The organism is Legionella anisa (genome assembly GCF_001467525.1).
In the GTDB taxonomy this organism is placed as follows: domain Bacteria; phylum Pseudomonadota; class Gammaproteobacteria; order Legionellales; family Legionellaceae; genus Legionella; species Legionella anisa.
The window spans coordinates 81008-138678 of sequence record NZ_LNXS01000054.1; the positions used below are offsets into that span (position 1 = coordinate 81008).

Here is a 57671-nt window from a genome sequence, read left to right on the forward strand (position 1 = left end):
AACAAAAAATTGCTTGCTCGTGATTTTATTCATTAATTGCAAATTTAAAACAAATTTTTAGCCTTCCTTTTTATGTTTCTTTTTAAAGTGTTTTACTTTTTATTTCTTTGCGCTATTTGCGGTAAGAGATAACCTGATCTCGATAAAAGCCAATTCTCGAGCTACACTGAATTAAAAATGTTTTGGATTGATTTGAGATGAAAAAGAATTTCTTAATTTATGGCTCATATGGATATACCGGTAATTTAATTGCTCAATTAAGTGTACAGCAAGGCTTAAGACCGGTATTGGCAGGCAGAGATGAAGAAAAATTAAAGCTTCAAGCCAATGCGCTAAATTTGGAATATAGAGTGTTTGATGTTAATGATCTGGAGCAAACTAAGAATGCTCTGCACGATCTCGTCGCAGTAATTCATTGTGCTGGCCCATTTAAATATACCTATGAAAATATGGTATTAGCTTGTCTTGATGTAAAGACTCATTATTTGGATATTCCCGGTGAAGTTAGAGTAATAGAACAACTGATGGCAATGAATGAACAAGCTCACGCGGCTGGAATTATGTTATTACCCGGTTCTGGATTTGATGTCGTGCCTAGTGATTGCTTGGCTGCTTATTTAAAGCAATGTTTGCCTGATGCGAACCAATTGGTTCTTGCCATTGGAACATTTGATAAAGGCAATGGTTTAAGTATTTCACATGGTACTGCTAAAACAATGATGGAAGGTATTCCTGATGGCACACTAATTCGAGAGAATGGCGCCTTAAAAAAAGTTCCTTTTTGCTGGAAAAGTCAAACTTTTGATTTTGGCACCTCAAAAAAGCGGTTATGTGCCACAACTTCGTGGGGTGATTTGGCATCAGCATGGTGGTCTACTCAGATTCCTCATATAGAAATTTATATGGCATTACCTAAAAAGATAATTCAACTTAGAGGTTTTATTAATCCTTTTAAAAAAGTTCTGGCGTGGCCACCAATTAAAAAATACATAATGCATAAAATTAATCAATTACCCGCAGGCCCTACAGAGAAGCAAAGACAAAATTCAGTTGTAAAAATCTATGGTGAAGTAAGCAATGATTCAGGAAAAAAAATTGCTGCATTAATGACTACGCCTAATGGTTATACCCTTACTGCTTTATCCACTCTGGTGATTATGCAACACGCCTTATCAGGAAATGCTCCTATTGGTTTTCAAACACCTTCTAGCGCATATACAGAAGATTTAGTCATGAAAATTCCTGAAGTGACTCGAGTTATGGTTGAATAATTGTTAGTATTCACCTGACTTTCAGGCTTGAGAATCATGAAACACATATTTTTATAGCCAAGGAGTGAGGATTAAGAAATTTTTTAGCATAAGGAGTATCATAATGATCGAAAAAAGACTTGCTGATCTGGAAGATGATGTGCAAGAAATAAAGTTAATGCAATTGGAATTGGCTGAAAAAAGCGCTCGTTTACAACTCCTTATAGAGCAGATGGAACAACAACTCGATCAATTTGAGGATACTGTGAACTCAGAAGCGCCAGAAAAAGTGAATCAAAGTGAGTTGCTTAGTGTCCATGGCTTTATAAAACCGCCAAAACAAGAAGCTGGATCTTATGAGCAGGAAGCCGGGGTCTATGAGTTGTTGTCCGGATCTTCTGTTCTTTAAAATTTAAATTAAATCAAAAATTAAGGTTTAGGAAAGTAGAAATGAACTATGCTTGGTAAATACAACTGTTGTTCGTTTTTCTCATGATAAAGGGTAGATTTTTTTTGTTCAAAAGGGTTTAATTCTTAACATCTTTGAAAAAATTATGGAAATCAGATAACTAAGCCTGTAATTGCTATTTTCCTAACGCCACAATTATCAAAAATTATGAAAGCAGATGTACAAATGGGAAATTAAGCCAATTTGTATAATTTAATCGGAGTGTCACGATGTTTTAGAGTAGCGTTACCAACAAATTCACCTTTAATTTCAGAGAGCTGTTTCATTGCATCTTCAGAAATAAGAACCTGGGAATGATACGTTTTATTTAACTGCTCTATATGAGCAGCAGAATTCACTACATCCCCAATAATAGTATATTCCTGGCGTTTTTTTGTTCCTATAGTGCCTGTTACTGCATGGCCAAAATGTAAACCAATTCCTAATTTCAGATCAGGGAGAGTACCTTTTTTTCTCTCTTCTTCGATGCATTGAATGATCGTTAATGCTGCATTTGCCGCATTAGCTACATCATTGCCGTTAGATAAAGGGGCGCCAAACACCGCCATAAAGCCGTCGCCTAAAAATTTATTGATAATCCCTTTATTATCATGAATGATTTTTACTATATGTTTAAAAAGATTATTGAGATAATCAACAACAACGGATGGTTCGTTTTGTTCGGTAAAATAACTAAAATTTCTTATGTCCAAAAACATAATGCAAACAGGTAAGTATTCACTTGCATGAGCATCTTTAGATAATAACTTAGATACAACCTCAGGCGAGACATGCCGGCCAAAAATACCCTCAATTCTATCCCGTTCTTTTTGCGCATCAAAAGCTGCAAAAAGCTGCTTTTTAATTTGAGAGGTAACAAATCCTGTAATAATACCTGCAATTAATAAAATCATTCCGCGAGCAGCAAAGGCAAACCATGCTACTAAATAGTAATCAATGCTTGTAATATTCGTATAATTGAGAATGTAATAGGAAAGTCCCCAATATTCAATGGCTGCAACCAAACCTGAAAATCGACATATCCATTCGTTTAATGTCAGTGAAGAAAGAATAATGAAAATAAAATAAAGCAAAACAGGCGGCATTAAAAGAACATATACGGGCGTTTGAAAATTTGTGGCAATAATAATCCCAAATGTAGGAATATTTATTTCGAGAAATGCGTTAAGATACCGTAGGTATGTTGGTATATTTTTTTTATGGGCGATGTATTGAGAAATTATTACTCGCATCAATAGAAAATAAAGTGTTGCACTTGCTAAATAGGCTGGTAAAAGTAAGGCTGAGATGTTGCCAATTCGAAAAAATATTTCAGGTGCGTAAATAATAAATATTATCCACATGAGAGATAATAGAGCAAAAACAATAGATAAAATTGTTGTCCTCAATTTTTCAGTTTTTAATATTTCTTCTTCTAAAGGCGTTTGAGTCATTTCCTTAACCCATTGTCTCTTATTCCTTTAGTTTAGATTATTTCAAATAAATTGGTGTAGTGAGAAGGGGGTATTCCAATATCAAATATTTAAAAGCACTGAGATGGAGTGAGAACAAATATCTCTATATATCAGTAGGGTTGAAAGCGCTGTACTTTACCAAGCTACAATGATGCCAAATGTTTGTCTTTGAGCCGCACATAATGTTGTGCTGAGTATTCTAACATCTCGAGTTCTTGATCGGTTAATTTCCTGATTGCTTTAGCTGGGTTTCCAAGATACAAATAGCCGCTTTCTAGAACTTTTCCGGGAGTGACCAATGCCCCTGCACCAACCATTACATGATGCTGTATGTGTACAGCATCTAAAATTAATGCACCCATACCAATGAGACAAAACTCATCAACAATGCAACCATGTAATACTGCTTTATGTCCAATTGTAATTCCTTGGCCTAAAATTAATGGTTGTCCGCCTGAAGTATAGGGGCCATCATGAGTAACGTGCAAAACTGCCCCATCCTGAATGCTGCAGGCATTACCTATTTTAATCGAGTTTACATCTCCACGTAGAACAGCCATAGGCCAAACTGATACATCATCACCTAAAGATACATCACCAATGATTGCTGATTTAGGATCAATATAGACTCGTTGGCCTATCGAAGGAGATTTACCTTGAAAACTGCGAATGGCATCATTCATATTATTTAAACCATAGTTACAAATTCTTCTGCGCTTGTGGGATGAATGGCAACTGTATTATCAAAATCTTTTTTACAGGCTCCCATTTTTACTGCCACCCCAAAACCTTGGAGCATCTCATCAGCTGCTAATCCGATGACGTGCAAACCAATAATTTTCTCTTCTTTCCCTAGAGTAACCAGTTTCATTACTGTAGGTGTTTTTTCATCAGCAAATGCATCAAACATTGGTGTAAAACGGGTTTGATAGATTTTAATTTGATCCTTACCGAATTGCTCAATGGCTTCTTGTTCACTAAGCCCAACTGTTCCTATTGGTGGATGACTAAAGATTACGGTGCAGATATTGTCGTAGTTTAGGCAAGCTTCTGGTTGCTGGCCAAAAAGACGATCTGCCAAACGACGACCTGCGGCAATGGCTACAGGAGTAAGGGCAGGGGCGTTAGTCGCATCACCTAGAGCATAAATCCCTTGGGTACTGGTATTTTGAAATGCATCGACCAAAACTCTCCCTTTTTCATCAGTGGAAACATTTACTTTTTCCAGTTTTAATCCATACGTTCTGGGTTTTCTCCCCACAGCAGCAATAATTACATCGATATCTTGAATAATTGAACCGCTACCGCATACGATTGATTTTCTGCCATCACTATGTAAGTTTATTTCTTGTGCTTTATGGTTTGGATGGATATGTATACCTTGCTGTTGCATGATTTCTGTTAAGGTATCACCCAAGACGTTATCAAAGCGGGATAACGGCCGCATTCCTCTCATTAATAAATGAGTTTCACTGCCTAAACTGTTTAATATCCCAGCCAGCTCTACCCCGATATACCCACTACCGATGATTGCTACTTTATCAGGCCGTTTGGTCAACGCAAAAAATCCATCCGAATCAATTGCATGCTGGCCTCCATGGATTGTTGGTGGCGACGGTTCTCCGCCTGTGGCAATGATGATATGTTGCGCCCGATAAAGGACATCATTTACTTTGATTGAATGTGCGTCGTGGAAAGCGCCAGCACCTTGAATTAAAGTGATATTAAACTGAGTAAAACGCTTTGCATAGCCTTCTCGGAGTCGTTCTATATAAGCGTTACGTTTCTTAACCAGTACTTCCCAGTCAAGTGTTGGGGATGTGAGTGAATAACCATATTCAGGTGCATGATGCATGATTTCATTAATCATGGAGGCATTGAACATAACTTTTTTGGGGACGCAACCTAAGTTAACGCAGGTACCACCCAAAAAGCTGGATTCTACTACTGCAACTTTGGCGCCATATTTAGCAGCTCGGACAGCGCTGGCAATACCACCGCTACCCCCACCCAGTACAATAAGATCAAATTGATTGTTTTTCATAGATATTTTTAAAAAAATAAGTTTATAGTATCAGGAACTGTCCAACCAACCAACATAAAATTCCTAATAATGAAGCTCACTCATTGGGATGTGTTTGAATGAAGCAGTTAAAAGATTCTGCTTCATTCAAATATGCTTTATTCGACACTTACTTTAAATTCCACATTCACATTACCGCGAATTGCATTAGAATAGGGGCAAACTTGATGTGCTTTGGCGACTAAATCTTCTGCATCTTTTTGACTTAAGCCCACAAGATGAGCATGCATTTCAACACCAAGCTTATATCCTTTTTCTGGGGTGGTATATAAGGAGACTTGAGAAAGAATCGAGGCGTCTTGCAGAGGAATTTTCTGTAAACTGGCAACATGGCGTATAGCACTCTCAAAACATGCGGAATAACCTGCAGCAAATAATTCTTCCGGATTTGTACCACCGCCTGCGCCACCTAATTCTTTGGGTTTCGCTAAGTCCAGTCTCAATAAACCATCGGAAGTTTCTATATGGCCGTTTCGGCCACCGTGCGTACGCGCTGTTGCTGTATAAAGTGCTTTCATATTTAAGTCCTTTAGTGATAACTGATACCAACGTTAGAATTGATTTATAGATTTGTCAATGAGTTAAAACTTGATATAGCGTGCTATCCACTAAATTCGATACATCGTTGCAAGCTCGTTCATCTCAGTCACGCCTTGTCTGGAACTTAGTGAATGACGCTATATATTGTGTTGCATTCATGACGTGGCACTTTGGAACTTTTTACTCCATAAAACAAACCCCTATCTAAATAATTACATACTTGTTCAGTATTTAATGTACTAAGGCACTGTGATAATGTTTTGTGATGACAACTTGGGAAAATAGCCCCTTGTGAATGGAGTGCCTGGTATTGCTGGCTTTTCCATGCGTTGAGATTGCTCGTATAATAAGTAGTAAAATTTTTAATTTTCAGATTATTATCCATGCTAAAAATTTTCATACCCGGGTAGTTATGATGGATACGACTAATCGCTGGCGTAGAAAAGGCATAGACATTGCTCCCATCATCGAGATGGATTTTTCTGATCTCATCCATATGTGTGTGCGATGTGAGGAGCGTAATTTCTCCATATGATTTTTTGTTGTTATTTAATATTTTTATAAATTCATGTAAGTACGCCTTATGCCAAACGGGTTTCCCCTTATATGAAGTTCCAGGCGGTTCATGCATGGCAATTAATAGTTGTTTGGCATGATGGTTCTTTAATTGCTTATTCAACCAAGAAAGCTGAATTAACGCATCGTGTTTCTGATTAGGATATTTTGCAAGTATGGGAGTATTGGTCCATTGAGTGGCATTTAGGGCGATCAAAATAATTTTTTTATTTCCTGGTATCACATAGCTGGAATAATACCCATCGTGATGCATGTGACTACCATCAATAATTAACCCGTTACAATGAGCACAGGCACCATTCCAATCCGTAGCAAAATTTAATGGAGAAACACCATTTGACTCGAAGGGTTGATAATTGCCAAGTAAAGAATCATTGTTCCCAGTGATATAAAAAATAGGTTTTAAATTTTTATCGTTTTTATATAGCTCATCAAATACCGTTTTTTCGAATTCCCCTTTTTTAGTTGTGTTAAATAAAGAATGAGTGGGTAAGTCACCCAAGCAAAGAATAAAGTCTACTTTTTGGCTTAACTTTTCATATTCTTTCATAGCGATTTTCAGAAACTCTGGGCCGGTATCTTCTCCATCACGTGATAAGTTGTTGTTGCCGTAATGAATATCACTAATAGTTAAAAAGCTAGGTGCTGCATATACAGAATGAAGAAAACAAAAAAGTAGTAGAACAATCTTAAAAAATGAATTCAATTGAATCTCCATTGTGGTTTATATCAAGAGACAACAATGTTCCTAGGCCGCTTCACGAATACTCCAGGTTCTTTGCACCTGATTGGGAGTATCTGTTTGCACCCAAAGTAGAATAGGGCTACCTGAAGGATTAATCGATAGAGTTTTGGAAGATAACATCACTCCAAAAGGATATTTCTTTACTACGGATTGCAGAACAGACCATACTTTTTCAGGATCGGTCTGGTTATCGTTTACTATAAGTTCATTGCCTCGATATATTATATTTACAGATTGGCCTCGCAACGCAGTTCGTAGTGCGGACTCCAAACGTCTCCATTTAGCTTGATGTGCTTTTTGCTTTTCAGCTTGGGTAGGATTTGACTGGAAACTAATACGTTGATGAGGTGAAAAAATTCGACTCAAACGACTGCTGTCTGGATTTTTTTGCAAGAAATAAGTGCATAAAGCGTCCAATACAGGACGTCCAGGCCCAGATGCTTTGCCTGGCTGTCTGTTGACATACATCGCAAACGCCAAAGTATGGCCATTGGCAGTATATAAATATCCTGAAAGGCTATTTATTCCAGTCATAGTACCTGTTTTAGCACGAACAAAACCCTGTTGCGTGGGGATACGGAATCTTTTTTGCAAGGTTCCGTCACGTCCGGATATAGGTAATGCAGATATGTATTCATAAGATAAAGGAAAACGTTGATATAAAAATTTTAATAGCGATATGGTTTGCTCTGGAGTTACTAAGCTGTAGCGTGATAAGCCTGACCCATCCGTAAAAATTGCATCAGTAAAATCGATTCCTGTTTGTGATTGTAAAAAACTCTTAATCACGGGTTCAGCATCTCGCCAGTTGACTGGCGCTCCTTTGAGTTTTTCTGCAGCATGCAAATATAAGCTGTCCGCATAGAGATTATCAGATGGTTTTAAAGTATCTGCCATTAGTTGTGACACGGGTTTAGAATGTTGTGTCGCAATGAGTAAAGAACCTGTAGGCGTTTTTCCTAATTGGACCTGGCCATTGAGTTGAATATTGTCTTTTGCTAATTGAGCCTTGATCATACCCTGTGCATACATTAAAGGATTTTTTATAGCCAAACGTTGTTGTACTGCCCATTGACCAACTCCGACACAGCCACGTACAGTTAAATGATTGTCTTGATCCAAACTAAAACCTACACCACAACCTTTGGCATTGGGTTTCGTTGTCGCCTGGTTATTTAATGCGATATCACCGCCACCATCGTCTACTTCAACAAGCGCAGGATCTCCAGCTTGAGCTCCTGGATTTACGGTAACAGTCAAGCGATTGGAATCAACCATAACAGGAGCATTGGGTGCACCATAGCTGTAGGATAAATCGGTGGCCAGCCAGCCAGGCGGATAGGGATCAACTTGCGCCAGGCTGCTATCGATGTATACATTCCCTTGAATGGTATTGATATTCCATTCCTTCAATGAGGAAAGCAGTGCTTTTAAATCATTACGATTAAATGAAGGGTCACCACTGAGTTGCACATACACATTTCCTTGGAGTATTCCTTGTTCTATTGTCCCTGCACTCATACTTAATCGATTTGCAAAACGATAATCTGGACCAAGTACCATTAATGCTGCTGCTTCGGAAAAAAGCTTCATGTTGCTTGCAGGGATATACAAACGTCCCGCATTACGGCGGTAGAGCGTTTGTCCAGAAGTGAGGTCAAGAACGACAATTCCAAGATTAACATTTGGGTTAATACGGTTAATTAATTTATCTACTTCGCCTTGAATACTGACACCATATGAGAGTGTGGATAATGCCAATAAAAATGCACCAGTAAACGTCCTTTTCATGGATGTCGTTCCTTTTTTTTCATCATATGCAGAATAGAAAATTGATAGCCATCGCCTAATCATATCGCAAGCCTAATCGCTCCAAAAGTCCCGCAAGCGTGTCATTATCAAAAAATTTAACTTGTAACCATCCACCATCACCATTATCGTTGATTATTTGTACTGGTGCACCTAATTGTTCTCCTAATACGGATTGTAATCGCTCAATGTCTCGATCTCTTTTTGCATTGTGTGGCGGAGAAAATTCTTTATTTTTTTGTATTTTTACTGCATGTTCTAACTGTCTTACTGACCATTGTTGCGTTATGGTTTGTTTCGCTAAATAGTCCTGTTGGCTTGGTTCTAACCCTACAAGAACTCGCGCATGCCCCAATGATAAGGTTTTATTCCGAATTAAATCTTTTATTTTTTCACTTAAACCCAATAAGCGAATGATATTGGCAATATGGCTACGTGATTTCCCTACTAAAGCAGCTATTTCATCTTGATGATAATTAAACTCGTCAATCAAACGTCGATAAGCGCTTGCTTCTTCAATCAAGTTTAAATCTTCTCGTTGAATGTTTTCGATTAGAGTGAGGGCACATGCTTGTTTATCACTATAATTTCCAATAAGGCAAGGGACAGTTTGTAATCCTGCTATTTTTGCAGCGCGCCATCTTCTTTCGCCTGCGATAATTTCATAACGCTGTTTTGCGATTGACCTGACGATTAGAGGTTCAATTAAACCTTGTGATGCAATTGATTGGGCGAGTTCTTTTAATGTGGTGTCATTAAAATCTTGTCTGGGTTGATATTGTCCCGCTTGAATGTTTTCTATAGGTACGTGGTGAAATTCAACGTGCATCGAAATAGTATTGAATAAAAATTGTTATGAATTGTTTCATATTTTGGTGGGAATGAAAATAGTCAGGTTGGCTGTAAATACAATCAATGTAGCCTGGGTGAAGCGTAGCGTAACCCGGGATATAGGGCCGCTTTAGTTACTCCGAAAACCCCGGGTTACGCTACGCTTCACCCAGGCTACGATCCTGCTCTCCGTTTTACAGCAAACCATACAATATCGCTGAGATAGCGATGATGCCCATGATGGTTGTAAATACATTACTTACACGATCAGTTTTATATTTTTTCATTGCCGGAATTTTAGCAATTGCATACATAGGCATAATAAACAATAGGATAGCAATAACGGGCCCACCCAGAGTTTCTATCATTTTTAAGATGTTGGGATTTATAGTGGCAACAACCCAACAGGTAAGAACCATAAAAATTTCAATGACGCGTTGCAACTTGCATTGGCTTATTGTTTTTCCTGTTGGTTTTAATAGATTCACAATAATGCTGCTCAAACCTTCTTTAGCACCTAAATAATGACCTAAAAAGGATTTGGAAATCGCAATAAAGGCAATAATAGGAGCGATACAAGCAATCAAAGGTGTTTTAAAATGATTTGCTAGATAAGACAGGATAGAAATGTTTTGTTGTTTTGCTTGCAAAAGGTCTTGCGGTGAAAGACTGAAAACGCAACTGAATACAAAGAACATCACTGAAAAGACCATAAGTAAATGACTGTAGCGCATGATCGCCGTACTGTTACTGTCCGCATCAATTCCATATTGCTGTTTTTGATTGACCGCAAAAGAAGAAATAATGGGTGAATGATTAAAAGAAAATACCATGACTGGAATGACTAACCACATGGTCATTAACAGTCCATGTCCTCCATTAGCATGCAATGAATTGCTTTGTTGTAAAATGGCACTATTCCAGTTGGGAATTAAATAAATAGATAAAAATAATAATATAGTTGCAAAAGGATAAACCAATAAAGACATTGATTTGACAATTATTTCCTGTCCAAATCGGACTATGGCCATGAGTGCAAGTATAAGTATGATCGATAAAAGTGCTCTTGGGGGCGCGGACATACCGAGCTGATTCACAAGAAAGCTTTCAGTAGTATTCGTAATTGCCACGCTATACATTAATAAGATTGGATAAATTGCAAAAAAATATAAACCGGTCAGTATCCTTCCTGAAAAAGTACCAAAGTGTTCTTCAACCACATCGGTAATGTCATTCTGAGTAGAAGAACCTGATAAAACAAAGCGGCATAATGCTCTATGTGAAAAGTAAGTCATGGGAAAGGCAAGTACGGCCATTATAATTAAGGGCCAAATCCCATTAAGTCCGGCATCTATTGGAAGAAAAAGGGTTCCGGCGCCTACGGCTGTACCGTAAAGACTTAACATCCAAACGGTATCATGTTTTGTCCATGAATATTTTTTATTTACTGCTAGAGGTGAAAGTACTGCAGATTCATTTGATGACATTAAAATATCCTTTATATATAACGGACACAACGTTCAATATTAACACTGTGAATCCAATATTTCAACAAAATTTTTTTCTTTTGTACAGATGGCTAATATTCTAGTTTCGTGCCATAAAGTCTGTCCCCTGCATCGCCTAATCCTGGAATAATATAGCCTTTTTCATTGAGCTGCTGGTCTATGGCCGCTGTGAAAATAGGAACCTCTGGATGCTCGTCATGAAATGCTGCTATCCCTTCTGGAGAGGCAAGCAGGCAGAGAAATTTGATTGATTGAGGCTCAATTGCCTTAATTTCCTTGACTGCGGCGATTGCTGAATTTCCAGTTGCCAACATGGGATCAACTACAATCACATCACGATCTCGAGTATGTTCTGGGAGCTTAATATAGTACTCGACAGCTTCTAGGGTTTTCGGATCACGGTACAAGCCAATATGACCAATTCGTGCTGTAGGTACAAGTTGTAGCATGCCATCGACTAAACCATTCCCGGCACGCAAAATTGAAACAAAAACCATTTTTTTACCTTTTAAAACCGGTGATTGCATTACGGCTAAGGGTGTTTCGATTTCTTCATATTCCATTTCCAAATCACGAGTGATTTCATATGCGAGCAACATACTGATTTCATGCATCAATGTGCGAAACTTAACGGTGCTGGTATCTTTTCGACGCATAATTGTTAATTTATGCTGAATTAATGGATGCTGCACTACCACTACACGTTGATTGTTCATTTTAACTCCAAACTGCGGTTTTATGTGAAAAAATGTAGCCTGGGTGAAGCGATGCGGAACCTGGGAAATCCATGATGGAAAACCCGGGTTGCGGCTGATCCTTCACCCAAACAACATGTCTTAAATTAAAAAACTGTGCCATCACTAATAATCTGTATTGGTGGAATACCTTGGGAACGTTTTTGTTTGGCAATTCGTCGTCCTGCCTCCCAGGTTCCTCCTTGCAAAATTTTAGCCAAAGGAAGTTCTTTGGTATTTTTTTGCAGTTTTTTCCTGATTAATGCGGCTAATTCATCCAATAACGCAATGGTTAATGCACGCCACTCCACAATTGCTTCTGCATCTGGTGGGAGTGCCTCTTCCAGAATTTTCTTATTTTTAATTTGCAGCAACCCACAATCGATGAGTAAACCACCATTTCGATATTCTGGCAAACCGGTTAGTTCTTCCAGATGAGTTACTGTAATTCCTGCTTGCTCCAAGGGTTCAATCAAAGAATAAGTTAACCATTGGGATAATTTATGAAATGGAATGTATTCCGATCCAGATTCATTTGATTTGAATGCACTATATTGCCACACATCTCCAAGTGAGACTCCATGAAATAGCAGTCTTGTTGGCCATATTTCATTAAATGTATCGAGCACTTCATGAAAAATCTGAGATGCAGTAAGTGTGTCATTTGATGCCAAAGAACTCATGTAGGTATAAAAGTTACCTAAGCGGCTTTCTTTTTCAAAATGATGTTCGTCTTGTTGTATTAATGCACCGAGTCGATTCAGCAATGCAACTCGTCCAAAAAGGCCATCTAAAGGATTTGTGGCAGTGACTTGAAAACCATCACGTAGGTCAGCTTCATTAAAAGACAATAAGCGCTCAGCATCTACTCTCAACGGTTGGGATGGGCGAGCACTAAACATTCCTTTTTGATAAAGAGAAAGACTTGCTAGGGCGAGACCTTCGGAGCGCGAATATTCGACTCCTGTTTCAGGCTCTTTATAGCGCCAGTATTGGCCAGCACCTGCATCGAGGAATACACTGATGATAACCAGTTCGTAAAGAATTTTACCCCATTCATCTGCAGATAAGATACCCAATTGTTCCCGCATTTTTTTTATTCGATTAATATTCCCAGCTTCAAAATGACGCCAACGACTGTGATAGGGAATATCAAGATTTGGATAGTTATCTTGAATGACTTCGATGACAAATGAAGCTGTAGTGGTCATTTTTTCTGGATCTAAGAAAAAGTATGCTGATTGGTCTTGTTTGACTCGCTCTAAAATAGCTTGGGAACGTACGCGTATAGTGCGCGGATCCCTTAACGTGGCTAATACTTGGGCAATTTCTTGTTCATTACTCATTAAGATCACGTCCTTTGGTTTTCGCTAATTCATTAATATCAACGATTCGATTAGGTGAATAATACCCTGCCGCACGTTTGGCATTCATTTCTACTTGAGCATCAAGAGGAATGAGCTCATCGGGAATGCTTACTCGTTCTACAACATGAATCCCTGACTTGAGTAATGCGTCATATTTCATATTGGACATCGAAACAAAACGATGAATTTTGGTGATGCCAAGCCAATGTAAAATATCCGACATGAGTTCTTGGAAGCGCATATCCTGGACTCCTGCGACACACTCCGTTCGTTCAAAGTATTTAGCCGCAGTATCCCCACCTTTCTGTCTTTTGCGGGCGTTATAGACCAAAAATTTGGTCACTTCACCCAAAGCTCTCCCTTCTTTTCGATTATAAACAATCAAACCGGCTCCACCTTTCTGGGCAGACTCAATAGACAATTCAATCCCATGTACCAAATAGGGGCGACAGGTACAAATATCGGAGCCGAATACATCAGAACCATTACATTCATCATGAATACGACAGGTAAGCTCAATTTTGGGATCGTGGATGGTGGTTGCGTCACCAAAAAAATAGGCGGTTAATCCACCTATAGGGGGTAAAAAAACATCGAAGTCAGAGCGTGTTACTAATTCAGGGAACATTCCAGCTGTTTGCTCAAATAAGGTACGACGTAAAAGTGATTCTGAAATTCCAAAGCGTTCAGCAATTCCAGGTAAATACCAGACTGGTTCCACAGCGACTTTAGTGACTGCGACATCACCTGATTCTTTTAATATTTTTCCATCAGGTTTGAGGCGGCCTCTTTGGATGGCTGTATGCAATTCAGGAATATTAATATGGGCTTTGGTAACTGCTATTGTAGGGCGAATATCATATCCCGCTTGAATTTCTTCCGAAAATACACTGGCAACTAGATGTCCCCAAGGATCGATGGAGATGATTTTCTGGGTATCGTACCATTGGGGATATGGGCCAATAGCTACAGGCGGCGTAGTATCGGTAAGGTCTGGTACGTGCTCTGAGTCCAACACTCCGGCAGCAACTGCTAGTGCTCGATAAACTGAATATGATCCAGAGTGCGTGCCGACTGCATTGCGATTTTTTATATTCGTAAGAGAGGCAATTACCGGGCCGCGTTCTTTAGGGTTTTCTGCGCCCCATTTTATTTTTAGCGGTGCAGCGGTATGCCCAGATGGATGTGATGATAAGACAATATGCCCTTTTGATTTTTTTTTTGAATCATCTTGCACCATAATACAATCCTTTAAATGACTACAACTCGATAAATTCATCATAACAGAAGAAATTAATTGGTAGAAAGTACTATTTTCCTTATTGAATAGGGGAGGTATGAGTCATTGTACTGGGTTAATATTCTCGCTATTATGGTTTCGTTTTTAATAATGATTTACCCCTAGAGTCTGTAAACAGAGTCTAATTTAAATTTTTTTGTAACCTGGGTTTTGCGTTGTTGCCGCAGGCTACGATGATTTTTTATAGAAAATGTGAGCCATTACTACAGGAAAAATTGCCTATGACCACTTTAATTATTTGTTTGTTTATTGCGATATTGTTCCCATATCTTCTCAAGCTTGTTGTTGCTAATTTTATGCAAAAAGAAGGGCAATATGATAATCATTATCCAAGAGCGCAACAGGCACGATTACAAGGAATGGGGGCGCGCGCAGTTGCAGCTCATCAAAACAGTTTTGAAGCTTTGCTTGTATTTGCGACTGCGACATTAACCGCAATAGCAACTCATCATATCGGAGTAACAATTCAAATTTTGGCGATTATTTTTATCGTTTCTCGAGTTATTTATAGCTATTTTTATTTAATGGATATGGCTTCCTTAAGATCAACGATTTGGTTTATTGGTTATATTTGTTGTTTGATTATTTTGGGACTATGCATGGTGTGATTGCACCATGAACTCAGTTTGGAGTAGGTCATTAATCCAGGGGTTAAAAAGGTTTTTTTGATGCACAAAGAAAATGATGTACAACAGGTTTCGTTACAACCTTTGCTGATTTTTGTTATTTTAATGCTCATGGTATTGATGCAGATGACTACTGATCAGTATGTTCCTTCATTACCTGCAATTACGAAAGAGTTTCACAGTAGTGAAGCATCCATTCAATTAACGTTATCTCTTTTTATGCTCGGTTTGAGTATTTCCCATGTATTTTATGGTCCTTTATCAGATAAAATTGGTCGCAAACCACCTCTTATTTTTGGTGTTGGCCTAAGTATCTTAGGCAGTTTATGCTGTTTTCTCGCTCCTTCAGTTTTAGTCTTGATTATTGGCCGTTTCATTCAGGGATTTGGCATTGGATGTTGTGGTTCAGTAGGCCGATCTCTAGTTCGCGATCTTTTTACCGACAGAATTTTATCTAAGATTGGTTCTTATGTAGGGATTGTGAGTGTTTTTATTATGGTGGCATCTCCAATTCTAGGGGGATATATTCAGGAGCATTTTGGATGGCGTATCAATTTTTTATTTTTACTCGTATTTGGTATCGCAATATGGATCTTGGCATTATGTACACTTCCTGAAACCAATAAAAATCTTAATCCTCATGCAACTCAATTTAGAGTAATGCGTGATAATTATTTAACCTTGTTACAATCTAAAGTGTTTTTAGGCTATGCATTGTGTGCCTGTCTTGCTTCTGCGGGTATAATTGGTTATCTCGCGATTGCTCCCTTTCTTTTTCAAGACACATTAGGACTTAGTCCTATAGAGTTTGGCCAATTAACCATTTTTATTGCCGGTGCAATTTGTGTGAGCGGAATAATTAACAGCCAAATGGTGATGAGAAAAGGTGTATCCTACATGGTATTTATCGGAATTGTCTTCATGGTAATAGGTGGTTTTACCATGCTCTTTTTGTCGCTCATAGGATTGCAGAATGTACTCTCCATCATGATTCCTGTGTCGTTGTTTAGCATGGGAATGGGGTTTACTTTTATCAATGCATTTGCCGGCGCTTTTCATCCATTTCCCCATATGGCGGGAACAGTAGGGGCCTTATATGCATGCATGCAAGACTTAAGTGCCGCATTGTCTAGTGGAATTATCGCTCTAGGTGAGTGGTATGGCCAATTCTCTTTAGCTATACTCTTACTTATTTTAGGCTTAGGTTCTTTCGCTTCATGGTATTATCTGGCCTCAAAAGATCATTAAGAGGTATTGTTTATGAAAATTACTGAGACAGAATTAAAAAATATTATATCCAAATTATCAGGCACGAACGCAGAAGAAATTCATAATGATACGGCGTTAATTGAAGACTTGCATTTAGATTCTTTAAAAATTGTTGAATTACTGGCCATTCTTAGCGAAGAATATAATTTAACAGTGACTGAAGAGGATGCAATGAATTTTCATACTTATAAAGATTTATTTGAGTTTACTCAGGCGTAATTTTTTGTACCTTTTTATTTCTGTTCATATGGATTTGACATCGTTCCTTATAACATAGATTCTAAACCCGGGTTACGGCGATGCCTCCACCCAGGCTACTTTTTTAGGGATTCAAATTCGAACTTAATAGGTTTTCATTATTCTGTTGTTTCAAAAAATAAGAAATCAACATACAAACGACGAGTACACCTAAGGCAACTCCACTAAATAATGTGAGATTTTGACTGGAATATGCTGATTTTGGTTTTGCTGTTTCCTCTGTTAATTTACCAATCTTATACCACTCATGTTCCGAAGCGAATAATTTAGAGTCTGGCTCAATTTTTTGATAACGTTTGAGTAAATTGCTCCATTGTTCTCTGTGTTTTCTTTCATAGATTTCAGCATTCGCTTTATCCAGCAATGTATCACCTTTTTGAGATTCGGATTGCGTCAGAAAATCACTGCATTTTTTGTGTAACTCCCGGATTGGCTGAGCGAATTCTTCTTTATTATATCGGGTAGTCGCATTACGTTTTAATATCGGGAGGGCATGTCCAAGACTCTTATCCTCTAATTTTATCGAAGGATTTTCAGCTATTTTCAGGGCGAGATCCAAAATATAAAAAGCAATAGCCACACTATCATATTCAGTTTGTCTTTGTGTTTCTGTTACAGGTTTTGATTCAGGAGAATAGACAATGTTTGCTGAGTGAGCGATCTCCTTTAATTTTTTGATTTGCTCATTTACTCGTGACATAAGTGGAGTATGGATGTTGTTTTCATCAAGAAGCCAACCTGCATATCCCCTTAGATGTTCTTGCTCAAGATAAAACTTTATTTGATTAAAAAGAGTAGTAAAATGTTCTGGATCAGCGTAACCCTGTTGTGGATTTTCTAATTCTTTGATTAATTGTTCCGCAAATCCTAATAGTTCATTGACTTCTTGAAAAACGAGTTGACCATTTAGGCGTGCATCTGGACCTATTCCTATTTTGGGCAAAGCAACATATTTTTTAATTTGGATATCAATTAATTCACATAAAAATTCGAACAGTTCTTTTTGATTTTTCATGATTTCGTCCATTAACAAATTTGAGCCACTAGAGTATTCGATGATTCTAATTGATGCAATTAAATCATACTTTTGATTTTCTTTCTGAGTTGTTTTTTTACTTTATTTTTCTTAAAGGGATATATAATAAAAAGAAGCAGTCGAAGATACGTTAGGAAAAATATGGAAACAAATCGAGGCTTACCCGTAACGACTCAGTCGTTGCAAGTAATAGAAAGCATTAACCATTTCCATCAACAAATCTTAGGAGCAGGCAAGGAGCCTCATAATATTCTCGAGGCAGTCAAAATAAATCCTGATAATTTGCTCCTACAGGTTTATACTGCTGCATTTTATCTTTATGGCCAGACTGATCCAGCCACTGCTTTAGCAAAAGAACATTTGCTGCAGGCTGAAAAATTATTGAATTCAGTTAATTTAAGAGAAAAATTAACGTATCAAGCAGCTAAAGCTTGGATGAATTTGGAGTATGAAAGTGCTTTGACTATTTTAGCGGCTTTAACGGCTTTATATCCACGCGATACTTTAGCAGCAAAGTTTGCTGAATGGTTATTTTATTGTTCGGGACAGGCTTACACCAGTCATCACTATTTGAAATTTTGTGAACGAATAGCAGCACATAATCAAGATGAGTCCCATTTTTTAGCCATGCATTCTTTTGCAGCGGAATTATCGGGTCATCTATCCGATGCGCAACGTTTGGCAGAACAGGCTTTGACCATCGAACCACTTACACCTTGGGCTCATCATACTTTGGCTCATGTCTATCTCAACACAAAGAATAGTGCCAAAGGGATAGCCGCTTTAGAAACGTTCCGAGGAAGCTGGGAACAGATCTCACCACTTCTTCGTGGACATAACAGTTGGCATTTAGCTTTATTTTACCTTGCATTACGGCAAGCGGATAAGGTAATGGATTTATATCCTGTTATTTTTGGTACTTCTCCAGAAATCATTACCGAACAAATAGATGCCATCTCATTATTATGGCGTCTGGACATGGCTGGATTTCCGCAATTAGAACAATTTAATGCTCTTGCACATTATCTTGATGAAAATCCTTTTACACATTATACCGGTTTTAACACAGTCCATTATGTATATTGTCTTACTCGTTTAGGTCAAGAGGACGCAGTTCAAAGAGCACTGGACTCCATTGAAACTTATGCTCAAACTCTGGCGAAGGGATATAATCAATCGTTGTGGCGTTCCGTTATCTTACCTTTGAGTCAAGGGATTCATGCTTTTGTTAATCATGATTTTCAATCAGCCTGTGACTTGATGGCTCCTTGTATTTCCAGGCGCACTGAAATTGGTGGCAGTGATGCACAGTCAGAAATCATTGCTCAGACTTATTTGCTTTGTTTAGTACACAGTAATAAAAAAAAGGCAGCAAAAGAGTTTTTCAATTTTCATTTAGCACACTATAAAGAAACACCACTGGCTGAATTTTGGTTTAGTTCAAAACTAAGTTTTTAATAAAAAATAAACTGTAGTTTGGGTTCGTAACCTGGGTGCAGCGAAGCGGAACCCGGGAAAATTGGTAATTTAAAACCCGGGTTCCGCTTCGCTGCACCCAGGCTACAATATGGTGTTCAAGCTACGATGAAATCGTTTAAATCACTTCCAAAAGCGCACAAGCTGCAATACCTCCTCCACCTGCAGCAACCAATAACACTTTATCTTTTGCTTTGATGGGCGCCTGTTCGCGAAGAAAATCGAGGGCAATCCCTACGCTTGAACCGGAAGTATTGCCGGTTTCTTCTACGGTTTTAACGATACGCTCTTCGGGAAAACCTAATTGTTTTGCAACAGATAGAACTAAATTTTTATTTCCTTGATGCGGGACCAGCCATTGGATATCTGCAGCAGTAAGGTTTAAAGCTTTGAGAAACTCTTCTGCACCATCAACCATACCATGTACTGCTTTGACAAACAGGGCAGTATTTTCTTTAATCGTGATGTAAAACAGTTCGGGGTCTTGGCAATGTGCTGCAGGCAGTCGTGAACCTCCTGCTGGGGTAGATACTGTATCGCTGACTTCGCCATCGGCAAACAAAGCAGAGGCAATAAAACGAAATTCTGCATTTTCTTTATTGGTAGACACAATACAAGCAGCTGCTCCATCGCCAAAGAGCACACTGGTCGCAAAATTATTTTTATTTAAAAACTTGGAGCGAATCTCGCTGGCAATTAATAAGATGGAACCCATACTGGCTTGAGTGATGGCGGCACTTGTATGCAAACCAACTACAAAACCGGCACATGCTGCTCCAATATCAAAAGCTCCTGTATTTTGCAATCCTAGTCGATGCTGTACCAGTGGACTGGTTGGTGGTGCAAGGTAGTCTCCTGATATCGTTGCCAAAATAATTTGGTTGATTTTATTTTTTTCTGCCGGCTTTGCTGCAAACAGTTTTTCTGCTGCAAGTACAGCCAAATCACTACATGCCTGATCTTCATTGACCCAGCGTCTATTTCTAATTCCTGTCGAGAAGCTCACCAGTGCTGGGCTTTGTGTGCTGTTCATCCAATTGAGCACTTCTTGATTACTTACAACCCGCTCAGGTAATGCGGTAAAAGGACCTTTGAGGTAGATGTTTTTTTCGGCACGTAACAAATTCATGATGATAATATTCCTTCAGAGCGCATGAGCGGTAAACCGCCACTTACAGTAATGACAGAGCCTGTCATAAATGAGGTTCTGGATAATAAGGGATCTAAGGCCTCTGCAATTTGTGCCGTTTCTCCCATCATGCCTTGAGGAATAATTTGTGCCATTTTTTCTTGATAAGCAGGTCTTTTCCAGAATTGCTCAGTTCTTGATGTTTTAATCAAACCAACACGGACAACATTGGATAAAATATTGTTGGCACTGTAATCCACTGCAAGATTTAAAAATAATCCTTCGAGCGCTGCTTTGGTTGCACAATAAGCGCCATAACGACTGGTTCCTGTAATTGCAGAAAGACTGGAAATCAGAATCAATCGTCCAAATTTATTGGCTAATAAAGCCGGTAACAGGTGATGAATTAACCAGATATTGCCATGCAAATTATCATCGATGTAAGCGCGTAATGCAGGATAGGATAGAGCGTGTAATTTGCGCAGTTGACTTACTCGTGTAAATGCGTTGAGGATGATTCCATCTAAAGGTTCTTGCAGCAGGTTTTGCAGTTCCTCCTCACTGGCTTGTGGATTGGAAAAATTATATACCAAACCACGAACCTGCATTTCTTGTTGTTTATAATGCTCCAATGTTTGGTTCAGACTTTCCTTGCTGGAACTGGTAATGATGATCGTGTCACCTAATTGCAATCGTCGCTTGGCTATGGCTTGAGCGATATCCGATGAGCCGCCAGTAATCAAAATATTCATTGTGCCCCCAGCTCAATTAAGTGTTTTTCAATACTGTTTATCGATTCATAATGTTCTTTTATTAAAGGCATAACAGGAATCTTAATTTTGAATTCTCGCTCGAGCTCAATGATGAGTAGGGCTAACATTAAGCTGTCGAGACCACCTTGCTCCAGTGAAGCAGATGTATCTTGATGCGGATAGGCAAGTCCAATTTTTGCTAATGTAGTGCGAATTCGTTCAGTGAGCATGGTTTTGTTCCTTTGGGCTTAAAAGCAGTGTTTTTCTATCAAGTTTTCCATGTGAGTTACGTGGCAATTTATCCAATAATTGCACTGTAATTGGAAGTTTTCTAGGTAAAAAATGGTGTTTTAACTGGTCACAAAGCATGTGTTCTGTGGTGGTAGTGCTGAAATTATCGCGTTCCAGACATACACGTAAACGGATGCCATACAATGCATCAGGCATCGGGATGACAATCACTTCTTTAATTCCTTTAATTTGGCAAATTTTATGCTCTATATCAATCAAATTAACCTTTTCACCACCAATATTGACGATGTGATCCAATCGTCCTTTAATTGCTACTAAACCGGAAGGTAATTGTTCTGCCAAATCTCCTGTAAAAAACCAACCATCGTGCATTCGGCTTTGTTTTTCCTCACCCAGATAACCTAACATGAGTTGACTGCCTTTAATGAGCAACTCATTGTCCTCTGATATACGTATCTGCCAATCACCAACTGGATAACCGGCAAAATCTTCAAGGAACAATAGATCTGTGCTCGAATAAGTCAGGACACGCGGAGAGGCTTCTGTTAGACCGTAATTATTATAAATTATTGCTTTAGGAAAAGTATGCATTAAGCTGTCACGCAATATAATACTCAAAGGAGCTCCAGCAGAGACAATCGCTTTTATTTTTGCTGCAGCTTCTGGAAAAAGTGTTGCCATCTTATGAATCGCAACCCAATGAGAAGGGACGCCGCTCCACATTTGGGGAATAGTATGCGTTTCAAACAATGTTTTAATATCAGTAAATTGTGTGATCAGTTGTGTTTTTATCCCAGCAATTAACCCGGGGAGTAATTGCCCAAGCAGGCCAAAAGAGTACGATAAAGGTAAAAACAATAATTGATCGACAACTTTAGAAAATTCAAGCGCATTAATGACAGCCTGACAGTTTGCAATGATATTTTTTAGGGAAAGCTGCACTGCTTTCATTTGGCCTGTGCTCCCTGAAGTAAAGAGCACTAAAGCGAGTTCAGGATGATGTTTTATCTGCTTATTTTCTTGAATTTCAAGAAGTTCACCTTGAGCATCAACGGTCATGTTCGTACTTAAAATGAGGCGTTTTTCCTGATCGGATTCGTGATGGGCAAGGAGTGCAATAGGCTTGCCGATGTGTAAAGCGGCTAATAATTGAATCACAAATAGAGGTTTGGGTGTTGCATATAAAACCAATAGGCCTTTCGGCAGTTTTTTTAATTGCAACGCCATTTTGTGGACTGCTGTTTCTAATTCAGCAAAACTTAAAAGCTGATTTTCCACGCTTAATGCAATTTTATTTGGTGAATCTTGAGCTAGAAATTGCATGTGCTTACCCCTCAACCTTATTCAACCGCCACGTAGCTACCACAGGCAGTGTATTATCTAATACATGTTTACGACAGAAATTTCGACGAATTTTACCACTGGTTGTATGCGGCATGGCTTTAAGCGGGATAAGAATAATATGATGAATTTCGAGTTGATGTGTCTGATAAACCAGTTCAAAAATGGTATTGAATAAAGTATCTTGCTCCTCAAATGACATGAAACGGTTTTTTATCTCACACATGACAGTGAGTTCATATTCATGATCTGTTTGAATGACAAAAGCAGCGCATTTACCTAGATGCTCATGGACTGGGGCATGGAGAATAGAATATTCTATGTCTTGGGGATAATGGTTTTTCCCATAGAGAATAATCAAATCTTTAATGCGACCCGTCACATAGAGTTCCTCTTCATGCACAAACCCCAAATCACCGGTTCTTAAATACAATTGATTGCTTGGATCATTAGAAATTTTACCATGAAATGCATGGCGTGTTTCTTCATCTTGTTGCCAATACCCCTGGGCTACACTGTCACTGTGCACCCAAATTTCACCAATCTGGTCATTATCACAAAGCACACGTGTTTCTGGATCCACAATTTTCACTGTTTGAATAAATTGACCGCAACTGACTAAACTGTGACTCTGCGAGTTTTCTTCTGGAGCAAAATGGACTCGATGATCCTGATACTGTTCTTTAGTTAAGGAGAGCGCCCGATAGGGGGTGTCTGGAATGGTTCCTGTAACTAATAAAGTAGCCTCAGCCAAACCATAACAAGGATAAAAGGCTTCTTTGCGAAACCCATAATTTTTAAACGCTTGATAAAAATGCTCTAATGTTTCTTTTCTGATGGGTTCTGCTCCATTCGATGCAATTCGCCAGCAGCTTAAATCCAATCCTTGTTTTTTTTCTTCCTTAATCCGTTTCACACAATAATCGTAAGCGAAATTGGGGCTGCCGCTTATGGTTGCTCGGTATTTACTGATTTTTTGTAACCAGGAAAGAGGATTTTGTAAAAAAGAAAAAGGAGACATCAGATAAGTGGGTACGCCTGCAAAAATAGGAGTCAAAATATAGCCTATTAATCCCATATCATGATGGGGCGGAAGCCAGCTGAATGATATGGTTTCTTCATTTAATTCAAATGCAGTATATATCTTTTGGATATTATCCAGTAAATTGCTATGCGTGATAATGACTCCCTTGGGATGCATCGTGGATCCCGAAGTGTACTGTAGAAAAGCAATGTTATGTTCGTGAATAGAGGGCGGCTGCCAATAAGCGCTTATTTGCAGTGCCATCCTGTCTATGGCTAAACATGGCACTTTATTTAAATACGGTTTTCCTTGGTGATCCAGGGTAGCAAATTTAGCTAAATGATCAGCGGTCATGATCACGAGCACCGGTTTTGCATTCTGGATAATGCGATGTGCCTTATCTAATAATTTGGCTTGGGCGGGAGGATAAATAGGTACTGCAATGCAGCCTGCATAAAGACAGCCAAAAAAAGCTTGAATTAGGGAAAGTCCGGGAGAAAATAATAATAAGATCCTATCCCCAGGTTTTGCTCCTTGCACGTGTAATTGCGCTGCAATGGCTCTTGCCCGTTCATCCAATTCAGCATAAGTCATTTTTTCTTCTAGATTTCTATTTATAAACGTACAACTTACTTTTTCTGGCGTATGCAAGGCTCTGTAGTGAACTGCATCAATAAGGGATGCGCAGTTGAAAATCTCTTTACTCATTAAACATCTCTACGGAATTGCAGGACTTGGCCGGCATAAGAGAGACCTCCTCCAACACTCATCATGAGTATTTTTCCAGGCCTATCAAAAATTTTTTCTTCGACTGCTCTCGCCAAAGAATAAAGAACAGAAGCGCCACCAATATTTCCAATCGTATCTGAATCCCAAATAATTGCCTTGTGACTCATTTGGTACTCTTGGAGAACTTGAGTGATTAATTTGCGATTCACTTGATGAGGAATAATCCATGTGATGTTTTTTCTGTCTTCTTCAGTAGGTAATAAATGGTCCAGCACTTGCTTGTACTTAGCATAGGCCAGTTCTTTCATCAGTGATTCATCACCAACCAAATGATAACCTATGGTGTCGATTTGCTCTTTGGTAGGTGGAAAAACGCCCTGAGTGGTAAAGGCTTCAACGTATTTTCCCTCAGTAGAAAAAAAGGTTTTTTCAACAGCGAATGCACCTGTTTCCTTTTTTTCCATCAGCAAGGCTGCCGCCCCATCGGCCAATCCTATCCATGTTTTTTCATTTTCAGGATCGATTACTTTGGACAAGGTTTCGGCACAACTGACTACCACATTAGTGTAACCTAAAGCCATTAAGGCATAAGCAAGATGAAGTGTAGATAAGGAAGTCGAGCAGCCAGTTTTTAAATCATAAGCAGGAGCATCTATTCCTAAACTTCCAAGAACTGCTGCAGCTTGTGAGCCCGTAAATCGTTTATTGGTAGTAGATCCCAATAAAAGGGCGTGTATTTTTTTTGAGTCATAATCCGCAAACAGTTTTTGCACGGCTTCAGTAGCTAATGATTCTGCAGTCAACTCCCTGGAGTTATCTAAAGATTCCCAAGGTTTATGGCACCAATAACGGGAATAAAAACCAAACTCTTCACCGATTTTTTCAGCAAATTTTTCTAAAAAAGATAAAGCGTGACCTGATGTTCGTGGAAAGTTTTGTAAAATTTCCAGATTAGTAATCGGTGGAGAATCAGGAAGAGCACGAGATGCTGCTGTAATATCAAAACGGATGCGGGGGTGCAAAATTTCCATACATTACCTTTAAATTGTTTTTTCGTTTGCTTTTATTTCAATTACACTATGGATTCAATGAGCCTAAATTATAGCTGTTTTTTAGGAAAAATTGACCCTGGTAATGACGAAGTGTATATTTTATATAAATTTTAATTAAAAGTTGAGTGCAATATGTCTTCATCGTCTGTTGATAAAACCACGATGAAATGGATAGAAAACCTGATTGATGAGCACAGTTTTCTTCCGTTACTTGCAGATTATACCATGAGTGATCAGTCTCATTTGCAATTTGGGGCTGAAGTGATTACGGGTTTAGCTAAAGTAAATCAAAGGCCAGTAGCAGTATATGCCCATAATAACTCCGTGAATCGAGGATACATTACCAGTCAGGGTGCAAAAAAAATTGTACGTCTCATGGATAGAGCCAAAAATTTACAGATTCCTATTATCGCTTTTTTAGCGTCCCCTGGTATTTCTTTAGAAGAAAACTTGTTAAGCGGTGATGAGTACACGCAAATTATTGCTCGTAATATCAATTTATCCGGTATGGTCCCACAATTTGCGGTGCTCGTTGCTCCAACTCTTGGTGCGCCTGCTTATTCTGCTGTATTGATGGATTTGCTTTTTTTTAACAAGCATCGTAGTTATCTGATGGTAACCAGTCCTATGGTAGTGCAACAAGCCATTGGTGAAAAAGTCAGTATGAGTGACTTAGGTGGTACAGCGATGCACGCGAGTACTACAGGCATTGCTGATTTTGTTGATGACAGCATCAGTGCGCAAATCAGTCAGGTTAAAACCATGCTCAATTTTTTCCCGTCACATAGTGGCGAATGTCCTCCTGTACATTCTGCTCAGGAGCCTTTGCATCGCTTGCCCAATATACCGATTGATCCTAGAGTGCCATTTAATATGCTCGAATTGATTCAAGCGATCGTAGATGACTCTGAAGTATGGCAATACAAAAGCGCCTACGGGCAGGCTATGATTTGTGCTTTTGTACGTATTCATGGACATGCAGTAGGTATTGTTGCAAATCAGAGTATTCGTTTTAGTGGCGCCATTGATTCAGATGCCGCGCAAAAAGCAGCTAAATTTATTCGAATATGCGATGCATATCGTATTCCGGTGCTTACTTTAATTGACGTTCCTGGATTCATGCCTGGAAAACGCGAAGAGCAAAAAGGATTATTGCAGCATGGAGCAAGATTATGTGCTGCGATGCAAACTCGTGTACCTAGGATGAGCGTGATTGTTCGGAAATGTTATGGTGCTGCGGCATTTCTAATGATGCAAACTGCATCGCAACAAGGAGATTTGGTTTTGGCTTTAGAGACTGCAACTCTTGGAGTGATGGGCAAAGAGACTACGAAAAAAGTTCAAAGTACGGATGGACAAGTATCTGTTAAGATGAAACATCAGGTCACTGAGGCACAGAATCTTGATCCTTCTTTAGTGGATGCATATACGTCTGGTTTAATCGATGAAATTATTGCTCCTCAACAAATACGGGGAAGATTGGCTCAACATTTGGAGTATCTATACCGCAAAATGGATGATCTGGCGATTGCGCGACATTCTATTGTATAGGAACACTTTCTCCCTCAAGTAGAAGGATCATTATGTCTTCTTACCATGATTTGCTGCAATTAATTCATTCATTCGAAGCTTATTTAGGAAATCCTGCAACACAGGATAGTCCTGTCAATTTTCAAGAAATCTTGCACTATGATGAACAAGAAGAACTTGCCTGGCCGCAAATCAGATTCATTCAACAATGGGGATTTATGGAGTACCTAATTCCTCAACATCTTGGCGGGCGGTTTGTTTCACTCGATGCTGCATTTTTTCTAGCAAAATCACTATGTAGACGTGATTTAACTATGGGTATCGCCTTGGGTTTGTCATTTTTGGGTTCTTTACCTCTTTGGATAGCAGGAAATGAACGTCAGAAAAAAGATTTGGCAGAATCCTTACGTCGCAGTGAAATTACCGCATGTGCTTTAACCGAAGAAGAGCATGGTTCTGATATCATGGCGAATGACGTAGTCGCTCAACCTTGCAAGAATGGGTGGGAGCTATCCGGGAGAAAATGGTGTATTAATTTTGCGACTCAGGGACAGAGTGTAACGCTTCTTTGCCGTACTCATGATCGAGGAGGCCCTTTAGGTTTTTCTGTTTTTTTTCTCGATAAATCGGTAATTCAGTCGGGTTTTATGCCCACGCCAAAACTCCCTACGCTTGGGGTCAGGGGATTGGATATTAGCGGCTTTTTTTTAGACAAAGTTTTTTTGTCTCATGATGCATTGATTGGAGGAGAAAAACGTGGTTTGGAAATCATTTATAAAACCTTACAGGTTTCACGAACTTTATGTGCTTCTTTCTCTGTTGGTGCAGCAGATACCGCCTTGCGATTAACGCTTTCTTTTAGTTTACAAAGACAATTGTATGGAAAAACTGCGTTTGAAATTCCCGTGGTAAAACAGCGATTGGGTGAACAGTTTACTCAGTTGCTTATCGCAGATTGTACTGCCATAGCAGTTGCTCGTGCTGCATCGGTGATCCCTGAAAAATTATCTTTTTGGTCTGCCATCATTAAATTTCTCATTCCCAAAATAACTGAAAGAATCGTCGAAGAATGTAGCACATTAATGGGTGCCCGTGCTTATTTACGTACAACAGAGTGGGCTATGCTGCAAAAAATCAGACGTGATATTCCAGTGGTCGGTTTATTTGATGGGAGTAGTCAGGTTAATTTATCGGTGATTGCAGGTAGTTTAGTGCCTCAAGCAAGAATAAGAGGAGGTTGTTCCCCAATTCAGTTACAACAATTGGAGCATATTTTTAATCTCAATTGTATTTGCCCTGAGTTACCTCTGGACCGCTTAGGTCTTTTCACTCTTGCTGAGGACGATATTTTGGCGGGTTTATCTGTGCTGAAATCGAAAAAAATCAATCCATTAATCAAAGCGATTCGAAGTGAGCTAAAGCGCTTGGATCGCCAAGTCCTTGCTTTGCAAGAGCAAAAACAGTTTGACCCACGCAGCTTAGCTGCTTTTCGATTGGCGGAACACTATTGCTGGATTTTTGCAGCAAGTTGTTGTGTTCATTTTTGGTATCATAATCAGGAGTTAATGGCTAGAGAATCACTGGGTTTGGACTGGCTTAATTTGGCAATTCCATTCATTCTTAATCAATTAAATGGGCGAGTAAACATCGAGCCTAAGCTGCAAGAATCTATGGCAGAGCATTTAGTTCTGTTTTATGAGCAAAATGAAATGTTCTCTATGGTTCCAATTAAAATAGCCGATGGCCAACTTTAGTTTTTGAGGTTATTATTTCGTATCGTATTCATTAGAGTTTTTGCATAGCCCCTCGAAACGGTCACGCCTTGCACTAAAGAAAAATTCACCGGTTATGCAAGAACTCTATTTTGGCTAGCAATGGGAATGAATTGGAAAAGAAGATTAATTGCAGCAATTACCCGAAAAAAATATCAGGCTTTTATTGAAGATACCATATACCCCGAACGTTCCCGTGAAAGGCTGTGGAATCAAGAGATTGTACCTTTATTAAAAAAATCTGCTTATTGGCCTCCTTTATTAAAAAATCGTCACACGTTAAATCTGAATGATTTTCCGATTACAACTTATGAAGATTATGAGAAAGATCTTTTGGCAGCACAACAGAGTCTTACTCAGCCTTTTAATGGGGAGAAATTGCTTTTTTGGTCAGAAACTTCAGGAACAGCGGGTGTTCGAAAATTTTTTCCGATTACTGAATCTTTTCAGAGGCAGTTTCAGCGCACTATGCCGCCTTATATTTATACGCTGACTCAGCGTTTTCCGGGGTTGTTTCAAGAAAAAATACTGTATTTGGCCGCAGTAGATTCTCATAGATCGTCACCCGCAGGCATTCCTTCAGGTTGGATTAGTAATTTTAATTATCGAAATTTACCTTCTTTTATTAAACGTTTTTATGCAATGCCTAATGAAGTATTCGATAATACGGAGGTCTATACGCAATGGTCTGCTTTGTATGCTTTAGCATCTGATCTAAGTGCAATATTTGCGGTGACTCCCATGGTTATTGATGCTTTATTTGAACGTTGTCTTAAGAATTTTAAGCATTTTTTACCTTATTTATTAGGTGAAAAAAGGGTTCCCGACTTTTTGCCGCCGCTTCATGTTACGAAGAAACGTCAGCGTTATTTGTGTCAATTGACACAGCACGATCCAGGCTCATTCAAAGAGTTTTGGCCGTCATTGACTGTAGTTGGATGTTGGGTTTCAAGTCTTTGTGAATATCCTGCACGACAATTACACAAATTATTAGGACCTGGGGTTGAGATGGTTGATGGTACTTTTTCCGCTACAGAAGGATGGCTTACTGTTCCAATTGACAATCAGAGTGGGGGATTTTTGCATCCTGGCGCACATATTGCTGAGTTTATTGAGGAAGGTAAGCCCATTAAAAAAGAGAACCTTTTACAATCTTGGGAGTTAGAGCAAGGGAAAAATTATGAAGTTTTTTTAACTACAGCTATGGGCTTTGTCCGTTACCAGCTAAAAGATATAGTGAAATGTATCGACTTTTTAAATAAAGCACCAAAACTTGAATTTTGTTATAAGACGCAAATGCTTAAATTAGAGAATTGTTCTGTTTCCGGTCAAGAGTTGCAGGAGATGCTGTGCGATATTTCTTTTCCTATAGCGCCTCACTGGTATTTTGCTCGTAACAGCCTGGGAAATAGGATTGTTTTTGTTACAGACGATACGACTCAAATATCTGATTCCATATTAGTCCAGATGCATGAACGTTTAATGCAAATTAACGAACCTTATGCGCATGGTGTGAGTATCAAAGAAGTGCTGCCAATAGTTTTATTCCAATTGCCAAAAGAAGAATTATTAGCAGACAGTCATGCACAGACCAAACCAAAGCTTATTTCTCAGCAAGTAATTACGGAAAAATAAGCTTCGATGTTTCTGTATCACTTGGAAAATTTGTTATGATTTCGCCTACGCCAAACTATTATAAAAAAAGGAATATCATGTTATGACCGAGAAGAATAAAACCAAGTCAAAAAAAACTCCAGAAAAGGCTGAGCTAACTGCCCCTATGCTTATTATTATTGACCTGGTATCCATCTTATTTAGTTTGATGCCTAGTGTTGCTGCTTTTAGCGTAACAGGTTTATTTATTTATCATGGTTATGCATGCACCTGGTTAGTGCTTCCGGCGGCCCCTTTTGTTTTATTTGCTTCTTTTATCCTGATTATCGCGGCAATTAGACTGTGTTTGCCTCGCTTAAAACCGGGTCGGTATAAACGTGAAATGAATCAAATGACGATTGCCTGGTTTTGTCATTTTGCTCTTGCTCGTTCTGCTAAAGTGGTTGGTTTAACCCCTTTATTGCAAACATTCAATGTGGTTAAGTTTTTTTATTGGCGTGCATTAGGTGCTAAAGTTTCCTTTCAAATTGTCAATTCGTTTGATATCGATTTTGTTGATTGTCCATTAATCACTATAGGAAAAAATGTCACTCTTGCCAGCGGGGTGTCAATTAGTTGTCACTCCGATGTGGGTAGCTTACTCTTTCTTGCGCCTGTAATTATTGAAGATAATGTTTTTATAGGTATGGCGACTACTATTGGTCCAGGAACAACTATTAAAAAAGGATGCTGGATTGGTTATGGAAATACGTTTGTCAATCAGGTGGTTGAGGAAAATACACGATTTGGAAATATCAGACCCACTCCTGATATAGAATAAACAGACCCTGGTATCTTATATTGAGCTATTACTAGGAGGGGTGAGCTCCGACCTGAAATATTATTGGCATATAAGGCAGATTGAACAAAAAAAGAATAATTATAAAATACAATGCAGAGCTAATGTTACCGATCCTTACCCATTCTTGTTCCGTCTTATCAGGAAGCCAAGCCGTAATTGCATAAGTTAGGCTGAATAAAATCCCCGTGATGATACAAATGACGACATTAACGTCCACAGAATAAGATTGGAAAATTTTATAAGTCATCATTAAAACCAAAAGGAATAAAATCACTCGATAAATACGTAATAATAGCTTGAGCCAAGATGGCGCTCCTGATTCCACACTTCCATCTTGAAAGTATGCATTAAAGAATATAATTCCCAATGCAGCTAATGGGATTAAAATAAGGAGGGGATTGACGTATTCTTCACCACCGCTGAGAACATGGCTTAGATAAAGAATAAAATATACGATAGTAATCAATGCTAAGAAAGGAAATAAATAGTACATCATTCGTAACAGTATAAAGCGCAAGCTATAGATAATTTTGATGTTTTGCTGACCGACCCCTAATCCTATAAAAAATAGAGTAACATGGGAAATCAATTGAAAATGGAAATTATTGGAGTATAAATTCCATAAAAAATCATTACCTACAGTTTTGAAAATAAAAGCGCCTAATAGGATAAGTACATTGGCCAAAGCTGAAAACAAAGAAGCAACAAAAAGCAGAAGAATAGTATTCCATACCGCGGCAAATAAGCTGTTATAACTGATACGCCAGGTATTATCATGATGGAATGCATAGTGGAATGAATGTCCCACATAGACAAAAAATGGAAAGGCACCTAGAAAGGTAATCCAATGCTCGAGAGGTAAGGAGGTAAATTGTGCTTCTATAGGAAGCAAGGGTAAAGACAGAAATAGTGCGACAATGCAACTGCTTGCAACCAAGCGAAAACTATTTTTTCCGTTATAAGCCAATCCATACAAAAGAGCAAAAAGACAGATTAAGGTGTAATCAAAGAGCTTGGTAATTTCATTACGAATTAATCCATCCAGTGCGAATCCAAGGAGTAAGCCGATTAGAGTAAAGAGATAAATTCCTTTTCTTGATGGCATGCTGCTTCTCCTTAGGTATATAAGTTTAGAATAGCTGATTTTAAAAACACTTGCATTTATTTACTGGTATTATTCGTTTTTCTCAATTTTAACTTTATTAGAACATTATGGTTTTATTTTAATTTGCGTTTTTGTAGAATGGATTTTAAGAATGATTAACTAATTCGTTGGGCCTCACTATGCTGAGTAAAGAGGAACGTTTTAAACTATGGCGTGGGACCAAATTCTATGCAGAACAAAAAGCGCTGAATTCAGCTTTGCTTATTAGCAATTACGTTAACTCAGTAGATAATCTTGAAGTCATCAAAGCGAATGCGCAGACAAAATATAACGACTTTGATCAATATAATGCACGCGCATGGGGAACAGCCGTTTTTATCAAGCTATTTATCGATGAAGCAATCGCACAACTGCCCGATACGGCTGATAAAGAAATAGCATTACTGACTCACTCCAGCGAGGTTATATCCACTTTATATGATAACTGGAAAGATAATACCGCAGGTAATATTTTTGCTCTAATTGGAGATATTGAAAAATTAATCGCTTTGGACAGTATTCCTTTTGCCGATAAAAATCAATATAGAACGTTTCTTCTATCTTCCTATATGTTGTTCCATATTATCAAACTCGCAATTGCCCAAATAGAGGGGAGTTGGAAACTGCAAATGGTAGTTTCTCTTCTTATAGATCTTGGACAAATCAAACCTAAAGTCGATCTTTTTTTACAGCAAGTAGAAATAAGGATGGCTCAATTAAATTCTGAGGAGTTAGTTAAAAGAACGGACAATATTGCTCCTGATCCTTTAAAACCAGCTAAAGAGCTCTTGAGTAAACGTTATCTTAAAGTATTGGGTATTAGCCCTTTAGATAGCACAAAACCGCAAAGAGGTTTACATAATAACAAGCGACCTGCTCCAGCTACAGCTCCAGGAGGGGTTAGGTTTCATCTGGCAGAGAAACCTATAAAACGAAATACTCATGAGGGCCTTGCTGCACTTGAAGCAGATATAGAAAAAGTTTCATCAGGTATTCTTAGCCTCATTGATCAGCGGGGTAAAAAAGCAGATCTTGAAGCCAAAATAGAGGCAGTAAATAAACTACTTTTATTTGCAGAAGAAAATGATAAGAAAATTACCGGAAGAAAAGATTTTTTAGATTTTATAGAAGAGCAAGCGCAGTTATTTCAAATTCTTTTAGAAACTGCCGAAGAAGGTCCAAAACAACAATTACTTGAAAAAATAAACCAATTAAAAATCTTTGTTGAATCTCCTGCTCTGTCTTCGGAAGTACTTCAGCGAGTAAGCTGGGTCACTTCATCAATAAAGGTTGTTTATCGAACTACCACGCCCCAAGTAGTGCAAAGCATGATTGCATCTACTCTTCCAACTACCCTAGACAGTACTTGCAAAACGGAACTTATAAATCTGGCAAATACATGTTTGCAGGACTTACGAGAAAAACTAAAGAAAAAAGAGCACCAAATTGCTGCCATAAATAATCGTTTTTTTAATCAAGACGAAGAGTTAAGATTATTCATTGCAAAAGAAAGTTCCGAACGACTCGCTGCGTTACAAAAAGCAAATGAGATAATGAAAGAATCGGTACAAGCTGGTTCTAGGCTACTTGCTACTGTAAAAGAAAACTTATCTTTTCTACAGGGTCTTCAGGCAAAGAGCCAAACCTTGAGCGCATTCATCAAACTACATGATGGTTTTTTCGTGAAAATTTCGAATTTCCTCGCTCAGTACTTTTCCTTCTTTAAGACTAAAACTGCAAAGATGATTGATGATGCTGCTGCTTGGAAAATTAAAGTGGATGGATTAATAGGGGAGTATCAAAGTATTGTGGATGGGGGAATACGCCAAATTGAGCTTATTCCAAATTTGGATGATTCGATTAAAGTTCAAATAAAAAGCCAATTTATTGCCGAAGAACAGCAGATACGCCGAGAAAAACCAAAGCATATAAATCCGAACAAGCGCGCTGTGCGTTTGTTAATGAACAATTTATCTCATTTGTTTGCCGCAAAACCGCAACCACTTAGAGAGCAAACGAATGAAAAAGAACTCGATGAAGAGCAATCCATTTTAGTTTGTTTTTAATTGTTTGATATTTTATGTCTGAAAAATTCATAAATATGTCCAGATTTCGCTTGGTAAAAAAACTGAGTGCATTTCCTGAATAATCAATGTCATAAAGTGCTTGATTTTTCTGAGCGCCATGTTTAAAGTTCGATCAAACCTAACCACATTCAGGAGGATTAAAAATGCTAGGTTTTTTTAATAAGGAAAATAAATGGCGCGCAGCCATGCAAGTCACAAATGGCCTTTTTCTCATGATGACCGCGTATAAGATGTTTTCTGATCCAGAAACTGCTTGGGAACATGGTTTTGAGATAGCAGCGCTTGCGCTTAATGTAGTTACCTTCAGTAAAAATGACAATGCATTGACCAGTATAGGGAATGCTGCTTTTAATATTATGGGTTTGGGCACTGCTTATGCAGGAGCGACATTAGGTTGTTCTTCGAATTCGCTCGCGGAGAATGCAGGAAATGCCATGTTGTATCTGACCAATGCATTAACGAGTATTTGTTACAAATATCATGCAAATCAGGAAAGGGCGCAAGAGTCTCCAGTAAAAACAATGTAATCAATTGAGGTTGGGCTGCAAAGCCCGACGCACTTAAATTAATCAAACGATTTAAAAATAAATCATTTTTGTCTCTTAAAATTATCAGTTGTTATAAAATTTGAGCTATATTAAAAATACAGGATTTGAACAACTAGAAAAAAAGGACAAATCATGAGTGCTCTTCTGCTATTATTTTTAGCAGTAACTGTAACCTCCTTTCCACAATTGCCATTAGAGTTTCCCCATACACAAGCAATTAAGAGTGATATTCGTTTCATTAGTGAAATCACACCGTTTTCAGAGCCAGAACAAATTAATGACCAATCATTAAATGTTATTAAGATGCTGTTAACTCATGAAGCCCCTCAGTTAAATCCGCTCGTGATTGATAAGGTACTCACTACGCTAAGGTGTGCTACTGCATATAATGTGGATCATAATAATATTTTAACGATTATCGATTATTCTTTACCTTCAAATGAAAAGCGTTTCTGGGTGTTTGATTTAAGAGCAAAAAAACTATTGTTTCATACTTACGTGTCGCATGGCATCAAATCCGGTGCTTTATTGACCAACTTCTTTTCTAATAAATTCAATAGCAAAGCAAGTAGTATCGGGGTTTATCAAACACTACAAGCTTATTATGGCAGAGATGGTCTTTCATTACGTTTGAATGGTTTGGACCGTAATTTTAACGATAATGCATCGGGACGAGCTGTCGTAATGCATTCTGGATGGTATGTAGAAGAAGATTTTATTAAAAGATATGGAAGACCTGGGCGAAGCTGGGGATGTCCAGCACTTCCTATGGTGAACTCTCAAGCAATCATTAATACCATCAAAGATAAATCTTTATTGGTCATTTATTATCCTAGTGATGCATGGTTCGCCAAATCAAGATTTTTAAATTGTGATAAAACGACCGCACCTCAATATACGAGTTCTTTGACCATACAAATACCTGATACTGCACCTGATGAACAACGTGATGCTATTTTATTTATAGGTAGTGGATATAAAGGCAGTAAATACGCAGAAACTAAACCTGTTACAGTCATTTCGGCAAATACATATGAACAAGTATTTCATACCACAGCACCATTGACACGGATGCTACGACGTCAGATTAATAATGCAGAATACATTGCATTAAATGCTCAAGAGCTTTTTTATTTGTCTCATAATACGATCCCAGGAAGTGCAGGCCAAGAAGAGGGAATTAATGCCATTCGTTTTGTAATACCCGTTCTAAAAGTAGTCCGGGGTGGTTATTATGAGACGCAAATGCAATTTGTCAATCTAGGTAAAATCAAGGAAGTTAAGATCAATGGTGATTTAGCCAGAGACAATTCTCTTGCGAACAGTTTCACTGTTTATTTTGAAGGAAACTCATCAGTTAATTTAAATGCGCATAATGAATTTATTCGTTGGGTAGGATTATAGTAAAAGGTCCGTCCCCCAAGATCCCAACGTGACCTCTTACGAATTAGCGGGTTGTCGTACGCCTTTGCAACAGTGAAAGAGACTCGCACTCCTGGAGCAAAAATTGCCAGTGATTGGCATAAACCCAATGGACAAAAGGTGGTTCGACCCGAGAGTATTGCTGAATTTATGATCGATTTAGCGGTGCGAAAATTATTTGGGGTTGGGCTTTTCAGGCCATAGTTGTCAAGCATAGGGCTGGATAATCTAGTCTTTAACTCGATTTTACCCCACACTACGTCCTACGGTCCTCAGAATCCATTCTGGAGCTACATTACTAGATGCCTCGAACAAGTAGCAGTATGTAAAGCTTGAGAAAAATAAACTAATTCTGTATTGAAAAATTAAAGCAGATTATTATTTTTATTAGTTAATTCAATAAGTTAAATGATATACTTATACCTTGATCCTGACGATCATGGGCATGGCCCTACAGAAATCCTGGAATAAAAAATTTAATATTTTAAGACATTGGAAGCTTTGCCTATCCGAAATATAGTCATAAAACGATGGGTTTGTGAACGCATTAGATTGATGTTTAAAAATTTGTTATTTATGTAAAAAATCAGTTCACAAACTATGTACATAAAATAAAGTTTGTTCTAATTTATTCTTGTAGACTTTACGGGCAGTTACCGATGTAAGAGGCTATTTTGTTTCCTATGCTTAATACATAAGGCTTGGAAAAATTATGAACAATTTAAGAAGTGATAAATGCTTTATCTGTAAAAATAATGCTAATTCGAATCAACAAGATAATAATCATTATTATACATGCACTCTATGTGGCAATTACTATGTATCTAACGATGATCCTCCCAAAATAGATGAGAAATATCAATCAATAATCAGGGGATATGTATATGAAAATCAATCCCCCACAGAGGCATTTCATTTGTCACAAGATATAATAAATACAATCAAAACCCTATCACCTATTGCTATTGATGAGAAAATTCACAAATTAATGTTATGGTTTGAAAAAAAAACAAATTATCCAGGTGAGACCATCAAATCAATTTATGATAAGAATGAATTAATTCCTATTTGTTATGCGAATGATCTAAATGAAATGTGTCCTTTCGGCAAGGCTGCGTAAAAAATATTTTTAAATTTTATCATTTAGGGGTTGACAGTGTTTTAGGCCATTTTTTCAAAATTTCCATGCATTTTTGCCTCATTTATAATCTTCCTATTTGACTTGATTCTGGGTGTGCACAAGACGTTATAAACACCATATTTGAGGCAGACCGTAGCTTAAAAATAATAACACCTTACGCCCCTTCTCAGAAGGTAAAAATAGGCTTTAAAAACCTGGGGTATAATACGCTCAACGTAGATAGTTGGTAGTATTAATATGGCTAAAAAGCCCAAAGGGCGTAAAACAAAAATGCCCAAAGTAACCAAACTCAGCCAAGAGCAAATGGATAATTTCCTAGCAGCGATAATGAATTCAAATATTGGCGCTGAGAATGCTGAATTGGCCAAAATGCTTATTCATGGTAATGCCTGGATGGCCCAGCAACTGGAACTTGGCCAATTAAGCATTGCAAAATTACGGAAATTATTTCAAATTCAGGGCAGTGAGAAGGCTATCAATCGAAAACCTAAAAGCGACCCAGCCTCAACAGATAATAAAGGTTTGAACACTGCAGACGCTAGTAAAGGTCATGGGCGCAACAGCGCTGATGCCTATCAAGGTGCGGATGTTGTTGAGGTGGATCATCCTGAGTTAAATCCTGGTGATATCTGTCCAGCTGAAGCATGTGGCGGCCGTTTATATGAAATGAGCGAACCAGGTACTTTAGTACGTGTCACAGGTTCACCTTTGGCCCAAGCTACGCGCTATAACCTGCAGAAGTTACGTTGCGCACTTTGTGAAATTATTTATACAGCGCCCTTGCCCGAAGGGGTCAGTGATAAAAAATATGATGCCAATTTTATTGCGATGCTCATGATTAACAAATACTTTATGTCTGTGCCGCTTTATCGTCAGGATAGATTGCAAAACCACCTTGGCATACCTTTGCCTTCATCAACCCAGTGGGATTTAATGGTGGCCCATGAGCCTATGTTGAACGCCTTGTATAAGGCATTAACTCAAGATGCCGCGAATGGTGTTGCACTTTGTTATGATGATACCTCTGTAAAAATCATGAGCGAAATCAAGGCTGCCAAAACAGCGAAAAAGGGTGAGAAGAGCGAACATACTTGTTATACCACGGGCATTGTCAGCCTTCATGAAGACCATCGTACTTACCTTTATATTACAGACAACCGTACGGCAGGAAAATGTATTGCGGATATCATGGCAATACGCGACGCGAAGTTAGATCCGCCCATCATGATGTGTGATGCTTTATCAGCCAATATTCCGCAGGGCATTGCTGAGGATTTGTACGTCTTATGTTTTTGCTTAGTACACGCCAGGAGACAGTTCTATGAGTTACCCAATGGCTATGATGATGTAGCAGATAAAGTCATTGGGTTAATCGGCACCATTTATGACCATGAGGCGCACACTAAAGGTTATGACCGCGAGAAGCGACTTGTCTATCATCAAGAAAAAAGTACGCCGATTATGGCGGAACTTAAAGCTTATCTTGAGGAACAAGCGCTTGAATTTGAGCCAAACTCTATTCCCGGTAAGGCAATTGACTATATCCTAAGTCGATGGACACAATTATCGCAATTCTTGCGCTATGCCCATGCACCATTAGATACCAATATCGTTGAGCGCGCACTGAAGCTTGTTATTCAGATAAGAAAGTCTTCGATGTTTTATAAGAGTTTAAGTAGTGCGGCCTTTGCCAGTTATGTGCAATCTGCCCTATACAGTGCTGCCCAGAATGATATTAACCCCTGCCAATACATGGGTGCCCTTATAAACAATGAACAAGCGGTTATAAAAAATCCAACAGCATGGCTTCCCTGGCACTATAAACAAACGCTTAAGCAGAGCTTGGAAGTGAGTGCCAAGCAGGACTCATTGCCGCTGGCTCCCCTTGATTTAGGATAACCGCCATAGTTGTGGCGCAAACCCGCTCACTACAGGACTTGGGCCAATAGCGAAGTTTCCCTTGTGAAAATCGTTTGGTACAGAGCCAAAAGCCTGTGCCATCGTAAACCAATAGTTTGACGGCGACTCCGCTTTTGTTGCGAAAGGCAAACACGGCCCCATTATAGGGCGAGCCCATACTTTGGCGACACAGTCCAACTAATGCATCGATGCCTTTACGAAAGTCAATCGGCTCAACTCTGATATGTAGATGATGCTGCGTTGTAATTTGAATCATAGCAACGCACCAAGGTGAGGTAATAACTGACTCAGTGCATCTACGTCAACACAAAGCCTTAGCGCCCGCTCTTTGCCTTGTATAATCAATTGAATTCCTTGGCTTTGATTAGGAGTCACTTTAAATTCATCTTTGGATGCCAAAACAAACCCCTTATCAGCAAATGTAGGGGAGCCACTTTCTAAACGTCGCTTAAACTGACTGCCACTCAGGCGTAGTTGCTCACAAATTTTAGAGCGCTTGTATTCTGGATAAAGTGCCAACGCCATGGCCCAAAGTTTATCTGGTATTGGCTCTGACTGACTACTGCGTTGGGCACGCCACGCACAAAATGCTTCTTCTACCAACTCTAATGGTACACTCTCCATTGAGTAAATCTCCACAATTTAAGGAGAGCGTACTTTACAAAATCATTTAAACTCTGTCACACAGCCTTGCCGGAAGGACACTCAAAAACCGTTCAGGAAATATCGAGACCGCTCTTAACCGTTGATGAGTGTCTGCGTATGCCAGGACCTAAAAAAGATGCTAATGGCCTTATTGTTGAAGCTGGGGATATGGTCGTATATGCGGCGGGCTTCCCGGCTATTTATGGTAAACAACCTCTTTACTTTAAAGATCCGATCTTCATGGCAAGAGCATCAGTGGAGGCTCCTGTTCACTCAGATATTTTACGTACTCGTTTAAGTGAAGATGAGGTCATCCGGTTATGAAAAAATTGTCAGCCATCATCTCTACTTTATTGATAAGCCTTATTGTTGTATGTGCACTATTTCATGCCATGGGTTTTAGAATAAACCTGACTGAATCCATTCCTATAGGCTTGTATCGCATCACCAGCGAAACCTCTATCAAAAATACTTATGTGATTTTTTGTCCTGATAACAGAGAGTCATTTAGGTTAGCGAGGGATAGAGGTTATATAGACCATGGTCTTTACTGTGATGGATATGGTTACTTAATGAAAAAAGTGGTGGCTGTTTCTGGCGATATCCTCTCTGTGACCAATAAAGGGGTTTTTGTTAATCAAATACTAACCCCCTACTCAAAACCAAAACTACAGGATGGGATGAAGCGCTTCTTACCTCAATGGCAAGTAATGGATTACCAACTCCAAAACGATGAAGTGATGACTATGACCAGTCAAAGCGAATGGTCATTTGATGGTCGATATTATGGTCTTGTTCACACAGGGCAAATCAAAGGAATGATCACACCCATATGGGTAATTAATAAACGGAGAGAACCACATGAATCATGAAACCGAATTAATGGATGTGATTGCAGAAAAATTTGAGGATTTAGTAATCCCTGGATTTCTTCTTGAAGTCAGTCCGATAGAAGCGGACATCATGGGAGCATTTGTAGAAGATGCAGTCAATGAAGAAGATGCGATGGGGGCTATGTATGACTAAAATGCCCTACCATCAAGCTGTTGCCAATCAAATTATTGAAAGCCTGAAAGCAGGAACCGCTCCCTGGTTGAAACCATGGGAGCCAGGTGTTGGCAATGGTCAAATTCCATATAATCCAGTCACCGGTAAGCGTTATCGAGGGATCAATGCTTTGTATTTGATGGTGAATCAACGTGATGACAATCGTTGGTTAACCTACAAACAAGCACAAAGTATGGATGCACAAGTTCGCAAGGGAGAAAAAGGCACCACAATTCAATATTGGAAATTTCATGAAGAACAAACCAAGCATGATGATACTGGTAAACCTGTTCTTGATGAACAGGGTAATCCATTAAAAGTGCAGATGAATCTTGAACGACCCAAAGTGTTTTATGCAACGGTATTTCATGCCTCGCAAATTGATAATATGCCAGAACTCATTGCAAAAGAGCCAGATTGGTCCTTAATTGAAAGAGCTGAAAAACTGCTACATAAGTCTGGCGCTAACATTGTTCACTCAGAAGCAGACAGAGCTTTTTACAGATTATCGACTGATAGCATTCATCTTCCCCCTAAAGAGCAATTTAAATCTGCGGCCAACTACTATGCTACTGCCCTACATGAACTAGGGCATTGGAGTGGTCATCCCTCAAGATTGGATAGAGATTTAGGCCATCCCTTTGGTTCAGATTCTTATGCTAAAGAAGAATTAAGAGCAGAAATTGCAAGCATGCTGTTAGGTGCAGAACTGGGTATAGGTCATGACCCTTCTCAACACACTGCATATATCAAATCATGGATACGGGTTTTAGAAGACGATCCTTTAGAAATATTCAGGGCATCCGCTGATGCAGAGAAAATAGTGAATCACTTATGTGCATTAGAACAAACTCAAGATATTAATCTGAGAGAATTTATTGAAATCAAGGAGGATAAACTCAAAGAGGAAGTCGTTATGGCGTCTGAAAACATCACTTCTGAAAAAGTCTGGTTAAGCATCCCCTTCCAACAAAAAGAAATTGCCAAATCCACTATAGGAAAACTCCCTGACGGAACACCAGGCATTGCCTGGGATAAAGTACAAAAGTGTTGGTATGCAAGCCCTGGTGTAGCTGTTGAGAAAATCAAAGCCTGGCTTCCTGAGCATCAGGTATTAACTCAAGAAAAAGCGCTTATACCTGAGGAAGAATTTAAAGCAGCATTGATAAGCCTCGGTGCTATCGTTTCAGGTGAGCATCCAATTATGGATGGGAAAACTCATCGCATTCCAACTGAAGGTGATAAACACGGTGAAAAGGCCGGATTTTATGTAGCCCATTTAGATGGTATTCCAGCAGGATACATTAAAAACAATCGAACTGGCGTTGAGCTTAACTGGAAATGTAAGGGCTACATTTTAACTGACGAACAGAAAGCTACGCTTAAGGCGGAAGCGCTGAAACATCAACAAACTCGTCAACGTGAGCTTGACGCCAAACAAAAAAACACTGCATTAAGACTCAAGCAAAAACTATCCATGATGACAGAGGTTTTGGAACCCACGCCTTATATGCAAGCGAAAGGTATTCAGGTTCATTCTGGTGTATATACCGATGAAGAAAAAAAACTAACCTGTATTCCTGCAACTGATTGTGAAGGCACCCTTTGGACTGTCCAATATATCTCTGAGGCAGGCACTAAAAGGTTTGCAAAGGACTCAAAAAAGGAAGGTTGTTTTCATGTGTTAGGTGGTTTGGAAAAGCTTGCTGATGTCCCTGTAATTATAATTGCCGAAGGTTATGCTACAGCTGCAACGATAAAAGAAGCATGCGAACTGCCTGCTGTCGTTTCTGCCTTTGATGCAGGAAATCTTAAAGCAGTTGCTAAAACACTTCATGAAAGATATCCTCAAAAGCCTGTCATCATAGCAGCCGATGATGATAAATATCTTGAATTATCTCAAGGCTTAAACCCTGGTAAAGATAAGGCAACTGAAGCAGCCCGTGCTGTCAGTGGCTTTATTGTTTTACCAACTTTTGGGCCAGGCGAACAATCATCAAACCCAAAGCAATTCAATGACTTTAATGACTTAGCAAATCACAGTCAATTAGGAATTGCAGGAGTAAAGCGCCAGATTAAACCTAAGATTGATAAAATTATTAGCCGATTGAAGCAGCCTCGCCTGACAAGCAGTAATAATGTGATTCAAATTGCTTAACATACAACTAAAATCTAATTTAAAGCTTTGATGGTGTTAAAACTAATTGCCAATCAAAGCTTTAAATTCATCATTCACTTTAATATTATTCTTTTTAATCGAGTTGATTACTAATTTTTTCAAATTCATCAACTAACCATTGATAACTGGATGGCTCTTTAATACTTAAAGAATAAAATTTATCAAACTCCTTAAAAGACCTATCAAGATATTTGGCAGCTAATAACATTTGTTGAGGATCAATAGGTAGTAATGGTGCTATTGGTAAAAAAGTATACTTGTGCAAGGGATTATTTGTCCTTGTAAGATTATAGACGCTCACATGTGGCCACATGCTGTGAACACAATTGCTAAAAGGTGTAAAAGCATAATTATACAGATCTATAGCATTTGCTTCTTCGGCTATTGCTCTAGTGCTTTTCCCAGACCAACTTCCTACATTCACTTCAGTTAAAATCTCTGCTCTTTGCGAGTTTAAGAAGGAAATATAATTTTGAAGTACTGGATCATCTTCCTCTTTTATATTGTCTTCTAATAGTTGCATCTTACGATGTTCTATCATCAGTTTCATCTGCCCTAGTCCATACTCAATATACTTTTTAGAATTTTCGCTAATATTTTGAAAAATCCACTCTAAGGATATTGTGACATCGATCATACACCTATGTATGATCGGTGCAATGTGAGATGTCCAAAATGTTAAACCCCTAGACAGTTCAACTGCCAAGGTTAATTGTCTTGCCAATAACCCAGTTGTAGCAGAAAACTCAGTTTCTTTGTTAAGATCAAATTTTAGACCATGAATCCTTTCAATGAACTCTTTCCTAGCCATTGATTCATAAACGCTTACGGCCTCGAGTAGTTTTTTTAAATGTTCATTCATAGTCAATTTCCATAATTGCTAAATCTAAAGGTTCAATTTCTATCCCTCGATTCCAAAAATATTTAATCCAATCTGTTAACTTAGGTTCAATAACTTGATTAACAATCATCATTGTTAAAGCTGAACGAATCGAGGCCCCTATTTCTTGGGATTGAGTAGTATTAGGATAATCTTTTAAAGGCTCTATATCGGCAAGAGTCAATCCCTTTGCTATTTTTAGTGTTCCGAGCAGTACTGCTGAATATATAGGTAAAGCCTGCATAAAAATTGCCTGCTCACTTACCCTATTTATAAGTTGGCTAAGAAGGCTTTTATATTCTGTCAAAAAATTTTTATTATTCAACTTGGAAGGCATTTTTTTGAATATAAAAGAAAATTGTGATTCAGGATAAAGGTAGATAAAATCATGAAGGGCTGTTTGTAGCTTCGAAATAATATTTCTTTCCTCAAAGTTTTTTACTAAATTTTCTTTTTCCACGATTGACAGTAGGTTTATTCTACTTTGAAAAATTAAATTTTCATTTGAGCCAATTTGCTTTATTGAGTCACAAATAGAATGAATTAATTTGGCTGTTTCTGGAATACCATATATTTCATTTAGTAGAGCAACCCATATTATCTCAGGTAGGATATGATCAATGTATGAAGATTCTTTCATATTACTACCTAACATATGGAGCATCGGGGGGATAAATTTTGTCCCCTTTTTCTTATGATCGCTTAATATTTTATTACTCATAATTCACCTTGATGATCATGACTTATTTATCTTGGAACATCCCATATAACTTCTTAGTTACAATTTCTTTATAGAGTTTAGTCTAATATTTTTCCATCGCACATGGTTATTAGGTTTGAATCCTTTCCGCTCCAGGTGATCATGTGCATCATCCTGCAATAGCACTTGACCTCCTCCGGTGAGCTGAACCAGATCGCATTGGGACAAGTTTCGCAAGCCGTTGTGATCTTTGGCTGGCGAGCCTTGTCTAATGCTGAAAGGGTTGGGCTTTGTGCTTCGGCTCTCTCTATTTTCATTGGCTGCTCCAATAGTCTCATAGCTTCCTGGAGTTCTTCCTCGATGGTTTTGTCCACTTGATCTTGATTGTTCATGAAAGCTCTCCTGCTCAAAGTTTAGTTTTTGACGTTGATTTTCCAAATCCAAATCAGCAAAAGTGATCGGCATTTGGTATTGAATGACAATTTGCAAAATAATCTTTTTAAATAGTGGAGACCCGTTCACACAAATGCAGTCACCATAACGCTGCCGCGCCATCTCCAACGCTCTTTTAAGAGTCGAAATAGAACCACCTTTAGAAATGAAAATTTCAGTTCCATTATCCCTAATAACACTCTTATCTTTCTTATAAATCTCAGTGCCTTCTTTGGTAATAGAGTCGATTTGTCTAAAATTGAAAATAGTGGAAACTGAGTCTTTACCTGAAATGGTGTAATCATGATTATTTTTACGATTACGATAACGCATTGCCACTAAGGCCTCCTGATGCTTTTTGTTTCAACCAATCTGCCCAGGTTTTGTTCCGGTGGGAATCTAATAACCTGCTTCGTTCTTTGGCGTAATTTTTTCTTATGCTATCAATCTCATTAAGTAATGTTTTGTTGATGTAACTATATAGAAATTTTTTCTGTACTTTAGAAAGGTTCATTAATTTTAAAGTCGCTCTTTTAATTCGACCTCGCTTTTTAGCCTTCTCAATTAGCTTGGTTCTAGCCTCCCGCAAATTTTTAAGTTTGCCTGAAATAATGTGTTTATTGTGTGATTTTTCATGCTTATATGTGGCATAGAGCGCAGAACCAAGTACCTTTTTATTTAATGGTTCATAACGGTAAACATTAGACTCAGGTGCATCGCCCTCTGAGTAGGATGGTACGAAAGGACCTAGCTTGGATTCGAGATTTTTTTTAGAAAAGGTTCTGGAAATAGAGCTAGCTTTAACAGTCATCCCTTGCGGATTGCACAAAACAAAACCGTTGGTTTTAACACGTATCATCAACCCATGTTCTGCCAAAATACTATGAATCTCCTTCCAGCTTCTAGCTGCCTCTATTTTTTCTTTACAATGACGCTTCATCCAGTTAATTAAGCTTTCAATACCTGAATGGTGCTCCATATCATCTGCAAGATTTTCCGAACGGTTTTTCCGAGTTTGATGATTGGTTATTTGAAGACCTAATTCAAGTTCGAGCTGGGATGCAACTTCAGCAAAGATCTTATATGCCCTGTAAGGTTCAATCATATTAAGGGTTTGAGGGTGAATTTTATTAATCGCAACATGAATATGAAGATTGTCTGTGTCATGATGAACAACTGAGATTCTTTGATGTTCACTAAATCCAATCGCCAATGCGACTCTATCTTCAATTTCCCGTAAAACTTGAGAGGAAGGATTTTCTCCTGGAGCGAAAGACATAAGCATATGGTAGGTTTTATCTCCGGTGGCTCTTTGGTTTTTAGCTTGTGTCGCTAGTACCTCCTGAACAGCCCATATAGGATCGAGGCTATTACAGTTTGATAATCTGACTTTACCCACTCGCTCCTGTTTGTTTTGTTGATTACACAGGTATTTAACAAGACAAGAAAAACTACTAAGCCTTGTCTTCTTCATAGGGATATGGCGAATAATCATAGTTTTTTTACCACTTCCAACATGGCATCCTGAGTGGTTTGAATACGATTTAATAATGTTTTTACTGTTTGGAGGTCGAAATGCGCAACCCGTTTATCCTGAGTCAACCATAGTTTTAACAGTCCACCAAGCCGTCCTAAGTCTCCATTAATTTTGGCTAGCTGCAGTACATAATCTTTATCAACACTACTGTGAATTTGATAACCAAGACTTATCCGTCTTAAGTACTCGGCAATTGAAAGGCCAGCAGTGGCTGCATTCGATTTAATTTGAATTTCTTCGGAAGGCAAGACAGGTACGCGAAGATGACGACCATTTTTTCTGGTGGGTGTTTTATGCTTCTCGTCCATAAGGATGCCGACCTCTTAATTAAGTGGTTATGCAATCCTTTGAGTATTGATTTGATCTTAAAACCCAGGTTTTTCGTTGAGCACCGAAGGTGCGAATAAGACTTGTGAGGTTTGGTAACCAGCTTGCTGGTTAGCTAACTTCACCTATCTTGCCCTGCGTTTTAAGTTCATCTAATAGCATACTATCAGGTAATTTTATGTAATTTCAAGGTTATTTGTTTTAAAACCAAATTAATTACGAATAATTACCATTATTTACGATAAATTACATATTTGTACATTTAAGAGGGTATTTAATTACGCCAAAAGGAAAGAAAATAACTTAACTAATTGCACAGCAACAAAATAGTTTGTACTATCAGAAAGATAACAATAATAAGTTGACGTATGACATGGGAAACACCCTTAGCGAACGAATCGCAGCAAAGCAAATGGTAAGAAAAGCCTCTGCTAAATCTGTAAATAAAGCCGCATTTCTTGCTTTAAAAAATGATATTGCTTCAGCACTAGCTGACGGCTGGTCTATAAAGCTTGTTTGGGAAACCTTAGTTGAGGAAGGCAAAATCTCATTTTCATATAAAACTTTTTGTGGCTATGTAGCACGTTTGATTGCTGCAGAAAAAAAGCCATCTATTCAGGAGAACACCAAGGAAGATGAAAAGGCTAAAAGTAAGACAAAAACTGAAATTCGCGGTTTTACTTTTAATCCAAAACCTAACTTGGAGGAACTCTTGTAATGGCAAAAATACATATCACACTGCAAGGAAAAGGCGGTGTCGGCAAATCATTTATTTCAGCAACAACTGCACAATACAAACAGCACAAAGGTCAAACCCCTCTGTGTATTGACACTGACCCCATCAATTCAACCTTTCATGGCTTTAAAGCCCTCAACGTCGACCATATTCAAGTCATGAGTGGTGATGAAATCAACCCCCGTCTTTTTGATACACTCATCGAAAAAGTTGCCTCAACGACTCAGGATGTAGTGATAGATAACGGTGCCAGTTCCTTCGTACCTCTATCTCATTACCTCATCAGCAACCAAGTTCCCGCATTGTTGAAGGAACTAGGCCATGAAATGGTGATTCACACTGTCATCACCGGAGGCCAGGCCTTGTTCGATACCATTAATGGCTTTGCACAGCTGATTGACCAGTTTGCAAATGAAGCGCAATTTGTTGTCTGGCTAAATCCCTATTGGGGAGCCATTGAACATGAAGGAAAAACTTTTGAACAACTCAAAGCCTACCGAGATAACAAAGACAGAATATCAGCCTTAATTCAAATCCCCGATCTGAAAAAGGAAACCTACGGCCGAGATTTAACTGAAATGCTTCAACAAAAGCTGACCTTCGATGAAGTACTGGGTACGCCAGAGAAAAGCATTATGACCCGTCAACGCTTGAAAATCGTTCGCGATCAACTGTTTGGACAGCTGGATAACGCCAGGGTGATCTAATGTCGGAGAAACTTGATAAAATCATTCAAAACATCACTGTCAAACATGGTGTGCTTTTGGGTAAAGACGATCCCATCCTCATGCTTCAAACTATGAATGAACAATTGATAGAGGAAAACCGCAAGGCTCAACAGGATTTGCTAATAAAGTTCCGAGAGGAAATGGAGGGCATTTCCTTTCAGTGGAAAGATGATGCCAAAGAAAAATCTGAAAAGATTCTTAATGCATCATTAGCTAGTAGTAAAGAAGCTATAGCCAGACTATTGCAAGAATCTACTGGCGAAACGCTCCGAGCTATGAAAAAATTGATCTCAGATTCATTAATTGACGCTCATTCCTTAACACAAAAGGCGCAAAAATTTAGTCAGTTTGCATTGGTCTCATCAGCTACATTGTTTGCTGCCTCATGTATGATTCTCTTATTTTTTAAATAGATGCTGGATTTATTCAGACATCTTAGACCTAGCACTTCGGAAGTTAGCCTTTGATGGAAAACTCAAAAATATTGTTTAACCCAGCGAACGATATCTTGAGCACTCATCACCCCGGAGTGTCGAGCAAGCTCTTTTCCATGTAAAAAAATCATTAAAGTAGGAATACTTTGAATCTGGTAGCGAGCAGCTAACGCTTGTTGTGTTTCAGTATTGATTTTAATAAACCTGGCTTGGGGTTCAAGAAGCTTTGCAGCAGCCTCAAAATAAGGTGCCATCATTTTACATGGACCACACCATTCCGCCCAAAAGTCAACCAACAATGGGATATCGTTCTTTTTGAGATGAAGATCGAAAAGTACTGTATCTAAAGAAACAGGTTTTCCATCAAATAGTGCTTTTTGACACTTCCCACATATAGGATGCTCGGCTAATCGTGCTGAAAACAAACGATTTGTTGTTTGGCAGTGAGGACAGACAATATGGATTGAATCACTCATAACACTAGTTCCTATTTATTTTACTTCGTTAATTTTTTATAACCGAATACTAACTGTTAGCCAATAAGCTTCTTTAAAATCATCTCAAGAGGACAAAATCCTGTAAATCCACTTTGAAAAAGATTAGCTCCTACAAATACAGTAAGCCATAAAAAATTAGCACTTATAAATACAGGACTGGTAGACACGCCTAGTGCGAGTGATATCAAAACAAAGGCACCAGCCACAATACGGATAATACGTTCAATAGTCATCATCTATTCTCCTAACACTAATTTAATGGGTACGTTTCCACCAACTTAAATAGATTAATGGAATTAAAAACAAGGTAAGTACTGTTGAAGCAAATGAACCAAATATCAAAGAAATAGCAAGGCCGCCAAAGACAGGATCGGATAACATCACTGCGGAGCCCAGAATAATAGCAAGTGCTGTTAAGACAATCGGTAGAATTCGTTCTACGCCAGATTCAATAACGGCTTCTGTTATAGAAGAACCTCGATGTTGGTGCTCTAAGATAAAATCGATAAGTAGCAGCGAGTTTCGAACAACGATTCCGGCTAAAGCAATAACCCCTATCATGGACGTCGCAGTGAAGGGTTGGTTCATTAACCAATGCCCAGGAAAAACGCCAATGATGGTTAACGGTATAGCCCCCATAATAATTAGGGGAATAAAAAACGACTGGTAAAAAGCGGTTAGTAAAATATATATCAAGACTATGGCCACAATAAAGGCTGAGCCTAAATCACGAAAAACATCCAACGTCAGGCGCATTTCACCAAGCCAAAAGAGTTGATTTGTAGCAAAGCGATTAGGCTGTGATTCATGAAACCTTAAATTTTCAACCTCTAATGAAAAAGGTGGCTTGGTCAGCATCTTTGTCGCAGAAGTAACTGCATAAGCAGGGCTCGAACCTAACACTTCACCAGTTACATAAACAACAGGCGTTTGATCTTTAGTGAAGATGGGTTTTTCCTCTTTATCTTCATGGAGGGTTGCAATTTGTGCCAGAGGGATGAGTTGTTGTTGCTGATTTTTTAGATACAGTTGATTAAGTACCTGAGCATCTTCACGTGCCTTTTGCGGAAGACGTAAAATAATGTGCTCTGGCTCCCGGGTATTGGATTCATGTGCATTTCCAATGGAAATACCCTTGAACAAAGCACTAACTTCCTGCGCTACCGTTTGTGGGGCTAGGCCTGCCAGCATGACAGCATTATGATTGATTTCAATACGGTATTGACTGGTGTCTTGAGTCACCGAGTTATCAATATTTATCATGCCGTATATTTGGGGATACACTTCAGCGGTTATCTTATTGGCGACAGACCGCAATTCATTATAATTAGGTCCATAGAGCCCAGCCTCCATTTGCGAGCGAACAGGCGGTCCAGGGGGGCTTTCAAAAAGCTTGATATGGCTTTGTGGATGTTGTTTTTGCACAGGCACTAGTCCCTGGTATATCTCTGATGCAATTTGGTGCGAGCCAATAGAACGATGATGTTTGTTCACCAAATTCACGCGTATTTGCCCGTATTGACTCCCTCTTAATAGATTATCTCCTCGCACCAGAGCGGCAAAATCTTCTGGGGCCGACTCTCCTACATACAACTCCAAGTTGGTGACGTAAGGATTCTTTTGGATGGTTGCACTGATTTCACTGAGCAATTTGTTTGTTTTTGTTAAGTTAGCATTCGCTCCAGAATCAACTGACACTAAAAAGGTATTCACGTTGTCATCAGGTAGCATTTTAATCTCAACCCCAAGAGGGCCTAGAGGTCCGTTAGGGCCGGCGGGACGAATAAATTGCCAGGCAGGTTGGAGTAATACCGCGAAGAGTAATAGTACAATACTCAAATAAAAGAGATGTCTTTTTTTCGATGAGTTAAGTAGTCCATTGAATAATACAAGATACACTCGTTGTAACCAGGTGTTATGGCTTTGATGATGCTCATTCATTTGTTTTTTAGCTTTGGTTCTTAACCAACGATAAGCAAGATAAGGAACCACACTATAGGCAATAAAGAGGGATACAATCATTGCCAATGGCGCATTAAAAGGTATGGGTGCCATAAACGGCCCCATCATTCCACCTACAAAAGCCATAGGCAGTAATGCCAGCATCACTGTAAAGGTAGCAATAATCGTGGGCTTGCCAATTTCATTGGCTGCATAAATAATCAAGCGGGTAAGGTTTTTTTGCACGCCCTTAATAATATGGCGGTGAATGTTTTCAATCACCACAATGCTATCGTCTACCAAGAGGCCTAATGAAAGAATGAGCGCAAATAAAGTAATTCGGTTAATGGTCTGACCTGATAGCCAGCCGATACCAAGTACCAGACACAAAATTAAGGGAATAGAAAAAACAACCACTGATGCTTCGCGCCACCCTAAAAACACCATCAGCAAGACCACGACACTTAAAATCGCAATCCCTAAGTGCTCGACCAAAGTATTCACTGCATCATTAGCCTCATCGCCATAATTACGAGTGATTGAGACATCGATGTTTTTTGGAATGAGCTGGCTGTTTTGTAATTGTTCGAGTTTATTCAAAAGTGCTTTTGCCACATCAACACCATTGCTTCCTTTTTGACGTGCAAGAGCAATGGTTACGGCAGGTTCTATATCTGCACTCTTCGATTGGTCTTTGGCTCCATAGGCAAAATAGGAGGCAATCGCCTCATCTTGAGGACCTTTTTCAATAATTGCAATATCTTTTAATAAAATCGGCTTGGCTCCATCCGTTCCAATAATAATGTTAGCTAAGTCTTGATTGGAAATAAGTGAGCCCTCGATACGAAGGGGTGTTTCACTTAATTCATGCTCTAATGTCCCTGCGTCAAGACTGATGTTATTAATGGACAAGGCTTGCTGAATGTTGGCAATTGAAATGGCATGTGCTGCCATTCGCTTTGGGTTAAGCCAGACACGAATAGCCTGTGGTGATGCGCCCATTACCCAGCTTTTCCCCACTTGAGGCACAGCGCGCAATTCCTCCAAAACTTTATCGGCAAGCGTGCGTAAGGCAACTTGATTTGCGCCTTTAGCATGTAATGTCAGTGTCACTAGTGGAACATCATACAAACTGATAGAGCGGATTAAAGGCATCAAAGTACCCGGGGGCATCTTATCCATGTTGCTGTTGATTTGGTTATAGACCTTAACTAAGCTCGCCTCTTCATTTTCATTTACTTTAAAGCGAACAGTAACCATAGCTCCATCATCAACGGCCATCCCATAAGTATGCTCAACACCTGAAATAGAGGCCATCAACCCTTCTAGTGGGCGAACAATTTGATGTAGCATTTCTTGGCTATCACTGCCAGGACGGCTTACAGAAATGCTTACTGCTGGGACAATGATTTCAGGATTATAGGTTCGCGGAGTGCGTTCTAGGGCGAGTACGCCAAACAACAAAATACCAATAATCAGTAACAGAGTCAGCTTGGATTGAATAAAAGTTCGCGCCAATTGCCCTGCTTTATTGAGCTTATTTTTGGAATAAAACACATCCTTCACTATGGTCTCCTGATATACATTCGATTCATGCGTTTTTTATCGTTATAGGAATTAATTGATTACTGAGCATCAGCCAATGCGCTTGATGAATTCTTAATTGATGAAGCGCCTGGAGTTCTTGTGCTCTAGTTTGTGTTAATTTCATTTGACTCTCCAACAAGGCACTTAGAGGGACTAATCCACGACCAAATCGTTGTTTTAATTTTTGAATGACCGCATTCTCTTTCTCTGCGCTTTGCCTGCTTAAGTGCACTTCATAAAGAGTTTGTTGTTCCGCACGCTGAATTTTTTTTAATTGCAACCGAAGCTGATTGCGCTGCTCATCAAGCTCAAATTGAACTTTTTTAGCATTGGCACTTGCTACCCGAACAGCACCAGCTCTCTCGCCTGCGCTAAATAAAGTCCAGTTAGCACCCAGCGCAATCGTATCTGATGGAAGTCCTGAGCCTATCGTATTGCCATTCCAATCATGTCTTAATTGCATTGAGACTTGGGGCTTATAGAGTGCCTGAGAAGCGGCGATTGCCGCTTTTTCGGCGTGAAGGCGCGCCTTAAGGGCTTTAATGGATGGATTGTCCTTCAATGCGTGGTTTATCAATGAGGTGTTGAGCTTTATCTTTGTGGTTAAATTCATATGCTGACGGGGAACAAAAGAACTTCCAGGGGCACCAAGCAGGGTCCTAAAGCCATCAAGCTCATCTTCTGTTTGGATTTTCGCATTAGATAAACCAATGAGGGAGCTGTTTAAATAAGCTTCTGCCATTAATACATCGCTCTCCAGGGTAATTGATTGCTTTTTTAGGGCTTTTGTTGTTGATAGAAACGCTCTTGCTCGAGCAACTTGTTGTTGTGCGACGCGGACTAATTGATTAGCAATTAGAACTCGCTCGTAGGACGCATATACTTCGTATGCCAGCTGATTCTGAGCTTGTTGATTGCCTCGTTGTGCCGATGCAACCAAAGCACGCATCTGTGCTTGCTGCGCTTTTATTCGTCCACCAGAATAAATAGGGACGCTTAGTTTAAAAGCCGTATCCAGATTGCTGTAATATCCTGGATGGTTTAATGCTTGTGGCTTGGTATACAAGGTGTTTAGCCCAGTATATTCATTGGCGCCAAAATCAGCAAAACTGGCATTCCCCTGACTTAGTTTATAACCAAATACCGACATCGGATTATCCGTGCGTGCCCCGCTTACCTCAAGCCCTAATTGCGGCCAACTCATACTGTCTGCTTGCTTTGATGCTCCTGCTGCGGCCTCAATTGAAGCGTTTGCTGCATGGATTTTAGGGTTATTAGCTAGCGCAAGCCGAATGGCTTTAGAGTATGAGATGGGTACCGAACCTGCGCAAAGAGAAGTTGACAGCGCACTGGTTACAATAATCAAAGCCATGTGTTTTCTTAAAGTAATACTATTTAATAACATGACGGAAATCCTTAAACAAAGCATTAGACCATTCTAATAAATAGAGCGATTCTTATTCTTTACAATAAATTAAATAAAGCGTCGACAAAACAGCTTCCACTTCCGGTTTACTAATAAAATAATAAACTCGAGTCCCTTCTTTTCTAACCGAAAGTACGCCTTCGTGCCTCATCTTAGCCAAATGTTGCGACAGTGCGGATTGAGACAAGCCAACAAGAGATTCAAGCTCTCCAACCGTGCACTCTCTTTTCAAGAGATGACATAGAATAAGGAGCCTTTTGGAATTAGCTAAAAGCTTAAGTAATTGCTCTGCCTTAGAGGCGTTGTTTTTCATTACCTCTAGGCTGGTGTTTATTAATGTATTCATCAGTCCATTATATTAGAAAAAACTAATATTACAATATCAAGAACAACATTTAAGAGTAGGTATAAAAATCGATACAACAAATTTTTAACCCTATCGCGCTGGTTTTAAATTCAGATCCATCTCAAGAAATAAGACAAAAAATTGGAAAATAACGGTTGGCCTTGTTGAAATAACACTTGTTAGAAAAAATATGGTGAAAGATTTAATGTTAGCACGCTCAGAAAAATCATATAGTTCTATAAAGAACTCATCTTTAAATGATACGGTATATGAGTGATTTTATCTCGGTGCTCCTTAAACTCATTCAGACTGGTTTTCAACCAACCTTGTTGTAATAATAATTTTGGACGTTAATGTTCGATGTACTGGACATTTATTGGCTATTTCTAATAGCTTGCTACGTTGGTCTTGAGTCAGCGTTCCTTCAAGCTCAATGAAACGCTCAATATAGTCGATTTTGGCATTATTATTATCACATCCAATACAATCCTCTACATGAATTTTTTCATGTTTTAATCTGACAGTAACGTGTTCCAAGGGAAAATTCTTAAGTTTTGCATACATACGTATAGTCATCGAAGTGCATGAACCCAATGCTGCCAGTAAAAAATCATAGGGTGAGGGACCCATATCTTTTCCACCATTAATAACAGGCTCATCAGCTGTTAAAACGTGATTTCCTATAATAATTTTCTGTGTGAACTGACCATCTTCTGTTTCAGAGACAACCGTTTCCTGAGGGATGTTCATTCTTTTAATCTCCATAAAGTATGTTATTAAGATTGCCTTTATTGGCATCGAAAAAAAACCAGGGTACTTATGGCTCGGTCCCAGAAACTAAATAACAAGGCTCCTGATCAACCGGCATCTCTTTCAGCTCTTCGGGCGTTAAGCGTGCATAGACTTCTATTCCGTATCCTGTTGGATCACGCAACCATAACTCGTGTAAAGGGGTGCCTCGCCAAGTCGTTCGTGGTGGTTTAATTATTTCCAGACCATTCGCCTTAGCACGAAAGTAACTTTCAATAACTGCTGCCTTGTCGCTCACACCAAGCCCAATGTGATACATGCTGTATGTATCTAGTGGCTTTCCGCTGTCATTAACCAAAAGTACTAAATTTAGTTGCAGGTTTGGCACGATAAATGTTGAATAACGCGATGTGCGGTCTTTGGGTTCTGTACCGAGGAACACCGAATAGAATACTGTACTTTCTTCAAGGTCAGATACGCGAAAACTCAAATGAAATTCTAGAGGTGAACCATTCATGAGTGCTCTCCTTCTAATTAAATCAGTCTCGAACTTGCAGACTAGTCAATATTAATTGTTTACTGATGAAATATAGCCAAGAGTCGTTCGATACCAATGGGTTCTTCTTTCAGTAGAGGAACAACTGCATAGCGTGTAGCATATTGGTTAGCCACTTTATCAATTTCAATCAGTTCATTTTGTGCTCTTTGGCGTAAAAGCAACGAATTTGTCTCCGCACTTGCTACGCTGTTATTGATAATCCACGCCCATGGTTCTATACCTGCACGACGCAAGTCTTCTTGTAAGTTAGCCGCCTCAAGTACTGGCGTCGTTTCCGCTAACGTGACGAGCAGCACTTTAGTTTGCTTTGGATCCTGCAATTGCATCATGGGCGTTGTAAAGAATATCCTCTTACCACTCATCTGGCGCTCAATTTCACGATGATAAGAACCCGTAGCATCAAGTAATAATAATGTGTGCCCGGTGGGTGCTGTATCCATCACGACGAATTTTTTACCTGCCTCACGAATGATTCGTGAAAATGCTTGAAAGACAGCTATTTCTTCAGTGCAAGGTGAACGCAAATCCTCCTCCAGAAGAGCACGATCTTGGGCATTGAGTTTTGCACCTTTAGTCTCTAATACATATTGTCTGTAGCGCTCCGTTTCAGCATGTGGGTCAATCCTGCTTAGGGTTAAGTTGTCCAAGCATCAATCAAAGTTTCGCTCAAATGACCCGCTGGATCAGACGTAGTAAGATGCACTGGCAAGCCTCGATTTGCTAATTCAACGGCTACAGCAGCAGCAAGTGTAGTTTTACCAACCCCACCTTTTCCCATTACCATCACAAGACCATGACCATCCTCTGCAATAGCATCAATCAGAGTTGTTAAGTGAGGATAATCGTGAACAACAAAATGCTTGTCTTGAGGAGACCATCGTTGCACAGAGTGGGTTAGTAATTGATGTAAGGATTCTAAACCCACCAAATTAAATGGTTTAAGTTCCACTTTGTCACAAGGCAAATTCTTGAGCTCAAAAGGAATAGCCGTTAAGGCAGCCTGCTCACGAGAATAAATCGCTGCTGCCAGTGCATCATGCCCTGCTTCACTAGCAGGCAATATGCCATTAATCACCAGAAATTGTTGCCTCATGCCAATAGCTGCAAGCTCTTCATGGGTTCTAGCAACTTCTCGCAAGGTCGCAAGTTGTGCCCGTGCCACCAGCACTAAACGAGTGCGCAGTGGATCAGATAATGCTTCAACAGCCATTTTATACTGTTCACGCTGTTTTTCTAGTCCGGCTAAAGGGCCGAGGCAAGAAGCATCGCCTTGACCATTTTCAAGAAAACT

At 39.0% G+C, this 57671-nt stretch carries 54 protein-coding genes and 3 pseudogenes (1 of these 57 cut by a window edge); 23 read left to right on the plus strand and 34 right to left on the minus strand.

Translation table 11 applies throughout. The features are described 5' to 3' along the window. The first annotated feature begins 197 nt into the window (after positions 1 to 197). Both Lani_RS16830 and Lani_RS16835 read left to right on the plus strand, forming a co-directional pair. The gene (locus Lani_RS16830; RefSeq protein WP_019232943.1) at positions 198 to 1271 is read left to right on the plus strand and encodes a saccharopine dehydrogenase family protein; all 1074 of its coding nucleotides are present in this window, start codon (positions 198 to 200) and stop codon (positions 1269 to 1271) included. A gap of 103 nt (positions 1272 to 1374) precedes the next feature. Next, positions 1375 to 1659 carry a hypothetical protein gene (locus tag Lani_RS16835; protein WP_019232944.1) on the plus strand — a complete coding sequence of 95 codons (285 nt, stop codon included), beginning with the start codon at positions 1375 to 1377 and terminating at the stop codon, positions 1657 to 1659. A 233-nt stretch (positions 1660 to 1892) separates the two neighbouring features. On the opposite strand, the gene Lani_RS16840 is transcribed toward Lani_RS16835, so the two are convergent. From Lani_RS16840 to Lani_RS16890, 11 genes are all read right to left on the minus strand, one after another. Then, complete coding sequence (locus tag Lani_RS16840) at positions 1893 to 3152, minus strand: adenylate/guanylate cyclase domain-containing protein (protein WP_019232945.1); 1260 nt, start codon at positions 3150 to 3152, stop codon at positions 1893 to 1895. Positions 3153 to 3316: 164 nt separating this feature from the next. Beyond that, positions 3317 to 3856 carry a gamma carbonic anhydrase family protein gene (locus Lani_RS16845; protein WP_019232946.1) on the minus strand — a complete coding sequence of 180 codons (540 nt, stop codon included), beginning with the start codon at positions 3854 to 3856 and terminating at the stop codon, positions 3317 to 3319. A gap of 5 nt (positions 3857 to 3861) precedes the next feature. Beyond that, the gene (gene gorA, locus Lani_RS16850) at positions 3862 to 5217 is read right to left on the minus strand and encodes a glutathione-disulfide reductase (protein WP_019232947.1); all 1356 of its coding nucleotides are present in this window, start codon (positions 5215 to 5217) and stop codon (positions 3862 to 3864) included. A 137-nt stretch (positions 5218 to 5354) separates the two neighbouring features. Then, positions 5355 to 5774, minus strand: a complete 420-nt coding sequence (locus Lani_RS16855) for an organic hydroperoxide resistance protein (RefSeq protein ID WP_019232948.1) — start codon at positions 5772 to 5774, stop codon at positions 5355 to 5357. Between the two features lie 146 nt (positions 5775 to 5920). Further along, positions 5921 to 7078 (minus strand): metallophosphoesterase, encoded by a 1158-nt coding sequence (locus Lani_RS16860; protein ID WP_040522218.1) that lies wholly within the window; start codon positions 7076 to 7078, stop codon positions 5921 to 5923. Between the two features lie 42 nt (positions 7079 to 7120). Further along, a complete protein-coding gene (dacB, locus tag Lani_RS16865; RefSeq protein WP_040522220.1) occupies positions 7121 to 8908 on the minus strand; it encodes a D-alanyl-D-alanine carboxypeptidase/D-alanyl-D-alanine endopeptidase in 1788 nt (595 codons plus the stop codon). Between the two features lie 55 nt (positions 8909 to 8963). Further along, positions 8964 to 9755: a ParB/RepB/Spo0J family partition protein gene (locus Lani_RS16870; protein WP_019232951.1), complete on the minus strand. Its 792-nt coding sequence runs from the start codon at positions 9753 to 9755 to the stop codon at positions 8964 to 8966. Between the two features lie 196 nt (positions 9756 to 9951). Further along, positions 9952 to 11244, minus strand: coding sequence for a serine/threonine transporter (locus tag Lani_RS16875; RefSeq protein WP_019232952.1), 1293 nt, complete (start codon positions 11242 to 11244; stop codon positions 9952 to 9954). A 92-nt stretch (positions 11245 to 11336) separates the two neighbouring features. After that, positions 11337 to 11981, minus strand: coding sequence for a uracil phosphoribosyltransferase (upp, locus tag Lani_RS16880; RefSeq protein ID WP_019232953.1), 645 nt, complete (start codon positions 11979 to 11981; stop codon positions 11337 to 11339). 125 nt (positions 11982 to 12106) lie between these two features. Then, a complete protein-coding gene (locus Lani_RS16885) occupies positions 12107 to 13345 on the minus strand; it encodes a URC4/urg3 family protein (RefSeq protein ID WP_019232954.1) in 1239 nt (412 codons plus the stop codon). Next, positions 13338 to 14606, minus strand: a complete 1269-nt coding sequence (locus Lani_RS16890) for a GTP cyclohydrolase II (RefSeq protein ID WP_019232955.1) — start codon at positions 14604 to 14606, stop codon at positions 13338 to 13340. Before Lani_RS16890 ends, Lani_RS16885 begins: the two co-directional genes overlap by 8 nt. 281 nt (positions 14607 to 14887) lie before the next feature. Here Lani_RS16890 and Lani_RS16895 point away from each other — a divergent pair, with 281 nt between their 5' ends. From Lani_RS16895 to Lani_RS16905, 3 genes are read left to right on the plus strand one after another with little or no spacing between them, the layout of a single operon-like run. Then, positions 14888 to 15274 carry an MAPEG family protein gene (locus tag Lani_RS16895; protein ID WP_019232956.1) on the plus strand — a complete coding sequence of 129 codons (387 nt, stop codon included), beginning with the start codon at positions 14888 to 14890 and terminating at the stop codon, positions 15272 to 15274. Between the two features lie 60 nt (positions 15275 to 15334). After that, on the plus strand, positions 15335 to 16540 hold the full coding sequence (locus tag Lani_RS16900) for a multidrug effflux MFS transporter (RefSeq protein WP_019232957.1): 1206 nt from the start codon (positions 15335 to 15337) through the stop codon (positions 16538 to 16540). 12 nt (positions 16541 to 16552) lie between these two features. After that, the gene (locus Lani_RS16905; protein ID WP_019232958.1) at positions 16553 to 16780 is read left to right on the plus strand and encodes an acyl carrier protein; all 228 of its coding nucleotides are present in this window, start codon (positions 16553 to 16555) and stop codon (positions 16778 to 16780) included. A gap of 103 nt (positions 16781 to 16883) precedes the next feature. Here Lani_RS16905 and Lani_RS16910 read toward each other — a convergent pair whose 3' ends face one another. Continuing rightward, positions 16884 to 17834 (minus strand): hypothetical protein, encoded by a 951-nt coding sequence (locus Lani_RS16910; RefSeq protein ID WP_019232959.1) that lies wholly within the window; start codon positions 17832 to 17834, stop codon positions 16884 to 16886. Between the two features lie 162 nt (positions 17835 to 17996). Between Lani_RS16910 and Lani_RS16915 the strand changes: the two genes are divergently transcribed. Next, positions 17997 to 19313 carry a tetratricopeptide repeat protein gene (locus Lani_RS16915; protein WP_019232960.1) on the plus strand — a complete coding sequence of 439 codons (1317 nt, stop codon included), beginning with the start codon at positions 17997 to 17999 and terminating at the stop codon, positions 19311 to 19313. A gap of 136 nt (positions 19314 to 19449) precedes the next feature. Here Lani_RS16915 and Lani_RS16920 read toward each other — a convergent pair whose 3' ends face one another. Genes Lani_RS16920 through Lani_RS16945 form a run of 6 tightly spaced genes read right to left on the minus strand, consistent with a single transcriptional unit; the run spans position 19450 to position 25589 of the window. Beyond that, entirely contained in the window at positions 19450 to 20460 is a 1011-nt protein-coding gene (locus Lani_RS16920; protein WP_019232961.1) for a 3-oxoacyl-ACP synthase III family protein, read from the minus strand. Next, on the minus strand, positions 20457 to 21212 hold the full coding sequence (locus tag Lani_RS16925; RefSeq protein ID WP_019232962.1) for an SDR family NAD(P)-dependent oxidoreductase: 756 nt from the start codon (positions 21210 to 21212) through the stop codon (positions 20457 to 20459). Before Lani_RS16925 ends, Lani_RS16920 begins: the two co-directional genes overlap by 4 nt. Further along, the gene (locus Lani_RS16930) at positions 21209 to 21442 is read right to left on the minus strand and encodes an acyl carrier protein (RefSeq protein ID WP_019232963.1); all 234 of its coding nucleotides are present in this window, start codon (positions 21440 to 21442) and stop codon (positions 21209 to 21211) included. The genes Lani_RS16925 and Lani_RS16930 overlap by 4 nt, the downstream gene beginning before the upstream one ends. Then, the gene (locus Lani_RS16935; RefSeq protein ID WP_019232964.1) at positions 21432 to 22787 is read right to left on the minus strand and encodes a class I adenylate-forming enzyme family protein; all 1356 of its coding nucleotides are present in this window, start codon (positions 22785 to 22787) and stop codon (positions 21432 to 21434) included. Before Lani_RS16935 ends, Lani_RS16930 begins: the two co-directional genes overlap by 11 nt. A 4-nt stretch (positions 22788 to 22791) precedes the next feature. Beyond that, positions 22792 to 24537, minus strand: a complete 1746-nt coding sequence (locus Lani_RS16940) for a fatty acyl-AMP ligase (protein ID WP_019232965.1) — start codon at positions 24535 to 24537, stop codon at positions 22792 to 22794. Next, entirely contained in the window at positions 24537 to 25589 is a 1053-nt protein-coding gene (locus Lani_RS16945; protein WP_019232966.1) for a 3-oxoacyl-ACP synthase III family protein, read from the minus strand. The genes Lani_RS16940 and Lani_RS16945 overlap by 1 nt, the downstream gene beginning before the upstream one ends. 153 nt (positions 25590 to 25742) lie before the next feature. On the opposite strand from Lani_RS16945, the gene Lani_RS16950 reads away from it, so the two are divergent. From Lani_RS16950 to Lani_RS16965, 4 genes are all read left to right on the plus strand, one after another. Then, positions 25743 to 27161 carry an acyl-CoA carboxylase subunit beta gene (locus Lani_RS16950; RefSeq protein WP_019232967.1) on the plus strand — a complete coding sequence of 473 codons (1419 nt, stop codon included), beginning with the start codon at positions 25743 to 25745 and terminating at the stop codon, positions 27159 to 27161. A gap of 32 nt (positions 27162 to 27193) precedes the next feature. Then, on the plus strand, positions 27194 to 28894 hold the full coding sequence (locus tag Lani_RS16955; RefSeq protein WP_019232968.1) for an acyl-CoA dehydrogenase family protein: 1701 nt from the start codon (positions 27194 to 27196) through the stop codon (positions 28892 to 28894). A 126-nt stretch (positions 28895 to 29020) separates the two neighbouring features. After that, a complete protein-coding gene (locus tag Lani_RS16960; RefSeq protein ID WP_040522221.1) occupies positions 29021 to 30547 on the plus strand; it encodes a GH3 family acyl-acid amido synthetase in 1527 nt (508 codons plus the stop codon). A gap of 82 nt (positions 30548 to 30629) precedes the next feature. After that, a complete protein-coding gene (locus Lani_RS16965) occupies positions 30630 to 31346 on the plus strand; it encodes a DapH/DapD/GlmU-related protein (protein WP_019232970.1) in 717 nt (238 codons plus the stop codon). Between the two features lie 31 nt (positions 31347 to 31377). On the opposite strand, the gene Lani_RS16970 is transcribed toward Lani_RS16965, so the two are convergent. Continuing rightward, entirely contained in the window at positions 31378 to 32472 is a 1095-nt protein-coding gene (locus Lani_RS16970; RefSeq protein ID WP_019232971.1) for a hypothetical protein, read from the minus strand. A 179-nt stretch (positions 32473 to 32651) separates the two neighbouring features. Between Lani_RS16970 and Lani_RS16975 the strand changes: the two genes are divergently transcribed. The 6 genes and pseudogenes from Lani_RS16975 (at position 32652) to tnpC (ending at position 39608) form a co-directional block, all read left to right on the plus strand. Then, positions 32652 to 34577, plus strand: a complete 1926-nt coding sequence (locus Lani_RS16975; RefSeq protein ID WP_019232972.1) for a hypothetical protein — start codon at positions 32652 to 32654, stop codon at positions 34575 to 34577. Between the two features lie 164 nt (positions 34578 to 34741). Continuing rightward, a complete protein-coding gene (locus Lani_RS16980) occupies positions 34742 to 35125 on the plus strand; it encodes a hypothetical protein (protein WP_058388723.1) in 384 nt (127 codons plus the stop codon). A 153-nt stretch (positions 35126 to 35278) separates the two neighbouring features. Beyond that, positions 35279 to 36550 carry a murein L,D-transpeptidase catalytic domain family protein gene (locus tag Lani_RS16985; RefSeq protein ID WP_019232974.1) on the plus strand — a complete coding sequence of 424 codons (1272 nt, stop codon included), beginning with the start codon at positions 35279 to 35281 and terminating at the stop codon, positions 36548 to 36550. A gap of 96 nt (positions 36551 to 36646) precedes the next feature. Beyond that, positions 36647 to 36757: pseudogene (locus tag Lani_RS20340) on the plus strand (DNA polymerase IV); the annotation flags it as partial. 523 nt (positions 36758 to 37280) lie between these two features. Beyond that, a complete protein-coding gene (locus Lani_RS16990; protein ID WP_058388724.1) occupies positions 37281 to 37688 on the plus strand; it encodes a hypothetical protein in 408 nt (135 codons plus the stop codon). Between the two features lie 258 nt (positions 37689 to 37946). Continuing rightward, entirely contained in the window at positions 37947 to 39608 is a 1662-nt protein-coding gene (gene tnpC, locus Lani_RS16995; RefSeq protein ID WP_019233276.1) for an IS66 family transposase, read from the plus strand. Here tnpC and tnpB read toward each other — a convergent pair. Both tnpB and Lani_RS17000 read right to left on the minus strand, forming a co-directional pair. After that, positions 39541 to 39885 (minus strand): IS66 family insertion sequence element accessory protein TnpB, encoded by a 345-nt coding sequence (tnpB, locus tag Lani_RS21235; protein ID WP_081595156.1) that lies wholly within the window; start codon positions 39883 to 39885, stop codon positions 39541 to 39543. The genes tnpC and tnpB overlap by 68 nt on opposite strands. Next, entirely contained in the window at positions 39882 to 40253 is a 372-nt protein-coding gene (locus Lani_RS17000; protein ID WP_019233277.1) for a hypothetical protein, read from the minus strand. The genes tnpB and Lani_RS17000 overlap by 4 nt, the downstream gene beginning before the upstream one ends. 81 nt (positions 40254 to 40334) lie before the next feature. Here Lani_RS17000 and Lani_RS20025 point away from each other — a divergent pair. From Lani_RS20025 to Lani_RS17020, 4 genes and pseudogenes are all read left to right on the plus strand, one after another. Next, positions 40335 to 40598 (plus strand): annotated as a pseudogene (locus tag Lani_RS20025) (type IV secretory system conjugative DNA transfer family protein); the annotation flags it as partial. Beyond that, complete coding sequence (traF, locus tag Lani_RS17010) at positions 40595 to 41146, plus strand: conjugative transfer signal peptidase TraF (protein WP_019234181.1); 552 nt, start codon at positions 40595 to 40597, stop codon at positions 41144 to 41146. The pseudogene Lani_RS20025 and the gene traF, both read left to right, overlap by 4 nt. After that, positions 41136 to 41300 carry a hypothetical protein gene (locus Lani_RS20550; RefSeq protein ID WP_019234180.1) on the plus strand — a complete coding sequence of 55 codons (165 nt, stop codon included), beginning with the start codon at positions 41136 to 41138 and terminating at the stop codon, positions 41298 to 41300. Before traF ends, Lani_RS20550 begins: the two co-directional genes overlap by 11 nt. Further along, the gene (locus tag Lani_RS17020; protein ID WP_019234179.1) at positions 41293 to 43479 is read left to right on the plus strand and encodes a zincin-like metallopeptidase domain-containing protein; all 2187 of its coding nucleotides are present in this window, start codon (positions 41293 to 41295) and stop codon (positions 43477 to 43479) included. The genes Lani_RS20550 and Lani_RS17020 overlap by 8 nt, the downstream gene beginning before the upstream one ends. A 94-nt stretch (positions 43480 to 43573) precedes the next feature. On the opposite strand, the gene Lani_RS17025 is transcribed toward Lani_RS17020, so the two are convergent. From Lani_RS17025 to traJ, 4 genes and pseudogenes are all read right to left on the minus strand, one after another. Continuing rightward, on the minus strand, positions 43574 to 44362 hold the full coding sequence (locus Lani_RS17025; protein ID WP_019234178.1) for a DUF5677 domain-containing protein: 789 nt from the start codon (positions 44360 to 44362) through the stop codon (positions 43574 to 43576). Next, positions 44355 to 45101: a hypothetical protein gene (locus Lani_RS17030; RefSeq protein ID WP_019234177.1), complete on the minus strand. Its 747-nt coding sequence runs from the start codon at positions 45099 to 45101 to the stop codon at positions 44355 to 44357. Before Lani_RS17030 ends, Lani_RS17025 begins: the two co-directional genes overlap by 8 nt. Before the next feature lie 57 nt (positions 45102 to 45158). Then, positions 45159 to 47007 (minus strand): annotated as a pseudogene (gene traI / locus Lani_RS17035) (TraI/MobA(P) family conjugative relaxase). After that, positions 47004 to 47357, minus strand: coding sequence for a conjugal transfer transcriptional regulator TraJ (gene traJ, locus Lani_RS17040; protein ID WP_019234176.1), 354 nt, complete (start codon positions 47355 to 47357; stop codon positions 47004 to 47006). The pseudogene traI and the gene traJ overlap by 4 nt, the downstream one beginning before the upstream one ends. Positions 47358 to 47749: 392 nt before the next feature. Here traJ and Lani_RS17045 point away from each other — a divergent pair, with 392 nt between their 5' ends. The 3 genes from Lani_RS17045 to Lani_RS17055 are packed head-to-tail and all read left to right on the plus strand — an operon-like array spanning position 47750 to position 49253. Then, entirely contained in the window at positions 47750 to 48094 is a 345-nt protein-coding gene (locus Lani_RS17045) for a TraK family protein (RefSeq protein ID WP_019234175.1), read from the plus strand. Further along, complete coding sequence (locus Lani_RS17050) at positions 48094 to 48819, plus strand: ArsA-related P-loop ATPase (protein ID WP_019234174.1); 726 nt, start codon at positions 48094 to 48096, stop codon at positions 48817 to 48819. Before Lani_RS17045 ends, Lani_RS17050 begins: the two co-directional genes overlap by 1 nt. Continuing rightward, entirely contained in the window at positions 48819 to 49253 is a 435-nt protein-coding gene (locus tag Lani_RS17055; protein WP_019234173.1) for a conjugal transfer protein TraM, read from the plus strand. Before Lani_RS17050 ends, Lani_RS17055 begins: the two co-directional genes overlap by 1 nt. A 62-nt stretch (positions 49254 to 49315) precedes the next feature. Here the strand turns inward: Lani_RS17055 and trxC are convergent, their stop codons facing one another. The 9 genes from trxC to Lani_RS21275 all read right to left on the minus strand — a co-directional run. Next, positions 49316 to 49750, minus strand: coding sequence for a thioredoxin TrxC (gene trxC, locus Lani_RS17060; protein WP_058388725.1), 435 nt, complete (start codon positions 49748 to 49750; stop codon positions 49316 to 49318). 56 nt (positions 49751 to 49806) lie between these two features. Beyond that, a complete protein-coding gene (locus tag Lani_RS17065) occupies positions 49807 to 50007 on the minus strand; it encodes a YgaP family membrane protein (RefSeq protein ID WP_019234172.1) in 201 nt (66 codons plus the stop codon). Between the two features lie 19 nt (positions 50008 to 50026). Next, on the minus strand, positions 50027 to 53278 hold the full coding sequence (locus Lani_RS17070; RefSeq protein ID WP_019234171.1) for an efflux RND transporter permease subunit: 3252 nt from the start codon (positions 53276 to 53278) through the stop codon (positions 50027 to 50029). Positions 53279 to 53303: 25 nt separating this feature from the next. Next, entirely contained in the window at positions 53304 to 54704 is a 1401-nt protein-coding gene (locus Lani_RS17075; protein WP_019234170.1) for a TolC family protein, read from the minus strand. 52 nt (positions 54705 to 54756) lie between these two features. Then, entirely contained in the window at positions 54757 to 55071 is a 315-nt protein-coding gene (locus Lani_RS17080; protein ID WP_019234169.1) for an ArsR/SmtB family transcription factor, read from the minus strand. Between the two features lie 300 nt (positions 55072 to 55371). Further along, positions 55372 to 55821 (minus strand): OsmC family protein, encoded by a 450-nt coding sequence (locus tag Lani_RS17085; RefSeq protein WP_019234168.1) that lies wholly within the window; start codon positions 55819 to 55821, stop codon positions 55372 to 55374. A gap of 67 nt (positions 55822 to 55888) precedes the next feature. Beyond that, positions 55889 to 56338, minus strand: a complete 450-nt coding sequence (locus Lani_RS17090; RefSeq protein ID WP_019234167.1) for a VOC family protein — start codon at positions 56336 to 56338, stop codon at positions 55889 to 55891. Between the two features lie 59 nt (positions 56339 to 56397). Further along, complete coding sequence (locus Lani_RS21270) at positions 56398 to 57027, minus strand: ArsA-related P-loop ATPase (RefSeq protein WP_317851293.1); 630 nt, start codon at positions 57025 to 57027, stop codon at positions 56398 to 56400. Beyond that, positions 57015 to 57671: the 3' portion of a TRC40/GET3/ArsA family transport-energizing ATPase gene (locus tag Lani_RS21275; protein ID WP_317851294.1), read on the minus strand. Its footprint extends 480 nt past the window's final position; 657 of the gene's 1137 nt are visible here — the last part of the coding sequence; its start codon lies off the right edge, out of view; the stop codon is at positions 57015 to 57017. The genes Lani_RS21270 and Lani_RS21275 overlap by 13 nt, the downstream gene beginning before the upstream one ends.

Coding starts and splice junctions, on each gene's coding strand:
- Lani_RS16980 (WP_058388723.1), top strand. CDS start 34,742: ATGCTAGGTTTTTTTAATAAGGAAAATAAATGGCGCGCAGCCATGCAA.
- Lani_RS16945 (WP_019232966.1), bottom strand. CDS start 25,589: ATGGAAATTTTGCACCCCCGCATCCGTTTTGATATTACAGCAGCATCT.
- Lani_RS16840 (WP_019232945.1), bottom strand. CDS start 3,152: ATGACTCAAACGCCTTTAGAAGAAGAAATATTAAAAACTGAAAAATTG.
- traJ (WP_019234176.1), bottom strand. CDS start 47,357: ATGGACGAGAAGCATAAAACACCCACCAGAAAAAATGGTCGTCATCTT.
- Lani_RS16845 (WP_019232946.1), bottom strand. CDS start 3,856: ATGAATGATGCCATTCGCAGTTTTCAAGGTAAATCTCCTTCGATAGGC.
- Lani_RS16910 (WP_019232959.1), bottom strand. CDS start 17,834: ATGAAAAATCAAAAAGAACTGTTCGAATTTTTATGTGAATTAATTGAT.
- Lani_RS17090 (WP_019234167.1), bottom strand. CDS start 56,338: ATGAATGGTTCACCTCTAGAATTTCATTTGAGTTTTCGCGTATCTGAC.
- Lani_RS16955 (WP_019232968.1), top strand. CDS start 27,194: ATGTCTTCTTACCATGATTTGCTGCAATTAATTCATTCATTCGAAGCT.
- Lani_RS16920 (WP_019232961.1), bottom strand. CDS start 20,460: ATGAATTTGTTACGTGCCGAAAAAAACATCTACCTCAAAGGTCCTTTT.
- Lani_RS16950 (WP_019232967.1), top strand. CDS start 25,743: ATGTCTTCATCGTCTGTTGATAAAACCACGATGAAATGGATAGAAAAC.
- trxC (WP_058388725.1), bottom strand. CDS start 49,750: ATGAGTGATTCAATCCATATTGTCTGTCCTCACTGCCAAACAACAAAT.
- dacB (WP_040522220.1), bottom strand. CDS start 8,908: ATGAAAAGGACGTTTACTGGTGCATTTTTATTGGCATTATCCACACTC.
- Lani_RS16885 (WP_019232954.1), bottom strand. CDS start 13,345: ATGAGTAATGAACAAGAAATTGCCCAAGTATTAGCCACGTTAAGGGAT.
- Lani_RS16900 (WP_019232957.1), top strand. CDS start 15,335: ATGCACAAAGAAAATGATGTACAACAGGTTTCGTTACAACCTTTGCTG.
- Lani_RS17050 (WP_019234174.1), top strand. CDS start 48,094: ATGGCAAAAATACATATCACACTGCAAGGAAAAGGCGGTGTCGGCAAA.
- Lani_RS17075 (WP_019234170.1), bottom strand. CDS start 54,704: ATGTTATTAAATAGTATTACTTTAAGAAAACACATGGCTTTGATTATT.
- Lani_RS16830 (WP_019232943.1), top strand. CDS start 198: ATGAAAAAGAATTTCTTAATTTATGGCTCATATGGATATACCGGTAAT.
- Lani_RS16940 (WP_019232965.1), bottom strand. CDS start 24,537: ATGAGTAAAGAGATTTTCAACTGCGCATCCCTTATTGATGCAGTTCAC.
- Lani_RS16855 (WP_019232948.1), bottom strand. CDS start 5,774: ATGAAAGCACTTTATACAGCAACAGCGCGTACGCACGGTGGCCGAAAC.
- Lani_RS17085 (WP_019234168.1), bottom strand. CDS start 55,821: ATGAACATCCCTCAGGAAACGGTTGTCTCTGAAACAGAAGATGGTCAG.
- Lani_RS16930 (WP_019232963.1), bottom strand. CDS start 21,442: ATGCTCACTGAACGAATTCGCACTACATTAGCAAAAATTGGACTTGCC.
- Lani_RS17025 (WP_019234178.1), bottom strand. CDS start 44,362: ATGAATGAACATTTAAAAAAACTACTCGAGGCCGTAAGCGTTTATGAA.
- Lani_RS17055 (WP_019234173.1), top strand. CDS start 48,819: ATGTCGGAGAAACTTGATAAAATCATTCAAAACATCACTGTCAAACAT.
- Lani_RS16905 (WP_019232958.1), top strand. CDS start 16,553: ATGAAAATTACTGAGACAGAATTAAAAAATATTATATCCAAATTATCA.
- Lani_RS16915 (WP_019232960.1), top strand. CDS start 17,997: ATGGAAACAAATCGAGGCTTACCCGTAACGACTCAGTCGTTGCAAGTA.
- gorA (WP_019232947.1), bottom strand. CDS start 5,217: ATGAAAAACAATCAATTTGATCTTATTGTACTGGGTGGGGGTAGCGGT.
- traF (WP_019234181.1), top strand. CDS start 40,595: ATGAAAAAATTGTCAGCCATCATCTCTACTTTATTGATAAGCCTTATT.
- Lani_RS16975 (WP_019232972.1), top strand. CDS start 32,652: ATGCTGAGTAAAGAGGAACGTTTTAAACTATGGCGTGGGACCAAATTC.
- Lani_RS16935 (WP_019232964.1), bottom strand. CDS start 22,787: ATGCAATTTCTAGCTCAAGATTCACCAAATAAAATTGCATTAAGCGTG.
- Lani_RS16870 (WP_019232951.1), bottom strand. CDS start 9,755: ATGCACGTTGAATTTCACCACGTACCTATAGAAAACATTCAAGCGGGA.
- tnpC (WP_019233276.1), top strand. CDS start 37,947: ATGGCTAAAAAGCCCAAAGGGCGTAAAACAAAAATGCCCAAAGTAACC.
- tnpB (WP_081595156.1), bottom strand. CDS start 39,885: ATGATTCAAATTACAACGCAGCATCATCTACATATCAGAGTTGAGCCG.
- Lani_RS16965 (WP_019232970.1), top strand. CDS start 30,630: ATGACCGAGAAGAATAAAACCAAGTCAAAAAAAACTCCAGAAAAGGCT.
- Lani_RS16925 (WP_019232962.1), bottom strand. CDS start 21,212: ATGAATATTTTGATTACTGGCGGCTCATCGGATATCGCTCAAGCCATA.
- Lani_RS17080 (WP_019234169.1), bottom strand. CDS start 55,071: ATGAATACATTAATAAACACCAGCCTAGAGGTAATGAAAAACAACGCC.
- Lani_RS17045 (WP_019234175.1), top strand. CDS start 47,750: ATGGGAAACACCCTTAGCGAACGAATCGCAGCAAAGCAAATGGTAAGA.
- Lani_RS16985 (WP_019232974.1), top strand. CDS start 35,279: ATGAGTGCTCTTCTGCTATTATTTTTAGCAGTAACTGTAACCTCCTTT.
- Lani_RS16875 (WP_019232952.1), bottom strand. CDS start 11,244: ATGTCATCAAATGAATCTGCAGTACTTTCACCTCTAGCAGTAAATAAA.
- Lani_RS16990 (WP_058388724.1), top strand. CDS start 37,281: ATGAACAATTTAAGAAGTGATAAATGCTTTATCTGTAAAAATAATGCT.
- Lani_RS16895 (WP_019232956.1), top strand. CDS start 14,888: ATGACCACTTTAATTATTTGTTTGTTTATTGCGATATTGTTCCCATAT.
- Lani_RS17020 (WP_019234179.1), top strand. CDS start 41,293: ATGACTAAAATGCCCTACCATCAAGCTGTTGCCAATCAAATTATTGAA.
- Lani_RS16835 (WP_019232944.1), top strand. CDS start 1,375: ATGATCGAAAAAAGACTTGCTGATCTGGAAGATGATGTGCAAGAAATA.
- Lani_RS16890 (WP_019232955.1), bottom strand. CDS start 14,606: ATGGTGCAAGATGATTCAAAAAAAAAATCAAAAGGGCATATTGTCTTA.
- Lani_RS16960 (WP_040522221.1), top strand. CDS start 29,021: ATGAATTGGAAAAGAAGATTAATTGCAGCAATTACCCGAAAAAAATAT.
- Lani_RS16970 (WP_019232971.1), bottom strand. CDS start 32,472: ATGCCATCAAGAAAAGGAATTTATCTCTTTACTCTAATCGGCTTACTC.
- Lani_RS17030 (WP_019234177.1), bottom strand. CDS start 45,101: ATGAGTAATAAAATATTAAGCGATCATAAGAAAAAGGGGACAAAATTT.
- Lani_RS17065 (WP_019234172.1), bottom strand. CDS start 50,007: ATGATGACTATTGAACGTATTATCCGTATTGTGGCTGGTGCCTTTGTT.
- Lani_RS17000 (WP_019233277.1), bottom strand. CDS start 40,253: ATGGAGAGTGTACCATTAGAGTTGGTAGAAGAAGCATTTTGTGCGTGG.
- Lani_RS20550 (WP_019234180.1), top strand. CDS start 41,136: ATGAATCATGAAACCGAATTAATGGATGTGATTGCAGAAAAATTTGAG.
- upp (WP_019232953.1), bottom strand. CDS start 11,981: ATGAACAATCAACGTGTAGTGGTAGTGCAGCATCCATTAATTCAGCAT.